Source organism: Streptomyces sp. bgisy027 (assembly GCF_057710365.1).
The window spans coordinates 1-56,394 of sequence record NZ_JBYIVZ010000059.1; the positions used below are offsets into that span (position 1 = coordinate 1).

A 56,394-nucleotide genomic window follows, 5' to 3' on the forward strand; every position below is an offset into this window, starting at 1 on the left:
GAGGACGGACACCCCCCGGCACGGCCCCGACCCACCCCCACACCGCAGGCGCTACGCGCGCCCCCACCACCCGGCACAGGCTGCCGCAGGCACACCCACCCCTGGCTCAACAACTCAACCGCGCCTCAGCCCAGTCCCCGTGGTCCGATGTGATCCCGTCGCCGCCGTCCGTGGCGACCAGCCGGACGACCTGGGCACCGGTCACATCGGCCGTGACCGGCTGGGCCGGCATCGCGTTGGTGAGGACTCCGGTCGAAGCGGCCTTCACACCGTCCGCCCACACCTCGAACGCGACGGTCCCGTCCGCACCCTCCTCGTCGTCCACACCGACCCGCGCGGTCACCGTCTCGCACGCGCCGCCCGCGTAGTACTCGACGGCGCTCTCGGCATGGACACCGAGTCCCGTGCCGTACACGACACCACCGATGGTGATCGGATTGCCGTCACCGGCCTCACTCTCACCGTTACTGGTGTTGCGCTCGACAGGCCCCCACCCGTTCGTGGCCGACAGCCACGTCAGGTCACCGAGCCCCGAGGTCCCCGAGGGCGGCGGCGCCACCACCGTCACGCCGAGCGGCAGCACGCTGTCCACCCGGACACCGGTCGGCGACCGGTAACTCGCCTTCAGAGTCAGGCCGTACGACCCCACAGGCGTCCCCGCCGGCGCTCTGACCGCCCACTCGGTACGCAGGGACCGACCGGTCGGCAGCGAGGGCGACGTCGTCGGCGAAGTCGCCTTGACGGACCAGCCCTCGGGCCCCGTCAGCGCGACGGACACACGCTTGGCGGCCGTACGTCCGAGATCGGTGACCGTCGAGGTCAGCCCGGTCGTCCGCCCCGCCTCGACCAACGTACCGCCCTCCAGGCCGAGTTCGGCGGCAGGCGGGTGCTGGGCCCACCGGCCGCCGTCCTGCACACGGACCAGAACCGTGCCGTGCGCGGGCACGGTCGCGGAGATCGTGCCCGCGGTGTTGTAGCTGCGGTGCTGCCACAGGTCACGCATCGTGTACGCGTCCGCGGCAGGCAGCCCGACCGCCGCGGCGCTCGTGGTGATGCGCTGAGCGCTGCCGGACTCGTTGAACAGTGCCACCGCGCGGCTGCCGTCCCGCATCTCCTTCGCGACGACCCACCGTCCGCCCGCCGAGGAGACCACGGCCCCCTGCTTGCCCAGCGGGTCCTGATCCACCGCGATGACCTCGCGGTTGCCGAGGATCTCGAAGGTCTCCTCGGAGGCCGACCGCAGATCGGAGCCGATGAGCAGCGGCGCCGCCATGACGGCCCACATCGAGAAGTGCGAGCGGTACTCGGTGTCCGTCATGCCGCCGTTGCCGACCTCCAGCATGTCGGGGTCGTTCCAGCGGCCGGGGCCGGCGTGCGGCGCGAGCGGCAGGTTCTGCTTGAGGATCGACAGCATCGAGCCCCAGTTGTCGCTGATGTCCCCGGTGGTGCGCCACAGCTGCCCGACGTCGGCGGCCCATTCCCAGGGCTTGTTCTCACCCCATTCGCAGATGCTGTAGACGATCGGCCGGCCGGTCGCCGCGAGCGCGTCGCGCATGGTCGTGTAGCGCTGCTTGGCGTCCACGCCCTGGTTGTTGCAGTTGTCGTACTTGAGGTAGTCCACACCCCAGTCCGCGAACTGCTGGGCGTCGCTGTACTCATGGCCGAGGGCGCCGGGGAAGCCGGCCGTGTTGCAGGTCTTGGTGCCCGCGCTCGTGTAGATGCCCAGCTTCAGGCCCTTGGCGTGCACATAGTCCGCGACCGCCTTGATCCCGGCGGGGAAGCGGACCGGGTCGGGCACGAGCTTGCCGTTCGCGTCCCGGCCGGGCAGGGCCCAGCAGTCGTCGAGGTTGACGTACTCGTAGCCCGCCTCCTTGAGCCCCCTCTCGACGAAGATGTCCGCGATCCCCTTGACCATGGCCTCGTTGAAGTCGGCCCGGCAGTGGGTGGAGTTCCAGTTGTTGAAGCCCATGGGCGGGGTGAGCGCGAGACCGGCGTCCATGGCGTTCACGGCGTTCACGGCGTTCACGGCGTTCACGGCGTCCATGGCGTCCATGGCGTCCATGGCGTTCACGGCGTCCACGGCGGGTGTGGTCACCGGTGCAGCGACGGCCGCGGGTGCGGCCAGTCCCGTGGCGCACAGCACCCCCGCCGCGAGCGCGCCGAGGAGCCTTCTCCGGGTTGTGCGGGTGTGAAGGTGACGCATCGTCACGTTCCTCCGTACCTGCGAAAGCGGGATGACGCGAGGGCATCGGAGTTCCGTCATGCACGCGTCATAGTTCGCTCACGGTAGAACCTGTCGGAGTGTGTTGGAAAGTGGTGCGTAGCGGAACCTGTGGTGCTGGCGCATTTTCGGCGGTGTGCTTTTTGAACATGTTCAACACTCTGCGATAAGCTCGCTCCCCTACCGAGGGGGAGCCGATGAAAATAGTGATTCCCGGAGGAACCGGGCAGGTGGGCGCGATCCTGAACCGTGCGCTGAGCGCGGCGGGTCATGAGGTCGTCGTCCTGACCAGGAGGCCCGCACGGGAGCGCGAGGTCGAGTGGGACGGGCGGGCGTGGGGCCCGTGGACCGAGGAGATCGACGGCAGCGACGTCGTGATCAACCTCGCCGGGCGCAGTGTCAGCTGCCGCTACACCCCGGCCAATCTGCGGGCCATGATGGATTCGCGGGTGCACTCCACGGAAATCGTCGGCGAGGCGATCGCCGCTGCCGCCCGGCCGCCCGGGGTCTGGCTCCAGATGAGCACGGCCACCGTCTACGCCCACCGCTTCGACGCCCCGAACGACGAGGCGACCGGTGTCATCGGCGGCAGCGAGCCCGATGTGCCGGACTACTGGTCCTACAGCGTCGAGATCGCCAGGGCCTGGGAGCGGGCGCAGGAGGTGGCCGACACGCCGCACACCCGCAAGGTCGCCCTGCGCTCCGCCATGGTCATGAGCCCTGACCGCGGTGGTGTCTTCGACGTCCTGCTGCGGCTCGCGCGGCTGGGGCTCGGCGGCCCGGTCGCGGGCGGAGGGCAGTACGTCTCCTGGATCCACGACCGGGACTTCGTGCGCGCGGTCGAGTTCCTGCTCGATCGCGACGACCTGCGCGGAGCGGTGAACCTCGCAGCCCCGCACCCCGTCCCGCAGCGCGCCTTCATGCGGGAGCTGCGCTCGGCCTGGGGCGTCCCCGTGGGCCTGCCCGCGACGCGGGCGATGGCCGAGCTCGGCGCCTTCGCCCTGCGCACGGACACCGAGCTCCTGCTGAAGAGCCGGCGGGTCGTCCCCGGCCGGCTGCTCGCCGAAGGGTTCGACTTCGCGTACGCCGACTGGCCGGAAGCGGCCGGTGATCTCGTACGGCGGCGGCGCGGCGACCGGGGCCGGGTCGGGGCCGAGGACGCGCTGGTGTCCGGTTCGTGCTGAGGCGGGGCGTGACTCCACGGCCGTTCGACAGTTGAACCGGCCATGAAGAAGCGCAGCATGCTCGCCATTGCCTCCCTGGCCACCGGATTCGTCGTCGCGGCGGTCACTCCGTCCCACTCGGTCGAGAACTCCGGTGTCTCCGGCACCGGGTCTCCTTCGGCCGGACTGCCCGGCACCACCGGTGGTCAGCTCAAGGCCGCCGGCCTGGACATGACCGGCAAGAAGCTCGGCGGCCTCGGCACCACCGGTACGACCAAGCTCGCCGGGGTCAACGTGGACCAGGCGCTGGACACCTTCGGCAAGGCGATCAACCGCGAGACGGACCGGGCCGTGAACAACGCTCCGCACGGCAAGCCCGGAAAGAAGGGCTGACGAGCCCGCCGACCCGACCGCACGGCGCCGCGGCCCCGCATCCGAGGGGGCTCCGGCGCCGTTGTCATGCGCCCTCTACGAGAGCTGGTTTCCGTGGCAGGGTGGAGCGGGCAAGCCACAGGGGGCCAACAGAAGAGGGGGAAACGTGATCGTTTGGATCAACGGCGCTTTCGGTGCGGGGAAGACCACCACCGCACGGGAACTGATCGAGCTGATCCCGAACAGCACGCTCTTCGACCCCGAGGTCATCGGCGGAGCACTCACCCACCTGCTCCCGCCCAAACACCTCACCGAGGTCGGTGACTTCCAGGATCTGCCGATCTGGCGCCGTCTCGTGATCGACACGGCTGCCGCACTGCACGCCGAGCTCGGCGGGACCCTCGTGGTGCCGATGACGCTGCTGCGCCAGGAGTACCGCGACGAGATCTTCGGCGGTCTCGCCGCCCGCCGGATCACCGTCCAGCATGTGCTCCTCACCCCGGCGGAAACGATCCTGCGGGAGCGAATAGCGGGGCGGGAGGTCCCGCCGGAGCCGCCCGACGACGAGATACGGATCCGGCAGTGGTCGTACGACCACATCGAGCCGTACCGCACCGCGCTCGCCTCCTGGCTCACCGCCGACGCCCACCCGGTCGACAACAGCGCTCTGACGCCGTACGAGACCGCTGTCCGGATCGCGGAGGCGGTCGGTGACGGGACGGTTCCGGTCTGCGACATCGTGCAGACGCCCGAGCCCACCGCCGAGACCCTCGCCGCGGGCGTCCTCCTCTTCGACGAGCAGGACCGGGTACTGCTGGTGGACCCCACGTACAAGGCCGGCTGGGAGTTCCCCGGCGGCGTCGTCGAGCGCGGCGAGGCACCGGCACGGGCGGGCATGCGTGAGGTCGCCGAGGAGACGGGGATACGGCTCGAGGACGTACCGCGCCTGCTGGTCGTCGACTGGGAGCGGCCCACGCCTCCGGGCTACGGCGGTCTGCGCCTGCTCTTCGACGGCGGCCGGCTCGACTCCGAGGAGGCCGGACGCCTGCTGCTGCCGGGACCCGAGCTGCGCGACTGGCGCTTCGTCACCGAGGAGGAGGCCGCCGAACTGCTGCCGCCGGTGCGCTACGAGCGGCTGCGCTGGGCGCTCAGAGCACGTGAACGCGGGGCCGCGCTCTACCTGGAGGCGGGCATTCCGGCGCCCTCCTGAGCGAGCCGCAGTTCCGCGTCGGGGAACGGGGTCAGCCTGCTCTCGTTCTGGAGCCGCCGGGCGAAGTCGCCCATGACGGCGGCGAGCGGCGCGTGGCGCCCGATGATGTCCGCGGCGGCCCGCGGGATCCCCCGGGCCGGCTCGCCGTCGGCACAGGCACGCACGAAGGCATCGCGGCCGTCCCGGTCGAGACCGTACAGGGCGGTCGCGAGCCAGTTCACGTAGTGGAAGGCGGTGTACACGCGGTCGTAGTCCCGGTGCCGCTCGAAGAAGTCCCGCTCCTGCGGGGTGAGCGGGAAGCGGGCGGAGAGAGCGAGTCCGTAGTCGGCGAGGTAGAGCCGCTGCCCGTCGGTGAGGAAGTTGTGGAAGTGGGCGTCGAAGTGCAGCAGGCGCTCCTCGCGCAGGAAGCCGGTGACGGCCCTGAGTTCCTTGTCCACGAAGGCGCACGCGGCGTCGGCGTCGTCCGTGCGCACCCGGGCGTCCAGCCAGTCGCTCAGGGTGTACGGCACGTACTCCAGGAACAGCACCAGGCTCGCCGACGCCGTCCGCAGCCCCTCCAGCCGCTCGCGCACCTGCGGGCCGCCGCCCCAGTGGGCGACGGCCCGTTCCAGGTCGGCGAGCAACTCGTGGGGCGGCTGCGGTGTGTCGGGCAGGACCCGCCAGTGGTGGGTCAGCGGGAAGCCCTGGAAGCGGTCGGCCAGCACCCAGTTGGTGGTCATCGTGTGCACGGCGAGTTCGCGCCAGGCACCGAACCCCGGGCTGCCGATCCCGTAGTGGAAGTAGGCCGGCAGGCCCAGCAGGTTCGCCGTGGAGCGGACGTTCTCCGGCCGCAGCTCGACGTCGGTGAGCGGCACCCGCTTCACGAACACCCGTCTGCCGTCCACCTCGACCAGCGCCGAACGCCCGCCGATCCCGGTGCCGAGCGGTGTGCCCGACTCCACGAGACCGACGAGTTCACGGTCGGAGAGCAGCGCGAGCGAAGTGGCGACGTCGGTGTGGGCGGCGAGGCGTTCGGTGCGGGTCACGCACCCATCCTTACCGCCGCGACCCTCAACTCGCCGCGTAATTCCGCAGGAACAGCGCCTCGGCGACCGACAGGCGCTCCAGCTCCTGCGGCGACACGCTCTCGTTCACGGCATGGATCTGCGCCTCCGGCTCGCTCAGGCCGATCAGGAGGATCTCCGCGTCCGGGTACAGCGCGGCGAGGGTGTTGCACAGAGGGATCGAGCCGCCCTGGCCGGCGTACTGCATCTCCTGACCGGGGTACGCCACCGCCATCGCGTCCGCCATCGCCTGGTACGCCGGGCTGCTGGTGTCGGCGCGGAACGGCTGGCCCTGGCCGGTCTGCTCGGTGCGCACCCGGGCACCCCACGGCGTGTGGTTCTCCAGGTGGGCCCGGAGCAGCTTGGTCGCGTCGGCCGCGTCCACGCCCGGCGGCACCCGCAGGCTCAGCAGGGCACGCGCGCTCGACTGCACCGACGGGGTGGCGCCGACGACCGGCGGGCAGTCGATGCCGAGGACCGTGACGGCCGGGCGGGCCCAGATACGGTCGGCGACCGTGCCGGAACCGAGCAGCTCGACGCCGTCGAGGACCTTGGCGTCGTCACGGAACTGCTGCTCGTCGTACTGGAGCCCCTGCCATGACGACTCGCCGGTCAGCCCGTCCACCGTCGTCGAACCGTCCTCGGCGCGCAGCGAGTCCAGTACGCGGATCAGCGCGCCGAGCGCGTCCGGCGCGGCTCCGCCGAACTGGCCGGAGTGCAGGTTGCCTTCGAGGGTGTCGATCTGCACGCGCACCGAGGTCATGCCCCGCAGGGTCGAGGTGACCGTGGGCAGTCCGACACGGAAGTTGCCCGCGTCGCCGATCACGATGGTGTCGGCGGCCAGCAGTTCGGGGTGCTGCTCGGCGTAGCGCTCCAGACCACCGGTGCCCATCTCCTCCGAGCCCTCGGCGATCACCTTGACGTGCACCGGCACGCCGCCGTTCGCCTTCAGCGCGCGGAGCGCGAGCAGGTGCATGATCAGGCCGCCCTTGCAGTCGGCGGCCCCCCGTCCGTACCAGCGGCCGTCGCGCTCGGTCAGCTCGAAGGGCGGGGTGCTCCAGGCGGCCTCGTCCAGCGGGGGCTGCACGTCGTAGTGGGCGTACAGCAGGACCGTCTTCGCGCCCTCGGGGCCGGGCAGGCAGCCGTACACCGACTGCGTGCCGTCGGGGGTGTCCAGCAGGGCGACGTCCTCGAAGCCCTCGGCGCGCAGCGCGTCGGCGACCCAGCGGGCGGCGCCTTCGCTCTCGCTCTTCGGGAACTGGTCGAAGTCCGCCACCGACTTGAAGGCCACCAGTTCGGTGAGCTCCGCCCGCGCCCTGGGCATCAGCGAGGCGACGGTCTCGGCGACCGGATTCGACGACATGGGCACGCTCCTTGTGGGTGCGACGTTATACGTGTGAGTGCTGTGATCCTCCCACAGCGGCCTGCGACGATGCCCACCGTAGGATGCGGAGGGACAGCAGCAGGCGGCGGCTTGATCGGGAGCAGTAGACCATCGTGAGCAGCGAGAACTCTTCGGCGGACGACGTGCAGCAGGTGTGGGACGTCGTCGTGGTGGGTGCGGGACCGGCGGGGGCCTCGGCCGCGTACGCGGCGGCGGTCGCCGGGCGGCGCGTACTGATGCTGGAGAAGGCGGAGCTGCCGCGCTACAAGACCTGCGGCGGCGGCATCATCGGCCCTTCCCGCGACTCGCTGCCGCCCGGCTTCGAGCTGCCTTTCCGGGACCGGGTGCACGCGGTGACGTTCTCGAACAACGGCCGCTTCAGCCGCACCCGCCGCTCCAAGCAGACGCTGTTCGGGCTGATCAACCGGCCCGAGTTCGACCAGCAACTCGTCGAGCACGCGCAGAAGGCGGGCGCCGAGGTGCGTACCGGCGTGACCGTCCAGCGCGTCGAACAGCACGGCTCGGCGGTGCCGGACCGGCGCTCCGTCGCCGTCGTCCTCCAGGGCGGCGAGACGCTGCTCGCGCGGGCCGTGGTCGGCGCGGACGGCAGCGCGAGCCGCATAGGGGCGCATGTCGGGGTGAAGCTCGACCAGGTCGATCTCGGCCTGGAGGCGGAGATCCCGGTGCCGGAGACGGTCGCCGAGGACTGGAAGGGCCGGGTCCTCATCGACTGGGGGCCGATCCCCGGCAGTTACGGCTGGGTGTTCCCCAAGGGCGACACGCTCACGGTCGGTGTCATCTCGGCGCGCGGCGAAGGCGCCGCGACCAAGCGGTACTTGGAGGAGTTCATCGGCCGGCTCGGCCTCGCCGGCTTCGAACCGAGCATCTCCTCCGGGCATCTGACCCGCTGCCGGGCGGACGACTCCCCGCTGTCGCGCGGGCGGGTGCTGGTGTGCGGTGACGCGGCGGGACTGCTGGAGCCGTGGACCCGTGAGGGCATCTCGTTCGCGCTGCGGTCGGGGCGGCTCGCGGGGGAGTGGGCGGTGCGGATCGCCGAGGCGCACGACGCCGTGGACACCCGGCGCCAGGCCCTGAACTACGCCTTCGCTATCAAGGCGGGACTCGGCGTCGAGATGAGCGTCGGCAAGCGGCTGCTGACGGTGTTCGAGCGCCGTCCCGGGCTCTTCCACGCGGCGCTGACCGGTCTGCGGCCGGCCTGGAGGGCGTTCACGGACATCACCCGCGGCTCGACGTCGCTGGGCGAGCTGGTCCGCAGTCACCCCATGGCCCAGCGCGCCCTGACCGCGATGGACCGTCGTCAGGCGCCGGTGGGCGACCCGGTGCCGGCGGGCGACGAGGCAACCTCCTGACGGGCCCCGACTCGGCGAGGGCCCCGGCTCGGCAAGGACGCCGGCTCATTTGCGGACGGTCATCCGGAAGACGGGGTGGTCGGGGGCGCAGGCGATGATCTCCTCGTCGGAGGACTTCGCGGTGACGCCCTGGAAGTACTGGTTGACCTCCCAGCCCCACTTCTCCAGATAGGTCCGCAGGAGCGGGAGCTTCTCCGAGTCGGGAAGCTCCACCGCGGTGAACTCGCGGACCTTGCGGCCGACCCGCAGCTCCCCGCCCCCGGCGGCCCGCATGTTGCGCACCCACTGCGAGTGGCCGCGGGCGGAGACGAGGTACTGCCCGCCGTCGTGGACGTGCGGGTTGACCGGGATGCGCTGCATCTTGCCGCTCTTGCGACCGCGCACCGACATCTCCGCCGTGCCCGCGATGCTGAGCCCGTGGCGGGCCAGCCAGCCGACGATGCTGTTGAAGCGGACGTTCAGCGGGCTGCCCTTGAGGTAGTACGGCGACGACATGGAGACTCCTGGAGGACTGGTTGAGAGAGCACCGCTCTTGCTTGAGAGCAGTGTGCACGAGAATGCCGATCCAAAGCAAGAGCAGTGCTCTTGATTGTGTGCACTGCTCCGTCTTTCGTGGGAGACTGCCTCACATGAGCAGCACCGCACAGGGCGCCCGCGCCCGCGCCAGGATGGAAATCACCGCGGCCATCAAGGACGAGGCCCGCAGACAGCTCGCCGCCGAGGGCGCCGCCAAGCTGTCGCTGCGCGCCGTGGCCCGCGAACTCGGCATGGTCTCCTCCGCGCTCTACCGCTATTTCCCCAGCCGGGACGACCTGCTGACCGCTCTCATCATCGACGCCTACGACTCCCTCGGCGAGAGCGCCGAGGCCGCGCACGCGGAGGTCGCGGGGGCCGGACCCGTTCAGCGCTGGACGGCCGTGGCGGACGCCGTCCGCGCCTGGGCGCTGCGCCGTCCGCACGAGTACGCGCTGATCTACGGCTCGCCCGTGCCGGGATACATCGCCCCCACCACTACCGTCCCGCCCGCCTCCCGCGTCGGGCTCCTCCTCATCGGCATCCTCCGCGACGCCCACCACGGCGACGTCCTGGCCGAACCGCAGGCGCTGCCCGCCGAACTGCGCACCGAGGCCGAGCGGATGACCGCCGACCTGGCCCCCGACCTCCCCCCGGCGACGGTCGTCGCGCTGGTCGCGGCCTGGGCGCAGCTCTTCGGGCTCGTCGGATTCGAGCTGTTCGGTCAGTTCAACCGGGTCGTCGAGGACAGCCCGCCGTTCTTCCGCCATGCGGCCGTCCGGCTCGCCCACGAGGTGGGCCTGGAATGAGCCGCGGGGGCCGGCCCGAGGGGCACCGCCTGCGGACGTCCGGGGCCGGGGACGTACTTCGCGGGGAGTACGCGTGATCACCACGCGCGGGTGACGCCGCCGGGCGCTCGACGCGTCTAGCGTGGCGGACATGGACGAGCAGCAGGCACGCCGCGGCGGCGGTCCGCCGATGTGGTGGCGGCACGGGCCGCCGTGGTGGAACCGCTGGGAGGACGGCGAGGAGCGCGTCCAGTGGTGGCCCTGGCGCTCCACCCTGCTGATCACGGTCTTCGTGATGGCCGGCTCGACCTACGCGGCTCGCGGCCAGCAGGACCGCGAGGGCCTCGACCCGCTCGCCCGCGTCCTGCTGCTCGTCGCCGGTGGACTGCTGTTGTGGCGCAAGCGCCATCCCGTGGCCGTCGCGTTCGGCACGACGGTGGCCGCCATCGTCTACCTGGGTGCCGGATACCCCTACGGTCCGGTCTTCCTGACCGTCGCCGTGGCCTGCTTCAACGCCATCGTCATGGGGCACCGCAAAGCCGCCTGGACGGCGGTCGGAGTGCTCTGGATCGCCCATGTGCTGGTGGCCCACTGGCTCTACGAGTGGCTGCCGCCCTCCGGCGACCCGGCCGCCCCCTGGGGCCAGGAGGCCGTGATCGCCGCCTGGGTCGCGGCGATCGTGGCCGTGTCGGAGCTGGCCAGGACCAGACGCGAGCAGTGGGTGAAGGAGCGGGCCGAGCGCGCGCAGGCGGCCCGGCGGCGGGCCGACGAGGAACGGCTGCGGATCGCGCGCGAACTGCACGACGTCCTCGCGCACAGCATCTCCGTGATCAACGTCCAGGCGGGCGTCGGCCTCGCCCTGCTCGACACCGATCCCGAGCAGGCCCGCACGGCGCTCACCACGATCAAGGCCCAGAGCAAGGAGGCCCTCGGCGAGGTTCGCCAGGTCCTCGACACGCTGCGCACCCCCGGCGACGCCCCGCGCGCTCCGGCCCCCGGCCTCGACCGGCTGCCCGAACTGGTGCAGCAGGCGGCGAGCGCCGGTCTCACCGTCGAGGTCGAGGGCGAACCGCCCAGCCTCGCGCCCGGCACCGACCTCGCTGCCTTCCGCATCGTGCAGGAGGCCCTCACCAACGTCGTACGCCATTCCGGGTCGCGGCACGCGCGTGTGCACCTCGATCACGGCGACGGCAGGACACTGCGGCTGCGCATCGACGACGACGGACCCGCGACCGGCGCCGACGCGGGCGGCAGCGGCAACGGGTTGGCCGGAATGCGGGAGCGGGCGGCCGCCCTCGGTGGCACGATCGAGGCGGGCGCGCGCGACGACGGCGGGTTCCGGGTGCTCGCCGTACTGCCGCTGAAGGCACCCGCCGAGACGGAGGAGGACCGGTGATCCGCGTACTGCTCGCCGACGACCAGTCACTGGTGCGGGCCGGCTTCCGGGCGCTGCTCGACGCTCAACCCGACATCGAGGTGGCCGGCGAGGCCGCCGACGGCGAGGACGCGCTGCGCAAGGTGCGCGAACTGCGGCCCGACGTCGTCCTGATGGACATCCGCATGCCGCTCCTCGACGGACTCGCCGCGACCCGCCGGATCACCGGCGACGACGCCCTGGCGGGGGTGAAGGTGGTCATGCTCACCACCTTCGAACTCGACGAGTACGTCTTCGAGGCGATTCGCTCCGGCGCCTCCGGCTTCCTGGTCAAGGACACCGAACCGGACGAACTCCTGCGTGCCGTAAGGGCCGTGGTCGAGGGCGACGCACTGCTCTCGCCCGGCGTGACCCGCCGCCTCATCGCCGAGTTCGCCGCCCGCTCCAAGGAACCCGCGGCCGCCGGCACCCTCACCGAACTCACCGAGCGCGAGCGGGAGGTGATGGCGCTGGTCGGCATCGGCCTGTCCAACGAGGAGATCGCCCGCCGCCTGGTCGTCAGCCCGCTCACCGCGAAGACCCACGTCAGCCGCACCATGGTGAAGCTCGGCGCCCGCGACCGCGCCCAACTCGTGGTGTTGGCCTACGAGTCGGGGTTGGTGCGGCCCGGCTGGTTGGGCTGAGACTCCCGGCGGAACCGCGTCAGGACGCTGACGACCCGGGCGAAGAACAGCACGACCGCGACCGTGGTGCCGACGCCGACGAGTGTGCCGCGGGTGCCCTTCGACAGGTCGAAGACGTACGCCGGCCCGACGATCACCGCGAACAGCAGCGCCGCCGCGAACGCGGCGCTGAACAGCGCGTACCCGATCTCGACGGTGATCGCGTCCCGCTCGGCCTGACCGCGTCGTCCCCCGAAGTTCTCCATCCTTCGAGTCAAACAGGGGTGTGCCCGGCGGAGCAAGCGGCTCCGCCGGGCACATAGGGAGGCGTTCCCCCTAGTCGCGGACCGCCACGCGCTCCGCTTCCGCCTCCTGGGCGGTGGACCTGGCGACCACGACGGTCCGCTGCTCGCGACGCGTGCGCAGTCCGGTGAGGGCGATCAGCAGCCCCGTGGCCGCGATCCCGGTGATCACGACCAGGGCGGGCAGATAGCTGTCCAGCACGGCCTGCGGGGACGCCGGCTCCTTCGGCGCGTTCGCGGTCAGGACCGCCGTCACCACGGCCAGGAACAGCGCGCCGCCCACCTGCACCGAGGTGTTGAGCAGACCCGAGACCATGCCCTGCTCGTGCTCGTCGACGCCGTTGGTTGCCTGGACGTTGAGCGAGGGGAAGGTCAGCGCGAAGGCGGAGCCGACCAGCAGCATCGTCGGCAGGATCACCGCCGCGTACAGCGGGTCGAGGTCGATGCGCAGGAAGAGCAGATAGCCCGCGACCATCAGCGCGAAGCCGACCGCGATCAGCCGCGCGGTGCCGAACCGGTCGATGACCGCACCGACCTTCGTCGCCGACAGCGCCACGAGCGCACCCGCCGGCAGGAAGGCCAGTGCCGTGTGCAGCGCCGACCAGCCGAGCAGCTGCTGCATGTACAGCGTGACCAGGAACTGGAAGCCGATGTAGCTGCCGACGAACGTCAACGCGCCGAGCTGTGCCCGGACCTGGGCGCCGGAGCGCAGCACGCCCAGCCTGATCAGCGGGCTCGGGCTGCGCCGCTCGACCAGGACGAAGGCGGTGAGCAGGACGGCGACCGCGACGAAGGACAGGATCGTGCGGGCCGAGCCCCAGCCGGCCTCCGGGGCCTGGACGACGGTGAACACGAGCAGCAGCATCGAGGCGGTGCCGAGGACGGCGCCGGGGATGTCGTAGCCGCCCTCCGTCTTCTCGCGCCCGCTGCGCGGCAGCAGCTTCAGGCCGGCGACCAGGGCGATCAGCGCGATGGGCGCGGGCAGGAGCATCGTCAGACGCCAACTGGCCTCGGTGAGCAGGCCGGAGAAGACGAGGCCCATCGAGTAGCCGGTGGCGCCGCAGGTCGTGTAGATCGACAGGGCGCGGTTGCGCACCGGGCCCTCGGCGAACGTCGTGGTGATGATGGACAGGCCCGCCGGTGCCGTGAACGCCGCCGCCAGGCCCTTGATGAAGCGGCTGGCGATCAGCAGCGGACCCGAGTCGACGAGACCGCCGAGCAGCGAGGCCAGCGCGAAGACGCCCAGGGCGACCAGGAACACCTGGCGCCGCCCCAGCAGATCGGCGGTGCGTCCGCCGAGGAGGAGCAGGCCGCCGTAGCCCAGGATGTAGCCGCTGACGATCCATTGCAGGGTCGAGGTCGAAAGGCCCAGGTCGGCGCCGATGGACGGCAGGGCGACGCCCACCATCGACACGTCCAGCGCGTCCAGGAACATCGCGGCGCACAGCACCAGCAGGGTGCCCCACAGCCGGGGCGTCCAGCGGGCCGCGGCGGTCGCGGCCGCCGGGGAGTTGAGCGGAGAGGTCATGCCGAGGACACTACATGCGCATGCATGAGATGTAAGTGCATTTAATGCGAATGCAATGATCGCCGAATTCTGCTACGGTGCGCCCATGGCGGCGAAGAAGGCCGAGCAGGCGCTCGTGGACCAGTGGCGGGACCTCCTGGCGCTGCATGCGCGCACCCAGTGCGAACTCGATCGCGCGCTTCATCGACACGGCCTGTGCGCCAGTGACTTCGAGGTCCTGGACGTCCTGGCCGGCGGTTCGGCGCGCAGCGGCTCGGCACTGCGGGTGCAGGAGATCTCCGAGCGCGTCCATCTCAGTCAGAGCGCGCTGTCCCGGCTGATCGCCCGGCTGGAGAAGGACGGCCTCGTGGAGCGCTGCATGTGCCCTCAGGACCGCCGCGGCGTGGTGGTGGCCCTCACGCCGAGGGGGCGCGCGCTGCACGGCGAGGTACTGCCGATGCAACGCGCGGTGCTGACCAGGATGCTGACGAACTGACCCGCGCACGGGCCGGGTTCGGCTTCAGATGACGGCGGAGCTCTCCCGCCACAGCACGCCGATCGAGGCGTCGCCGCTCACCTGCGGGAAGGGCACTCGGTTCCACAGCGACAGATACAGCAGGTCGGCCGGCCCGGAGATCTCGCAGTCGGCCGGCGCGGTGTCGCCGCGCTCGGTCACGGGCGGCTCCTGCGACAGCCGTACGGTCCACACGGCGTCGTCCGTGTCGGTCGCCCGCACCCGCAGCACCCGGGGTCCGGCGCTGCGGACCCGGCTCTTGGAACGGGCGTGGAAGCCGCGCAGCAACTCGTCGACGCCGTCCGCCGCGAAGCCGGTCTCGATCTCGTCCGGTGTGCCGCCGAGCGCCGACTGGGCGTCGAAGCGGTGGACGGTCGTCTCGTGCGCCTGCCTGCGCGCCCAGAACGCCAGCGGTGACGGGGCGGGCAGGAAGTGCCAGCACTCCACGTCCGCGGGGGCGCCCGCGAGCGTGTCGACCAGGTGGCGATGGCCCTTGCGGAACCAGGCGAGCAACTGCGCCCCGTCGAGGTCGGGCAGGCCGCCGTCCGGCCGGTAGGAGGTGTGTCCCTCGGCCACGAACGCCGCCGCCCAGCGGTGCACCGTGCCCGTGTGCCGCAGCAGGTCCCGCACCTGCCACTGCGGACAGGTCGGCACCTTCGCCTCCCCTCCCGCCTCCTCGGCGGCAGCGGCCAGCAGCAGGCCCTCACGGTCCAGGGTTCGCACGAAGTCGGCTGTCTCCATGGAGGTGAGTGTGCCGGATGGTGCGGGCTCGACGGGAGAAGGGCCTCTGTACGGTGACGTAAGACTTTCGTCATCACGCCGGATGTGCACGGCGGGCCTCGGGTTCCGTTGAATGGACGGCGACGGACGACTACCGGAAAGTGAGACGGGTATGGGGCGCGTGCGGAAGGCGCTGTGGGGGCCGCTGGGGCTCGGGGTGCTGGTGCTGGTTCTCGTCGCGGGCGGCCTCTGGCTGTACTGGTTCCAGCCGTGGAAGCTGTGGCAGGACACGACGGTGGAGGAGGCCCTGCCCGCCGCGGTGGGAACCTCGGCACCCGCCGAGGCGGGGACCTCGGCACCTGCCGAGGCGGCGCCCGGACCGAAGACGCTGGCCGGCGGAGAGCTGATCAGCCATGAGCACGCGACCTCGGGCTCGGTGAAACTCCTGCGGCTGGCCGACGGCTCCCATGTCCTGCGGCTGGAGAACCTCGACACCAGCAACGGGCCGGACCTGCGGGTGTGGCTGACGGACGCGCCGGTGAAGGAGGGCGTCGGCGGGTGGCGCGTGTTCGACGACGGCGAGTACGTCAGCCTGGGCCGGCTCAAGGGCAACAAGGGCAGCCAGAACTATGCCGTGCCGCAGGACGTCGACCTGTCCCGGTACAGCAGCGTCAGCATCTGGTGCGACCGGTTCGACGTGTCCTTCGGGGCCGCGGAACTCGCCAGGGTCTGAGGGCGCTCAGGACGAAGTCGGGAACAGGCAGAACTCGTTGTCCTCGGGGTCGGCGAGCACCCAGTGGTCCTCGTGGCGGGTGCGCAGGGTCGCGCCGAGCGCGGTGAGCCGGCCGATCTCGGTCTCCGGGTCGGCGCAGACCAGGTCCAGGTGCAGACGGTTCTTGCCCCGCTTGGGCTCCGGGACGAGCTGACACCACAGACGGGGGCCGCCGCCGACGGGTTCGACCAGCACGGTGGGGTCGTCCTCCGGGCCGGCGATCCCCCGGGCCCGCAGCCGGGCGAGCTCGGCTTCGTCGTACGGGGCGACGGCGTAACCGTCGAGGGCGGCGGCCCAGAAGCGAGCGGTGGCGGCCGGACGGGCACAGTCGATGACGATGTCGTGGAGTCGTGCCATCCGGTCATCATCCTCGGGGCGGGCGGGAGCGACCATGCGGCGGGTCCGCAACGCGCCATGGGACAGGGTCAGTTCGGCACCGCTCGCCGGGTCGCGACCCCGATGAGCGTGGCGATGGCCGCCAGTACGGCGACGCTGGTCAGGGCGACGGGCAGGGAGAGCCAGTCCGCCATGAAGCCGATGGCGGGCGGGCCGAGGAGCATGCCGCCGTAGCCGAAGGTGGAGGCCGTGGCGACGCCGCTCGGCCCGGCGAGGGTGCCGGCGCGTTCGACTGCCACGGGGAAGAGGTTGGCCAGGCCGAGCCCGGTCACCGCGAAGCCGAGCAGCGCGGCCCACAGGCTGGGCGCGAGCGAACCCAGCAGCATCCCGGCCGCGGCGGTGGCGCCGCCCGCGACGACGGTACGGCCGTGACCCAGCCGTTCGAGCAGCGCCGTACCGCTGAGCCGGCCGATGGTCATGGCCAGCGCGAAGCAGGAGTAGCCGAGGGCGGCGACGCCGGACGAGGCGTCGAGGTCCTGTTCGAGGTGCAGGGCGCCCCAGTCGGCCATCGCGCCCTCGCCGTAGGCCGTGCACCCGGCGATCAGGCCGAAGACGATCACCAGGCCGCGGGTTCTGGCCTGCGGGCGCCGGGAGGGCTCGGGCGCGGAGGGTGCGGAGGGGCCGGAGGGTGCGGGACTCGGGGCGGGCGGTGGCTCGTGGCGCAGCAGCGTCGGGGCGGCCACCGCCGTCACGAGCAGTCCGGCGACGGCGAGGCCCGCCAGGTGCAGGGTGGGGGAGAGGGCGCCCGCGACCAGTCCGCCGAGGCCCGCGCCGACCATGCCGCCCAGGCTGAAGGCCGCGTGGAAGCTGGGCATGATCGGCCGGCGCAGGGCGGTGACCAGGTCCACGGCCGCGCTGTTGAAGGCGACGTTGATGCTGCCGTAGGCCGCTCCGAAGATCAGCAGGACGGCGCCGAGGGCGAGCACCGAGTGGGTCAGCGGGGGCAGGGCCACGCTGAGGGAGAGCAGCACGGCGCACACGACCGTGACCTGGTGGCTGCCGTAGCGGCGGCAGAGCCAGCCGGTCGGCGTCATGGTGAGGACGGCGCCGGCGGAGACGCCGAGGAGGGCGAGGCCCAGGTCAGCGGCGGAGGCGCCGGTCTGGTGCTTGATGGCGGGGATCCGGACGACCCAGCCGGCGAAGAGGAAGCCGTCCAGGGCGAAGAAGGCGGTGATGGCTGTGCGCAGTCGGGTCAGGTCGCGGCTCGTGCCCGGCACGACATTGTGCTGACGGGCTTTGTTTATTTGCGGCACAAACTCAGGCTAGGTGGGTGCGCGACGGGCGGCAAGGGGATCTGACGTGGGCCGGGGCACTGCCGGCCCGCTCACGCGTGCGGACCGACGGCGTCCCCTGACTGTCCCGGTGCCGTCCGAAGTGCCACTCTGGGACGAGAGGTATCCGCCGAGGGGACTCGGGAGGGCGCGATGGGACGTGACGTTCCGGCCCTGGTGTTCACGCGGGAGGACCGCCGCCGGTACCGCGACAAGATGCACACGTGCCTCGACGTGCTGGCGCAGATGCTGCGCGAGTCGACCTTCGAGAGCGAGCGGCCGCAGGTCGGGCTGGAGATCGAGCTCAACCTGGTCGACGCCGACGGACGGCCGGCGATGCGCAACACCGACGTCCTGCGGGCCATCGCCGATCCCGCCTGGTCGAGCGAGCTGGGCCGCTTCAACCTGGAGATCAACATCCCGCCGCGCGAGCTGACCTCCGGCGGACCCGGGGCGTGGGAGCAGGCCATCCGCGACGCGCTCAACCACGCCGAGGAACGCGCCTCCGCCGTGGGCGCGCACCTGATCATGATCGGCATCCTGCCGACGCTGGGCGAGAGGGACGTGGACGAGACCGCCCTGTCCGGCGATCCGCGCTACCGGCTGCTCAACGAGCAGATCTTCGCCGCGCGGGGCGAAGATCTGCGGATCACCGTCGACGGCGTGGAGCGCCTGTCGACGTACGCCGACACCATCACCCCCGAGGCCGCCTGCACCAGTACGCAGTACCACCTCCAGGTCTCGCCGCGGGAGTTCGCCGACTACTGGAACGCCGCCCAGGCGGTCGCCGGCGTACAGATCGCCCTCGCGGCGAACTCGCCGTACCTCTTCGGCAAGGAGCTGTGGCGCGAGACGCGCATCCCGCTGTTCGAGCAGGCCACGGACACCCGTCCGGTGGAGATCAAGGCGCAGGGCGTACGGCCCCGGGTGTGGTTCGGGGAGCGCTGGATCACCAGCGTCTTCGACCTCTTCGAGGAGAACGTCCGGTACTTCCCGGCCCTCCTGCCGCTGCGCGACGACGAGGACCCGCAGGAGGCGCACGACCGCGGCAACGCACCGCAACTGGGCGAACTGACGCTGCACAACGGCACGATCTACCGCTGGAACCGCCCCGTCTATGCCGTCACCGACAGCGGCCCCCATCTGCGCATCGAGAACCGGGTCCTGCCCGCCGGACCCACCGTCGCCGACACCATCGCCAACGGCGCCTTCTACTACGGCCTCACCCGCGCCCTGGTCGACGACGACCGGCCGGTCTGGACCCGGATGTCCTTCTCGGTGGCCGAGGAGAACCTCCACACCGCCGCCCGCGAGGGCATCGACGCCCGTCTGTACTGGCCAGGCATGGGCGAAGTCCCGGTCACGGAACTGGTGTTGCGGCGCCTGCTGCCCCAGGCCCACCGCGGCCTGGAACTCGCCGGTATGGACGCGGCCTGGCGCGAACCCCTGCTCGGCATCATCGAGCAGCGCTGCGTCACCGCCCGCAACGGCGCCCTGTGGCAGGCCGAGACGGTCCATCACCTGGAGAAGGCCGGCCACGACCGGGACGAGGCGCTGCGACGGATGACCCGGACGTACATGGAGTACATGCATCTGAACGCGGCCGCGCACACCTGGCCGGTGGACTGACCGGAGCCGCGGTCACCGGGCGCCGGCACCCCGCCATTGCGCGGCGGCCGTCAGCGGCACGGACACGGGCGGCTGTACCGAGGTCGCGAGTTCGATGCGGCGGCCCTCCGACGCCGAGCGCAGGAGAGCGGTCATCGTCTCCAGCACGTGCAGGGCGAGTTCGCCACCGGCCCGGGGCGGTCGCTGCGGGCCGGCGGACACGAAGTCGAGCAGGCCGACGCCCCGGGCGCCGTCGACGTAGCCCGCCGAGACCGGCTGTGTGCGCCACCGGGTGTCGCCGAGTGCGAAGAGCCGGACCTCGCCGTCGAAGCGGTTCGGGTCGGGCACCGCGAGCGTGCCCGTCTCGCCGTGCACCTCGATGGGCGTGGCGGTCGTGGCCACGCCGTCGAAGCTGGTCGTGATCGTCGTCAGCGTTCCGCCGACGTGCTCCAGTACGCCGCTGACGTGCGTGTCGACCTCGACCGGGATCCGCTCGCCCGCGCGCGGACCGGAGCCGATGACGCGCACGTCGCGCAGCCGGCCCGCCGACCCCGTCACGGCACGCACCGGCCCCAGCAGATGGACCAGGGACGCAAGGTAGTACGGCCCCATGTCCAGCAGCGGGCCGCCGCCGGCGGTGTAGTAGAAGTCGGGATGCGGATGCCAGCGTTCGTGGCCCGGCGTGACCATCACCGCCGACGCGAACTGGGGACGCCCGATGGTCCCCGCCGCCACGGCCGCCCGCGCGGTCTGGACGCCGGTGCCCAGGACGGTGTCAGGCGCGCAGCCCACGGCGACACCGGCCTTCGCGGCGGCCTCCAGCACGGTGTGCGCGTCGGCGAGTTCGGCCGTCAGCGGCTTCTCCCCGTACACGTTCTTGCCGTGGCCGATCGCGCGGAGGGCGATCTCGGCGTGCGCCGCGGGGACGGTGAGGTTCAGCACCGTGTCCACGTCCGCGCTGCTCAGCAACTCCTCGACGCCCATGGCCCGGGCGCCGGGCACCTCCGCCGCGACGGCGGCCGAGCGGGAGGCGTCGAGGTCGGCGACCGCCGTGACACGCACCGCCGGGTGGCCGACGAGTGTGTCCAGGTAGGCGCGGGAGATGACGCCGAGCCCTACGATGCCGATGCGGTGCGCGTCGCCCACAGCATGCCCCTCTCGATGACGGTGCGGACGGCGGGGTGATCCAGTACGTCGAGGCTGTGCCCCGGAGTCGTCACGACGACGCGTCCGGCGCCCCACCGACGGGTCCACACCGCCGGCGAGGTCACCGGGCGGTGCCAGGGATGCCACGGCCGGACCGGATGGGTCGTGGTGGCCAGTACGTCGATCAGGTCGTCGTGCAGCACCCAGTACTGCTCGGTGTGCAGCTCGAAGTCCTCGACGCCGGCGGTGACCGGGTGTTCGCGGCCGAGCTCGGTGATGTTCACGGTGTGCGGCAGGTAGTTGTCCTCCTGGCCGCCCCGGCGCTCGCACGGCTCCTTGCCCGGATGGGTCGCGAACTGCCCGCCCACCAGATGGAGATAGTCGGACGAGGCCCGGAACGAGTCGGCGATCCCGCCGTGCCAGCCGGTGAAGCCGGTACCCGCCACGACCGCTCCGCTCAGCCCTGCCAGTTGCTCGGCGGTGATCCGGGACATCGTCACGCACTGCACGACCAGGTCGGTGCCTGCCATCGTGGCGGCGTCGGCGTAGACGTCGGTGGACTCCTCGATCCGGACGGTGTACCCGTTGGCGCGCAGGAAAGGCAGGAACAGTTCCGTCGCCCGGACCGGCTCATGCCCCTCCCATCCACCGCGGACCACCAGGGCGTTCTTGCGCGTCATCTCGTCCCTTCACGGGGCGTCCACGCCCCCGTCGCCAGACAGCCCCTCACTATGTGCCGACCGCGCACGCAGGGGAAAGACCAACGGGGCGACGCGAAAGTTTCGCCCCGGATGCGCCCCCAGCTTGGACACGGCCGCCGGGAGATGGTTCCGGACAGTGCCGGGAGTCAGATGGACCTCGGCCGCGATCTGCGCGATCGACCCGTGCGAGCCGCTCGCAGGACCTCCGGTGCCCGGTCGGTCAGCAGGCCATCGTCCTCGGCCGGCGCGGAGGCGGCGATGTCCGCATCCACGGCCTGGAAGGCACGCCCGGTCGCGGAGGTCGCGAAACCGCCGTCGGCTTCCACCTCGCTCCAGGGCGAGCAGGCCGCCGGATGCGCCACGAGGGGTACTGCGACCTGTGAGCGGGGCATGGGGCGTACATATTTCCTGAGACATCTGCGCAGGAGCATCACTCAGGCTGCACACAGCCTGTCGAAAGGCTCGTTAGCGTTCTGGCCGTTCGATCCCGAATGCGAACACGACCAGGCCGCGGCCGCCCAGGGCCGATGGCGCAGTCAAGCCAGGAAGACCGCAGATGGACTACTGCTCCTCGTGCCGGCGGCATCTCAACGGGGCCCTCGTGTGCCCCGGGTGCGGTGCCTACGCCCCGGACATCGCTCCCTCCGCGGCGGGGGGTCCCGCCGCGTCGGCAGGGCCGGGCCCGGCGGCGGGCGCCACGACGGCGTGGGGGAGCCCCCCGGTCGACACCTGGTACGACGGCTACTTCCGCGACGAGACGGCACCGGCCGAGCCGGACCCGACCGCGTCGTCCGACCCGGCCGGCGACATGGACGGCGCCGAGGCCGCATCCGTCGCCCCGCAGGGCCGGGCCGCCCGGCGTCGTCAGCGGGCCCGCTGGAAGAAGAACCAGCGCAGGGCCGTGGTCGCGACCGCGGTGGCCCTGATGGGCGGCGGACTGGCCGTCGCGTCGGTGGACCGCGGGTCCGGCGACAAGGCTCAGGCGGCCACCGCGCCGGAGCGTCCGGAGACAGAGCTTCCGGAACAGCAGCACACGGAACTCACCCGCCCGGCGTCCACCCCGCCGGACACCCGCGAGACCCCGCGCACCGATGCGCCCTCCTCGAAGCCGTCCCCGACGAGCGTCGCGCGGGAGTCCGTGGACACGCCGCGCACCACCCGGCAGTTCACCCGACCGGACGCCGCCACCCCGAGCGCGACGGCGACCACGGTCCCGCAGACGCAGACCGTCGCCCCGCCCTCCGGCGGAAACCCGGGCGACAGCGGCGGCTCGTCCGCCGGCCAGCAGACACCGGCTCCGACGCCTACGGACGGCGCGGACTCCGGAGCCTCCCAGGCGCCGAGCGACCCGGCACCGGAGGAGACCACGCCGGCGCAGCTCTGCGTGCTCAACCTCCTCTGCGTCGGCTGACACACACCGGGCACCGCCACGGCGTACCCCGCCTGAGATCACCGTCACCCTCCCGCATCGCCACACGACCCCGTGGATGCGGTCATGCTGGAAGAACCGGACACCGTCACACGACGGAGTCCGGCACCGGCAGAGCAGGACGTCGTACTCAGGAAGGAACTCCCCATGGTCGAGCAGGACGAGCGATTCGATGTCGTGGTCCTCGGCGCCGGTCCCGGCGGCTACGTGGCCGCCATCCGCGCCGCCCAGCTGGGCAAGCGGGTCGCGGTCGTGGAGGAGAAGTACTGGGGCGGCGTCTGTCTGAACGTGGGCTGCATCCCCAGCAAGGCACTGCTGCGCAACGCCGAACTGGCGCACATCTTCACCCGCGAGGCGAAGACCTTCGGCATCCAGGTGGACGGGCAGGTCTCCTTCGACTACGGCGAGGCCTTCCGCCGCAGCCGCAAGGTCGCCGACGGCCGGGTCAAGGGCGTCCACTACCTGATGAAGAAGAACAAGATCACCGAGATCGACGGCCGCGGCACCTTCCTCGACCCGCACACCATCGAGGTGGCGGGCTACGACGGCTCCACCCGCACCATCGGCTTCGAGCACTGCATCATCGCCGCGGGCGCCACGCCCAAGCTGCTGCCCGGCACCCGGCGCAGCGCCCGCGTGGTGACCTACGAGGAGCAGATCCTCGCCGAGGAACTGCCGCGATCGATCATCATCGCCGGCGCCGGCGCGATCGGCCTCGAGTTCGCCTACGTCCTGCACAACTACGGCGTGAAGGTCACGATCGTCGAGTTCCTGGACCGTATGGCGCCGCTGGAGGACGCCGAGGTCTCCGCCGAACTCGCCAAGCAGTACCGCCGGTTGGGCATCGAAGTGCTGACCTCCACCCGGGTCGACAGCGTCGACGAGTCCGGCGAGCTCGTGCGCGTCACGGTCACCGGCAAGGACGGCAGCCGGCAGGTCCTGGAAGCCGACAAGGTGCTCCAGGCGATCGGCTTCGCGCCGAACGTCTCCGGGTACGGCCTGGAGAGCACCGGTGTGACCGTCACCGAGCGCGGCGCGATCGACGTCGACGGCCGGTGCCGTACGTCCGTCCCGCACCTCTTCGCCATCGGCGACGTGACGGCGAAGCTGATGCTGGCACACGCGGCCGAGGCGATGGGTATCGTCGCCGCCGAGACCATCGCGGACGCCGAGACGATGGAGCTCGACTACGTGATGATCCCGCGGGCCACCTACTGCCAGCCGCAGATCGCCAGCTTCGGCTGGACCGAGGAGCAGGCCCGCGAGCGGGGCTTCGACGTGCAGGTGGCGAAGTTCCCGTTCACCGCGAACGGCAAATCGCACGGCCTCGGCGACGCGACCGGCTTCGTGAAGCTGATCAGCGACGCCAGGTACGGCGAACTCCTCGGCGGCCACCTCATCGGCCCGGACGTCACCGAGCTGTTGCCCGAACTGACCCTGGCCCAGCAGTGGGACCTCACCGTCCACGAGGTCGCCCGCAACGTCCACGCCCACCCCACCCTCGGTGAGGCGGTCAAGGAAGCGGTGCACGGACTGGCCGGACACATGGTCAACTTCTAGCGCCCGGTACCGGGTTCGGCGTTCAGCCGTCGAGCCAGTAGCGCGGCGCCGCCCAGGCCAGCGCGTAGCCGAGGCTGTTCACCGACCAGTGCAGGGCCATCGGTGCCGGCAGGCTGCCGGAGCGGCGGCGCAGCTCGCACAGCACCACCCCGGCGAGGGCCGTGGCGACGATCGCCACGGCCACCGTGGGCGCCACACCCGCCGGGCCGTCGCCGAAGACCGAGCCCACGGCGGCGTTGGAGCGGTTGATGCCCCGCGAGGGCATCAGATGCCACACCCCGAACAGCAGCGACGACAGACCGGTCGCCCACGCCGTTCCGTGCCGGCGCCGGATCATGGCCCACAGCACACCGCGAAAGGCGGTCTCCTCCAGCAGCACGGTCCCGAAGGGCACGCGCACCAGCGCCCCGAACAGCATCCGCTCCAGGGACAGATCCGCGGCCCGCGCGTCCCGGAACGCGTCCCGCCCGGCCGGCAGGGCGAGGAGGACCAGCAGGACCAGCACCACGATCGCCACCAGGACGGGCGCCCATCGCAGCCCCCGGCGCACCCCTTCCGGGTCGAGCCCCAGATCGGCCCGGGTCAGACCGTCCCAGCGGGCGATCAGCAGCAGCACGGCCGTGGCGGTCACGCAGATGAGCACGTACATGGCGGGGCTCCGCGCGAGCCAGTTGTTCAACAGGTTCGCGGCGGCGAGCACGGCGACAGCACAGGTGATCCGCATCCGGGTCCCAGCATCCCCCGGCGCGACGGGCCCGGCCCGCCGGTCCGGGCCCGTCCGTGGGCGTGTCGGCCCCCCTGCGCGCGTTCAGCCCAGCTTTCGGCAGTACAGCGCGTCGGGCGTACGCGACGACCCGACCCGGCCGGTGGCGGCGATCCCGGCCGCGTACTCGTCGTCCGCGCACTGGCCCTTGTAGCGGCCGTACGCGAAGTCGCCGCCCTTGGCGGCCGGCCCCCGGTTGTCACCCCGGTCGAACCAGACCGTACGGCCGCTGGTACCGAGCCTCCCGGCCGGGGCGGTGGCGCACAGGGCGGCGGAGACGGCCGCGCCACGGACGCTGTACCCGATGAGGAACTGCCCGTCGGCGCACTGGAGTTTGGTGTACCCGGACGCCCAGTCTCCGCCGGGACGGACGTGTCGTTCGTCGACGACCACCTCGTGCCCGCCCGCGGGGGCCCACAGGGCGCCGGCGGTCACGTCCGAGCACAGTCCGCGGTTGCCGGTGTGAGCGAGCCCGAGCAGCCGCTGCCCGTCGGGGCAGACGGACTTGCGGGCGCCGGAGTCCCAGTCGGGCAGCGCGCGCATCCGCCTCGACTGCACGAAGTCGCCGTGGTCGGGGCTGAGCATGGACCACTCGGTGACCGGCGCCAACGGGCCGGTGCGGCCGTCGGCCTCGATGAGCCGCGTCCAGGCGGCGGCCCGCCAGTCGTCACCGTCGTACAGGCCCATCCGGCGGCCCGCGGCGTCCCAGTGCAGCAGCGCCCAGCCGTTGCCCTGGCGGTTGTCGTGCCAGCCGACGAGCGGCCAGTAGGCGAAGTCGGCGTCGGTGCGGATGAGTTGGTCCACGAAGTTCTCGAACCAGGCGCGCGGCTTCTGACCGGTCTCGGCGCGGCCTCCGACGCCGAACTCGCTGATCCAGACGGGGGCGGTGAAGTGCTGGTCCTGCTCGGCGGAGACGAAGAACGCCTGGCGGTTGAGCACGGCGACGAGTTCGGAGGGGCTCAGGTCACGATAGCGGGGGTCGCTGGTCTCGCCCGTTCCCGTGGCGCCGCTGTGATGGGGGCCCGTGTAGTCGTAGAAGTGGGCCGAGTACACGAGCTTGCCGGAGTCGACGAGTGTGTGCGACAGACGGCGGGCGGGCTCCAGGGCGGGGCGCTCGTGCGCGAAGCCGTCGACGGGGATGCCCGTCCAGTTGATGCCCTCCACGACGATCAGCAGATTCGGGTTGGCCTCGGTCAGGATGCGGTCGCCGACGCGCTGCGAGGCGGCGAACCAGTCGTGGTCGTCGCCGAGCCCCCAGTTGGGGTCGTCCCAGATGTTGCGGCGCACCTCGTTGTACAGGTCGGCGCCCACGACACGCGGGTTGTCCCGGTACCGGCGGGCCATGAACAGCCAGTCGTCCTCCCAGGCGGCGGTGGACCGGCTCGCGTTCCAGCGTTCGTTGCCGTCGACTCCGCAGCACCAACGGGTGGTGTTCGTGTGGTTGTTGAGGATCACCGCGAGACCGGCCGCCGTGAGCTCGCGCACCACGACGTCGTACACCTGGATCGGGGTCTTGCCGCGCAGCGCGGGATTGGCGGCGACGGAGTCGTCCGTCACGGGTCGGATGTCGTGGATCATCTCGTTGGAGAAGGGCAGCCGGATGCTGTTGATCCCGATCTCCCGGAAGCCCGCGATGATCTCGGCCATCGGGGCCCGGTCCAGGCCGAGCGGCATCCGGCCGGAGTTCTCGCCGGCGTGGTGGGCGGCGTCGTCCTCGGGATCACCCGAACCGTTCCAAGTCCCGCTGGCGCCGTGCCAGTTGCCCGAGCGCAGCTTGAAGCGGTCACCGTCCGCGTCGACGATCCACCGGCCCCGGGTGCTCAGCGGCGGCGTCCAGTCCTCCGCTGCGACGGCCGGCGCGGTCGTGACGGACGGTTCGGACGGCTCGGCCGCCGCCTCGGGAAGGGACGTCAGGGGGATCAGGAGCAGTACGGCGGCGAGGGTGGCTCTCAGCAAGGATCCGCGCACGGTCACCATCCCGATAGTGTTGTCATGGCTGCGTCACGAACTCGTGCTACTCCACGGTAATGTACGAACGGCTCCCGCACACCGAGATGTTCGACAGGGTTGAAGACGTTGCCTCGACGGTGGCGCCGCCCGCCCGCGGCCCCGCCCGGCCCGCCCGCCCGCGGCCCCGCCCGGCCCGCCTGCCCGGCGCGCCGCCCGCCCACCGTGCAGCGGCCCCCGTTCCGTCCCCCCGCCCCTGTGGCGCCTCGGCACGCCCCTGCGCATCCTCGTAGGTACCGCGTCCCCAGGGAGGCACGAACCTCATGCCGGCCAAGAACCTCACCGTGAACCGCGCGGCCCTCGGCCATCGCCTGGCCTACGCCCTGCGCCATCCCGACCGGGTGCCCCGCCATCTGGCGCGCTCGGCCCGTGACATGTGGCTGCGCCGCCGTCACCCCGACCATGTCTCCTACTACCGCGCCGTGATGCGCTCCGACACCCGGGCCGACCCGGACGCGGCCGTCGGCAGCCACAACCGGGAGCGGTGGCTGGCGCTCGGTGAGATGCAGCTCGACTACCTCGTCGGCCACGGCCTGCGCCCCGCGCACCGGATGCTGGAGATCGGCTGCGGCAACCTGCGTGGCGGCTGGCGGTTCATCCGGCATCTGGAGCCCGGCCACTACCACGGCATCGACATCTCGCCCGACATCCTCTTCGCCGCACAGGACACCGTCGTCACGATGGGCCTCCAGCAACGGCTGCCCACGCTCACTCCGGTGCGCGACCTGACGCTGCGGTTCCTGCCGGAGGCCCACTTCGACGTCGTGCACGCGCACAGCGTCTTCTCGCACTCGCCGCTGCCGGTCATCGAGGAGTGCCTGGCCAACGTCGGGCGGGTGCTGGCGCCCGGCGGCTGGTTCGACTTCACCTTCGACCGCACCGAGGGCGAGGAGCACCACGTCCTGCGGGAGGACTTCTACTACCGCACCGAGACCCTCACGGCACTCGCCGAGCGGCACGGGCTGCGGGCCCGCTTCATGACGGACTGGGAGGAACTCCCGCACGGCCAGTCGAAGATCCGCGTCACGCACCCGAGGTGAACCGAATCCCCGTCAGGAGCACATTCATGACCGGTCGGTAGGTTATTTGTGACCGGCCAGTAGGTCATTTGTCCCGGACTCTTGACTCGTCATGCGCCAGTGGTCATCCTCGTCGCACCTATTGCGAGGTCATGACAATCCGACCCCGCCTTCCCGCCGACCGAGGGACGTGGGCTGTGACCACTGCCGGACGCCCGTATCGCAGACGCAAGAACGTCACCGTGGTGTCGCTCCTCCTGCTCGTGCTGTCCATCGCGCTCGGCCCCACCCCGAGTTCGGCGGCCGGCGCCGACTGGTGGGACCCGACCGCACGGCCCGCGCCGGACTCCCAGATCAACGTCACGGGGGAGCCCTTCACCGGCACCAACGCCGAGGGCGAGGTCCGCGGCTTCGTCGACGCCCACGACCACATCTTCTCCAACGAAGCCTTCGGCGGCCGTCTGATCTGCGGAAAGCCCTTCTCCGAGCAGGGCGTCGCCGACGCCCTCAAGGACTGCCCCGAGCACTACCCGGACGGCTCGCTCGCGATCTTCGACTTCATCACCAACGGCGGCGACGGCAAGCACGACCCGGTCGGCTGGCCCACGTTCAAGGACTGGCCCGCGCACGACTCGCTGACCCACCAGCAGAACTACTACGCCTGGATCGAGCGCGCCTGGCGCGGCGGCCAGCGCGTCCTGGTCAACGACCTCGTCACCAACGGCGTGATCTGCTCGGTGTACTTCTTCAAGGACCGCAGCTGCGACGAGATGACCTCGATCCGGCTCCAGGCCAAACTGACGTACGACCTGCAGGCCTTCATCGACAAGCAGTACGGCGGCACCGGGAAGGGCTGGTTCCGGGTCGTCACCGACAGCGCGCAGGCCCGCCAGGTCATCGAGCAGGGCAAGCTGGCGGTCATCCTCGGCGTGGAGACCTCCGAACCCTTCGGCTGCAAGCAGATCCTCGACATCGCGCAGTGCAGCAAGGACGACATCGACAAGGGCCTCGACGAGCTGTACTCGCTGGGCGTGCGCAGCATGTTCCTGTGCCACAAGTTCGACAACGCGCTGTGCGGCGTCCGCTTCGACTCGGGCGGGCTCGGCACGGCCATCAACGTCGGCCAATTCCTGTCGACCGGCACCTTCTGGAAGACCGAGACGTGCAAGGGCCCGCAGCACGACAACCCGATCGGCAACGCCACGGCGGCCGAGGCCGAGAAGGAACTCCCGGCGGGCGTGGACGTCCCCTCGTACAACGCGGACGCCCAGTGCAACGTCAGAGGGCTCACCGATCTCGGTGAGTACGCCGTACGGGGCATGATGAACCGCGGGATGATGCTGGAGCTCGACCACATGAGCGTCAAGGCCGCCGGCCGGGCGCTCGACATCTTCGAGTCCGCGTCCTACCCCGGCGTGCTGTCCTCCCACAGCTGGATGGACATGGACTGGACCGAGCGGGTCTACGGCCTCGGCGGTTTCATCGCCCAGTACATGCACGGCTCCGAGGGCTTCATCTCGGAGGCCGAGCGCACCGAGGCGCTGCGCGACAAGTACGGCGTGGGCTACGGCTACGGCACCGACATGAACGGCGTCGGCGGCTGGCCCGGACCCCGCGGAGCGGACGCCCCGAACAAGGTCACCTACCCCTTCAAGAGCGTCGACGGCGGCTCCGTCATCGACCGCCAGACCACCGGTCAGCGCACCTGGGACCTCAACACCGACGGCGCGGCCCACTACGGCCTCGTCCCGGACTGGATCGAGGACATCCGGCGTGTCGGCGGCCAGGACGTGGTCGACGACCTCTTCCGGGGCGCCGAGTCCTACCTCGACACCTGGGCGGCCTCCGAGGGCCACGAGGCGGGGGTGAACCTCGCGCGCGGTGCGAGCACGTCGGCCAGCTCCTCCGAGTGGAGCCTGTTCACCAGCTACCGGCCGGGCCGGGCCGTCGACGGCGACGGCAGCACCCGCTGGGCCAGCGACTGGAGCAACGACCAGTGGTTCCAGGTCGACCTCGGCTCCACCCGCCTGGTCAAACGGGTGACCCTCGACTGGGAGCGCGCGTACGGTAAGGCCTACCGCATCGAGCTCTCCACGGACGGCGTGAACTGGCGGACCGCCTGGTCCACGACGGCCGGCGACGGCGGCCTGGACACGGCCATGTTCACCGGCACTCCGGCCAGATACGTACGCGTCCACGGCGAGCAGCGCGGCACCGACTGGGGCTACTCCCTCTACGAGGTCGGCGTCCACAGCAGCTGACACCCACGAGAGGGACCCCATGGCACGGTTGCCGTCCGCCGAGCGGCGGCGACAGCTCACCGAAGCGGCGATCAGGGCGATGGCCCGGGACGGCGTCCCCAGGACGACCACCCGGTCCATCGCCGCCGAGGCGGGCGTCTCGCTGAGCGTCTTCCACTACTGCTTCGACTCCAAGCAGGAGCTGATCGAGTCCGTCATCACCACCATCACCGGGCACTACGTGACGCTGGTGAAGGAGGCGCTGCGGCCCCGGAGCACCCTGGAGGAGACCGTCCGGGCGGGGTTCCAGGCGTACTGGGACCACGTCCGGGCCCACCCGGACGAGCACATGCTCACCTACGAGCTCGCGCAGTACGCCCTGCGTCAGCCGGGCTTCGAACATCTGGCGCGACGGCAGTACGAGCTGTACGCCGAGACCTACGCCGACCTCATCGACCAGCTGAGCCGCACGATGGGCCTGCGCCTGCGCGTCCCCGCGCCCGTGCTGGCCCGCTACCTCGCCGCGATGACCGACGGGCTGACCCTGAACTATCTGGTGCTCGGCGACGAGGGGGCCTGGAACGACATCCTCGACACTGTGACCTCGCACATCACGGGGCTGGTGAGCGAGCCGTGACCACGCTCACGCCCGCGCCACCACAGCCGGCTTCTCGTCCGGCTCATCCGGATCCCTGCGGAACAGCCACCGCATCTCCGGCTCCGTCACACCGCGCAGGGCCCGCCGGACCGGCGCCGTGCACAACACCGTCACGACCGAGGCCGCCACGAGGGTGACGGCGACCGCGCCGAGCGGCCGGTGGATCCAGGCGGGGTCGTACCAGCCCCCGTACCTGGCGCCCTGCGCGACGAAGCCGTGCAGCAGATAGCCGTACAGCGTGCCCTTACCCAGCGCCGTGCACCACATCCGCCGTCCGGGCACCCAGGAGAGGAAGCAGGCGACCAGCGCCAGCGAGCAGACGAACAGGACCGGCGTCATCACCACCCCGTACCACTGCGGCGCCCCCAGCTCCTCCGCGCTGTCGCGGTGGTAGAACCAGCTGCCCGTCATCCGAGGCACCGCCCAGTACGCCACCGTGAAGGCGCCGGCGAACACGGGTACCGCCGCCATCCGCACCGCGCGGCGCCGGACCAGCCGGAAGTGCTCGGGCCTCAGGGACAGCCCCAGCACGAAGTACGGCAGGAACTGCAGGGCGCGCTGGAGGTCCAGGTCGTTGCCGATGTCCGGCGAGAGGGTGGCCAGCATCGCCACGACCAGCGCGAGCGGCAGCGGCAGGCGCACCCGCCGCCACAGCGGGGTCGTCATCCGCCACAGGAACAGCGCCACCAGGAACCACGTCAGATACAGCGGATCCAGCAGGCTGATCGGCCGGTCCGGCTCCTGATCCGTCCACCGGGTGAACAGGGTGTAGGCCGTCTCGAAGGCGACGTACGGCACGATCAGGCCGGTGACCAGGCGTTTCAGCTGATTCGGGCGGCCCTCGAAGCTTCGGGAGAAATAGCCCGAGATGATGATGAACGCCGGCATGTGGAAGGCGTACACCAGCATGTACGCGGCGGAGACGGTCCGGCTGCCGTCGCGCAGCGGTTCCCACGCGTGCCCCACGGCCACCAGGATGATCGCCGCGTACTTCGCGTTGTCGAAGAAGGCGTCCCGGCCCTTCGAAGGCGCAGGTGAAGGCGCAGGTGAAGGCGCTGCGGGGCGATCGCGGGCAGCGACTGCGGCGACGGGCTGGTGCATCCCAGGCGTCTCACCACTTCGGGGCGGGGCAAACCTCCGGCGGGTGAACAGGGCTCCCCGAGCGGCGCGGCGGGTGGACATGGGGCCGTCAGGGTGTGCTCGTAACCCGTGTGATCGCTTCGAATGGTGCGTCCGAAAGACATGACTGACGGTGGATCACGTCAAGGCCTGGCTCCAGTGGTGATGAAACGTCAGCCGCCCAGGCCATGACGGAAGGATTCACTATGCGCTCTGTTCGCATGCTGCTCGCCACCGCGACGGCCACGGCCGCGCTGGCGATCGCACCCACCGCCTACGCCGTCACCATGGGTGACTGGGACCCGGAGGAGAGCTCCCACAGCAAGGAGCACGGCAAGTCGGAGGAGCACGGCAAGTCCGAGGAGCACGGCAAGTCGGAGGAGCACGGCAAGTCCGAGGAGCACGGCAAGTCGGAGGACCACAGTAAGTGGGAGGACCACGAGGAGAAGGGCAAGCACGACGGACCGCGTGGCGGGATCCACACGGGTGGCGGAGCGCTGGCCGCCGTGACCAACGGCGACGACTGGGGCGGCGGCAAGGACCCGAAGCACGACCCGGACAGCTACCGCAGCAAGGAGGGCGGCCCCGAGAAGAGCTGGGGCGGCGGCGGGGAGGACCACGGGAAGGACTCCTGGAAGGGCGACAAGGAGGACTCCTGGGGCGGTGAGAACGACGAGGAGTCCTGGCGTTCCGGGCACGACAAGCCGCACGGCGGGATGCACACGGGCGGCGGCGGCCTCGCCTCGTCGGGTGTGACGGCCGGTGGGCTCGCCGCGCTCGCGGTCGCCGGTACCGGTATGTACGTCGTGCGCCGTAAGAAGGCGTCCGGAACCGCGGCCTGACCATGCCCGATGACATAGCCGTTGTGGCCGCCGCGCGTGCGCCGCGCGTCGCGGCGGCCCCTCCGGTTGACCCCTTCCGTGTGTTCACTGCCGTGCCCGAGTGAGGTGGTGCCCGATGCCCGCCGGCCGTCCCTCTTCCCCCGCCCCCGACCCGGCCCCGCCCGACCCCGCCGGTTCCGCCACCTCGCGGCGGATAAGACGGGTGGCCATGGCGACGTTCTGGAGCGCGATCGCCGTGACGGTCCTCGCGGTCACGCTGAGCGGTGGCGAGGACGCGGCGTCCGAGGGGCACGGCGTCCCGCGCGCGTCCTCGACCGAACGGCCCGCCCGCGACAAGGAGGCGGACGCCCCCTCGCGGGACAGGGCGACCTCCCCCGACTCCCGGCCCGTCGGCAGGCATCTGCCCCGCGCCCGGCCGCTCAGACTGCTCATCCCCAAGATCTCGGTCAACGCGCCCTTCACCGACCTCGCCATCGGCCGGGCCGGCCGGCTCGAACCTCCGCCGGCCGACAACACCAACCTCGTCGGCTGGTACGCGGGCGGGGCGTCCCCGGGTGAGCCGGGCACGTCGATCATCGCCGGGCACGTGGACACGGCCACGTCGGCCGCGGTCTTCGCCGACCTCAGCGGGCTGGCGAAGGGCGACCGCTTCCAGGTGGTGCGCTCCGACGGGCGCAGCGCGTCCTTCGAGGTCGACAGCGTGGAGACCTTCGACAAGGACACCTTCCCCAGCAAACGCGTCTACGCCGACACCCCGCGCGCCCAGGTGCGCCTCATCACCTGTGCCGGCGACTACGACCGCCAGGTCAAGGACTACACCGCGAACCTGGTGGTCTTCGCCCACCTGGTCTGACCCACGGGCCACGGCTCAGCACTGCGGGAGCCGCGACTTCCAGGTGTTCGGGCCTCCGGTGTCCTGGGCGGGCGCGGCGGTGAACGGTCCGTCCCCGGCGAGCAGGACGGCGGCCGGCCGTCCCGTTCGCTGCCAGGTGGCGCGGGACTCGGCGGGGGAGGGCTCTGTCCGGATCGCGGCACTCCGCGCTGACCTCGTGTCTTACAGTGACTGCGACCAGTTCCGGAGTCGAACCTGTGAGGTAGTCACCAACCATGCCGACCGAGACGTTTGAGTTTCAGGTAGAGGCCCGTCAGCTGCTCCAGCTGATGATCCACTCGGTCTACTCGAACAAGGATGTCTTCCTGCGCGAACTCGTCTCCAACGCCTCCGACGCGCTGGACAAGCTGCGTCTGGAGAAGCTGCGGGACGAGGCGCTCGACGCCGATGTGTCCGACCTGCACATCGAGATCGACATCGACAAGGACGAACGGACCCTCACGGTCCGGGACAACGGCATCGGGATGTCGTACGAGGAAGTGGGGCGGCTCATCGGCACGATCGCCAACTCGGGCACGGCCACCTTCCTGAAGGAGCTTCAGGAGGCCAAGGACGAGGGCGGGGCCGAGGGGCTCATCGGACAGTTCGGGGTCGGCTTCTACTCCGGCTTCATGGCGGCGGACGAGATGACGCTGGTGACCCGGCGCGCCGGCGAGTTGCAGGGCACGCGATGGACGTCGCGCGGCGAGGCCACGTACACGCTTCAGACCGTCGAGGACGTGCCGCAGGGCACCTCCGTGACCCTCCACCTCAAGCCCGCCGACCCCGAGAACCAGCTCCACGACTACACCTCGCCCTGGAAGATCAGGGAGATCGTCAAGAAGTACTCGGACTTCATCACCTGGCCGATCCGGATGGAGCAGGAGCCGGCCGGGACGGACGGCGACGATGCCGAGGCGCCCGAGCCGGAGACGCTGAACTCCATGAAGGCCCTGTGGGCCCGCTCGCGCGAGGAGGTGTCCGACGACGAGTACCACGAGCTGTACAAGCACATCAGCCACGACTGGCGTGAGCCGCTGGAGACGATCCGCCTCCAGGCGGAGGGCACCTTCGAGTACCAGGCCCTGCTCTTCGTCCCCTCGCACGCCCCGCACGACCTGTTCACGCGGGAGTACAAGCGCGGCGTCCAGCTCTATGTGAAGCGCGTCTTCATCATGGACGACTGCGAGGCACTGCTGCCGCCGTACCTGCGCTTCGTCAAGGGCGTCGTCGACGCGGCCGACCTCTCGCTCAACGTCTCCCGCGAGATCCTCCAGCAGGACCGGCACATCCGGATGATGCAGCGCCGGCTGACCAAGAAGGTGCTGTCCACGGTCAAGGAGATGATGACCAAGGAGGCGGAGCGCTACGGCACGTTCTGGCGGGAGTTCGGCACGGTCCTCAAGGAGGGCCTGGTCACCGACTCCGAGAACAGCGACGCCATCCTCGCCGTCGCCTCCTTCGCGACCACGCACGCCGACGACGAGCCGACCACGCTCACCCGGTACGTGGAGCGGATGAAGGACGGCCAGGACGACATCTTCTACATCACCGGCGAGTCCCGGCAGAGCATCGAGAACTCCCCGCACATGGAGGCGTTCCGGGACAGGGGCATCGAGGTCCTGCTCCTGACCGACCCCGTCGACGAGGTGTGGGTCGACACCGTGGGCGAGTACCAGGGCAAGCGGCTGCGGTCCGTCGCCAAGGGCGAGATCGACCTCGACACCGAGGGCGACGACAGGACCGAGGGCGAGCGCGCGAAGCAGGCCGAGGAGTACGCCGGACTGCTCGGCTGGATGGGGGAGCAGCTCGGCGAGGACATCAAGGAGGTGCGTCTGTCGACGCGGCTCACGGTCTCCCCGGCCTGCGTCGTCTCCGACGCGCACGACCTGACGCCGGCCCTGGAGAACATGTACCGGGCGATGGGCCAGGAAGTGCCGGCGACCAAGCGGATCCTGGAGCTCAACCCCGAGCACCTGCTGGTGAAGGGCCTGAACCAGGCGTACAAGGAGCGCGAGGACCGCACGGGGCTCGTCGAGTCCGCCGAGCTGCTGCACACGCTGGCGGTGCTCGCCGAGGGCGGCCAGCCGAAGGATCCGGCGCGCTTCGTGAAGCTGGTCGCGGACCGTCTGGAGCGCACCCTCTAGTCGGCCCGTGCCCCATGTGGCCGTGTGCGCGGGCCGTTGTCAGTGGCCCGCGCTACGTTCCTTGCAGTCGGCTTCCGGCCCTACGCATGGAGGATCCATGGCCTCGCGTCTCAACCCCTACATCACCTTCGCCGGCGACGCCCGCCAGGCGCTGGAGTTCTACAAGGAGGTCTTCGGCGGCACGCTGAACCTCAACACGTACGCCGAGTTCGGCCAGAAGGACGGCCCGCTGGCCGACAAGATCATGCACGGCATGCTGGAGGCCCCCAACGGCTTCACCCTGATGTGCGCCGACACCCCGACGGACGACCACAAGCCGGGCAACAACATCTCGGTGAGCCTGAGCGGTGACGACGACGCCGAGCTGCGCGGCTACTGGGAGAAGCTGTCGGACGGCGCCCATGTGACCGTGCCGCTCGACAAGCAGATGTGGGGCGATGTCTTCGGCATGTGTACGGACCGCTTCGGCATCACCTGGATGGTCAACATCGCCGGGCAGGGCGGCTGAGCGGGCCAAGAGCCGCTCACTTCGGCAGCCAGGCGCTCAGGGTGTGGACCAGGCGGTCGAGCGCGGGCTGCTCGGCGGACAGGTCCGTCCTGACGGTGCGTCCGCCGAAGCGCAGCGTGTACTGGAACAGGTCCGCGGCCTGCGTGTTCTGCGTGAAGTCGGAGGCGTCGCCCAACGCCGGGTCGCCGAGCAGTGTGCGCAGCTCGGTGAACTGCGCCTCGCTGGTCCGGCGCACCGCGCGCTCACCTTTGTCGGTCGTGTGCACGGTGCCGTCGCCCCGCAGGGCCACTTCCTTCTGCACGCCCGCGAAGCCGCCGGTGACCTCCATGGTCACCAGCAGCTGATCCGGTCCGGTGACGGGCACCGGCGACGGACGGGGGGATCCGGAGGGAGGTGTCGCGGGAGCCGGCGACGCGGGCGTCGAGGGCGAGGTGGCGGTCGGAGTGCCGGCCGCCACGTCCGTCTGCTCGGCCCCGGCCGCACCCCGCTCGGAAGCGCAGCCGGCCAGTCCCAGCAGCCCGGCCACCATCACAACCGCCATCCGCCTACCGAACACGACAACCCCATCCGTGGATCGTGTCGACCGAAGTGCCCCTATCAAGGTCTCTATCACGGAACAGGTCGCTGCGGGCCGAGCCGACACCCGCGCGCCGGGCACCGGTGATTTTCGGCCCACCTGTTGACGTACCGCCCAGCAGTGCAGGTACGGGGCGTAAACCACCGGATGCCGGGAAAGGAGCTATACGGCAAACCGCGGGGAGTGGTCGTCAGCGCCCGGAGTGTCGGGCCCGAAGCGCTGGGGAGGGCCGGGCATGGGCGGGCAGCCCTTGTATCTGGAACCGCGGCTGGAAGCGCGGCTGCGCTCCCTGGTGCACTCCCCGGAACTGCTGCACACCCTCACGGACGCCCTCGGGTCGCCGCTGAACGTGCTCGTGCCCGACCAACTCGCGGACAACCTGGCGCGGTTCCGCTCGGTGTACGGCACCCACCACCTCTCCGGCCAGGTGTTCCTCGCCCACAAGGCCAACCGCTCCAGCGCCCTGCTGCGCACGCTCGCCGCCACGGACGCCGGCGTGGACGTCGCCTCCCTGGGGGAGTTGCAGCACGCCCTCGGCGCCGGACTCACGCCCGACCGCATCACGGCGACCGGCCCGAAGAACCCGGAGTTCCTCTGGCTGGCAGCCCGCACCTCGGTCACCGTCAGCCTCGACACGCGAGACGAACTGGAACAACTCGCCACGCTGGTCCGGGTGCACACCCTGCCCCGCACCCGTGTCCTGCTGCGGCTGTCGGGCTTCGAGGCATCCGGCGTACGCGTGCTGACCCGGCGCAGCCGATTCGGCACCGCCGTACGCGAGACGGCCCCGCTGCTGGCCGCCGTCGAACGGCACGCCGACGTGCTCGACCTGGTCGGGGTGGCGTACCACCTGGACACGACGAGCCTGAGCGAGAAGGCCCTGGCGCTGGAGGGCTGCCTGCGGGTGCTGGAGGAGTGCCGCAGCCGTGGGCTCAGGCCCCGGGCGGTCGACATCGGCGGCGGCTTCGGCGTGAACTACCTTGCCGACGGCGGCCAGTGGGAGCGGTACACGACCGCGCTCACCGAGGCCGTCATGGGCATCCGCCCGTCCCTGACGTACGGCGGCCACGGCTACGGACTGCGCAACGAGGCGGGCACCCTGCGCGGTGCCCTCGGCCTGTACCCCGCCCACCGTCCGGTGGCGGCGGCCGGCTACCTCGACGAACTTCTCTCCCGGCCGGCCGCCTCCCTCGGCGGCCGCCCCCTGGCCGCACTGCTCCTGGAGCACCTCTACGACCTGCACACGGAACCGGGCCGCGCCCTTCTCGACCAGTGCGGACTGACCCTGACGAAGGTGCTGGAGGTACGCGACGACGAGGCCGGCGGCCCCCTGCACATACGGCTCGCGGCGAAGGCCGACGACGTGGCGCTGGAGGACCACGGGGTGCTGATGGACCCCGTCGTCGTCCCATGCGACCCGGCGGACGGCGCCGACACGGCAACCGGCACCACGACCGGATCGGGAACAGGAACCGAGCCGGTTGCCGCGTATCTCTTCGGCAACCTGTGTCTGGAGGCCGACCTGATCACCCGCCGCACCGTCTTCCTGCCCCACCGCCCTGTCCCCGGCGACCTGTTGGCCTTCGCCAACACGGCCGGCTACTGCATGGACTTCCACACCACCCGTGCCCAGCACCAGCCCGCCGCGCGCAAGGTCGCCGCCTGGCAGGAGGGCGGCAGATGGCGCTGGTGCCTGGACGACCAGTACTGGCCGACCACACCCGTGGGGGGAGCTCAGTGAGGTACGACAGCATCACCGACGCCATCGGCAACACACCGCTGGTGCGCATCGACCCGGCCGTGCACGGCCTGAGCCACATCGACCTGTACGCCAAGCTGGAACTGCTCAACCCCTTCGGTTCGGTGAAGGACCGGGCCGCCTGGAACATGGCCCGACCGCACCTGTCCGGCGCCGTGCCCGAGCGGGGCGGCCAGGTCGTGGAGCTGTCGAGCGGCAACACCGCCAAAGCCCTGGCCGTCCTCGCGGGCATGCACGGCCGGACCTTCAGAAGCGTCACCAACCGGATGCGCATCCCGGAGATCAAGGACCTGCTCCTGCTGCTGGGCGCCGAGATCGAGGAACTGCCCGGCCAGAGCGAATGCCTCGACCCGACCGCCACCGACGACCCGCTCACCCGGTTCCACCGCGCGCTCTCCGAGCCCGGCAGCACTTTCGTCCACACCGACCAGTACTTCAACCCGCGCAACACCGAGGCCCACTTCACCGGCACCGGACCGGAGATCGTCAAGGACCTCGACGGCCGGGCGCCGGACTGGTTCATCGCCTGCGTGGGCACCGCAGGGTCGTCCACCGGAGTCGCACGCGCCCTGCGCGAACACGACCCCGCCGTACGGGTCGTCGGCCTGGTCGCCGCCAAGTCCGACTTCGTCCCCGGCATCCGTACCATCGACGAGGCGCACGAGGTGGGCCTGTTCGACCCCGGCACCTACGACACGATCGAGTCGGTCAGCGCCGACGAGGCGATCGAGGGAATGCTGACCCTCAACCGCCGCTGCGGCATCCTCGCCGGCCCCACCGGAGGCGCCGCCTACTTCGGCGCGACACGGCAACTCAAAGCCGTGGAAGCGGAGCTGACGGAACGGCAGTCCGCCGTGTTCATCGTCTGCGACCGCGTCGAGAGCTATCTCAGCTACGTCCGCCGGCGGCGCCCCGACCTCTTCGGCCGCCCGCGCCGCGGCAACTCCCCGGCCGACCTGACCGACGCCGAGGTCCGTACGGCACCGGCCATCGGCGTCACCGACGCCCGGGCGTGGATCGCCACCGGGGAACCCCTCGTCGTGGACCTGCGAGGCCCGCACGCCTACGCGGCCCTGCACATCGACGGCTCCGTCAACATCGTCGACGAGCTCTTCGAGGAACTCCTGCACGGCGGACTGCCGTTCAGCCACCGCCGCCCGGTCCTGCTGGCCTGTCCGGTCGGCGAGAAGTCAGCCCGCTACGCCGCCCTGCTGACCCGGATGGGGCACCCCGACGTGCGCAGCCTGACCGGCGGCATCATCGCCTGGCGCGACGCGGGCGCACCCCTCGTACGGGACTGAGCCGATGACCCCCTCCAGGACGGACCGCCAAGTCGCCGCCGTGATCGAGGAGTTGGCCGAGTGGCAGCGGGCTCTGCGGGCCCAGTTCCCGATCATCACCGCGCACCCGGAGCTGGCCTACCTCGACAGCGCCGCCACCGCCCAGAAACCGCAGGCCGTGCTGGACGCCGTGCACACCTACCTCACCACGACCAACGCCAACGCCGGACGCGGCACCTACCCCTGGGCCAACCGGACCACCGCCCTGGTCGAGGAGGCCCGCGACCGGGTCAGACTCTTCCTCGCCGACCCGGCGCCGGAGCGTTCGACCGTGCACTTCACCAGCGGGACCACCGAGGGCCTGCGCGGCATCGCACGGGACTGGCTGCCCCGGCTGCTCACCGACGGGGACGAGATCGTCGTCCCCGTCGCCGACCACGAGGCGAACATCGCCCCCTGGCTGGAGGCGCAGCGGGAACTGGCCGGGCAGGGCGTGCACATCCACGTGCGGCCGATGCCGTACCAGCCGGCGTCCGGCGACTACGACCACACCGCGCTCGCCGAACTGGCCGGCCCGCGCATCCGCTTCGTCGCCGTCAGCCACGTCCACCACGTGTACGGCGCCGACATGAACGTGCACCGCGTCCGCCGAGCGGTCGGCCCGGACGCGGTCATCTGCCTGGACGCCGCCCAGAGCGTCGGCCATCTGCCGGTGTCCGTGGCCGACCTCGACGTCGACTTCGTCCTGTTCTCCGGCCACAAGGCCATGGCTCTGCCCGGCACCGGCGTCGTCTGGGCCCGCCGGGCCCGCGGACCCAAGTTCGCGCCGGGCGGCTGGGCCGGCACCCCCAACACCGTCGGGATCGCGTCCCTGACCGCGGCTCTGGACTGGCTGGACGCCGCGGGCACCGACCGGATCGAGCGCTGGACCGTCGCCCTCGCGGCGCGCCTCACCGGGGGCCTGCGCCGTCTCGACGCCTACGAGATCCTCGGCTGCCAGGCCAGCCTGGCCGCCGACTCGCCCGTGCAGCGGCGCCAGGGCATCGTCACCCTGCGCCATCACGCCATCGACTCCTCGGACCTGGGCTTCATCCTCTTCAGCCACGGCTTCATGGTCCGCTCCGACCAGCACTGCCAGGGCGGCGCGGGGGAGAAGACGGGCTCCGTACGGGTGAGCCTGCACGTCCACAACACCGTCGAGGAGGTGGACCGGCTGCTGACCGTCCTTGCCTCCCTCGGGTGATGTGACGCCGTCCGGCGTAATGGGAACCGTTTCCACCTGTAGTGTCGCGCCGACAGGGTGAGTCGGGTGCGAGACGGCGAGGTGGCACGACCGGATGGGGCTGAGCCTGGCGACGGCGGAGCGATGGGTGCACCGCTGGGAACTCCAGCAACAGCGGTACGCCGTGGACCGCGAGGAGCGCTTCACGGTGATCGCCGATGTCGTCGAGCAGTCCGTGGCGGACCGAGCCGCCCCGCCGCTCGTCGTCGACCTCGGCTGCGGCCCCGGCTCGCTCGCGGCCAGGCTGGCGCGGCGACTGCCGTACGCGGACATCGTGGGCGTGGACATGGACCCGCTGCTCCTCGAACTCGCCCGCACCCACCACGCGGACGCCGCCCGCTATGTCGACGCGGTGATCGGCGAGGAGGGCTGGACGAACACCCTGGACCGGCCGCTGGACGCCGCCGTGTCGACGACGGCGCTGCACTACCTCGGCCCGGACGCCCTGTACCGCCTCTACCGGCAGCTCGCGGCACTGCTGCGGCCCGGTGGCGTCCTCGTCAACGGCGACCACTTCCCGCACGACGACACCGCGCTCGCCGCCCTCGCCGGATCTGTCGGCCGCCGGCACGCCGAACGCCGGCACGCCCTGGCCCACGAGGACTGGGACTCCTGGTGGACGGCCGTCGCCAAGGACCCCGAGCTGACCGACCTGCTCGCCGAGCGCCGGCGCAGGCAGCCGGCCGGCGGCGCCGGATGTGCGGCACACCTGTCGGTCTCCGCACATGAACGGCTGCTGCGGCGGGCGGGTTTCGGACACGTCGGCGCGGTCTGGCAGTACGGCGACAGTCAGGTCCTGGTCGCGGTCCGCTGACCGATCGGCGCTCCCCGGTCACCAAGCACTGCTAAAGGATTCATCGGGCACCTTGACAGCGTGCGTACTGTTTCGCGACGTTTGAGCCTCGTCACAAAGCTCGACATGGGGGACACGGTGGCGACGCGCTGAAAAGCGTGACTTGGGGGGTATTTGGGGGGGAGTGGTCGCCATGCGATCCACGAGCGCCATCACGATTCACAGACCCGAGGAGCTGAGCGAGCAGCTGCGCCGGGCGTGGCACCGGGCGATGGAGGAATCGCCCGACTACGCCAACCCTTTCCTGGCACCGGAGTTCGCGCTCGGGGTCGGCAGGTACCGCAAAGGGGCGCACGTGGCGGTCCTGCACCAGGGCGGGGAGGCCGTCGGTTTCCTCCCGTACGAGCGCAACGCCTACGGCGTCGGCCGCGCCATCGGCCTGGGGCTGTCCGACTGCCAGGCGCTGGTGCACCGGCCCGGGGTCACCTGGGACACCCGCGAACTGCTGAAGGTGTGCGGGCTGTCGGTGTTCGAGTTCGATCATCTCGTCGAGGAGCAGCAGCCGTTCGGCCCGTACGTCACGGGCACGTTCGCCTCGCCCGTCCTCGACCTGAAACCCGGCGAGGGCGGCTACCCGGAGTGGCTGCGCGCCACGTACCCGGGGCTGGCCAAGACGACGCTGAAGAAGGAGCGGCGCCTGGGGCGCGACGCGGGCGAGGTGCGGTTCGTCTACGACGAGCGCGACCCGCGCCTGCTGCGCACCCTCATGCGGTGGAAGTCCGCCCAGTACCGCAGAACCGGGCGGATGGACCGCTTCTCCAGACCCTGGATCGTCGACCTCGTCGACCACCTCTTCCAGGTCCGCGAGGAACACTTCACCGGCATCCTGTCCGTCGTGTACGCCGGTGACCGGCCGGTCGCCGCGCACTTCGGGCCGCGGTCGCGCTCGGTGTTCGCGGCCTGGTTCACGGCGTACGACCCCGAGTTCGGCTACTACTCGCCCGGACTGATGATGCATCTGCGGCTCGCTCAGGCCGCGGGCCGGGACGGCGTGACACTCATGGACTTCGGGCGCGGGGAGAAGGAGTACAAGGACTGGCTGAAGACCCGTGAGCTGCGGGTGGCGGAGGGGTTCGCGGCACGTCCGCACCCGGTGGCGACGGCCCACCGGATGTGGCGCAGACCGGTGCGCGGACTGCGCAACACGGTCCTGGCCCATCCCCGGCTGCGCGAGCCCGCCGACCGGCTGCTCAAGACCGTCGGCACGCTGCGCACCTCCGGCCCGACCCGGCCGCCGGGCGCGGGAGCCCGCTGAACCGGACGGCAACCCGCTTTCGTCACGCGCACACGCCGGCGCCGTGACCCTGGCCCCGCACGGCCTCGCGTCCCTCGCACGGCGGCATCGAACGGCGTTCGAGAGTGCGCGCCGCCCGCTCCGGGCGACCCTTCGTCGGATCCTTCCACGGAAGAGGTGACCATGCCGTACGGATCGCGGCTCGCCGCGATGATGACACGGCGCATCGGACGCGAATGCGTCTACACGCCCTCGGCCCGGCTGGCCCTGTATCTGGCGCTGCGGCGCTGGTGCCGGCCCGGCGGACGGGTGCTGATGTCCCCGGTGAACGACGACGTGATCCTCTTCGTCGTCCTCGCCGCCGGACTGCGCCCGGTACAGGCCCCCGTGTCCCGGTGGGACGGCAACATCGACCCGGCCGCCGTACCGGACTCCACCTGGCGTGACATCGACCTGGTCCTGACCACCAACCTGTACGGCCTGCCCGACCGGGTCGTCGAACTGCGCCGCCGCTGCGAGCAGTTGGGGATCCCGCTGATCGAGGACGTGGCGCACGCGATCGGCACGCACGTGGACGGGCAGCCGGTCGGCACCTTCGGGACGGCCGCGGCGTTCAGCCTGTCCAAGCACGTCGCCGCGATGGCCGGCGGCTTCCTGGCCGTCGACGGCACCCGCGCCCGGCGCGAACTGGAGCTGCTGCGCGACGACCTGCTCACCCCGCGCCGGCTGCGCGACGACCTGGCCACCACACTGCGCCCGCTGGCCCGGTCCGCCGTGCGGACCTTCCGGCTGGTGCGTCCCGCGTGGCGCACCATGCAGCGCCTCGGCCTGCTGGAACGCGACGACTTCCGCATGGCCCTGCACGCGCCCCGCCTCGCCGGCAGCGCCCGCCACGCACCCAGCCTGGCCGCCTACGAGCCCTGGGTACGCGTCGACCTGCACGGCTTCCGCTCCCGCCACGGCGCCCTGGTGCGCGGACAGCTGGAGCTGCGGATGGCACTGCTGGACGGCGACCTGGCCCGCCGCAGGGCCGGTGTCCCACTGCTGTCCGACACCACCTGGGCCACCCCGGCACTGCGCGACCGGACCTCGCAGGAGGGCCCGCCCGCCCTGTTCCGGGTCCCGCTCCTGGTCCACGACCGCGACGCCCTCGTGGAACGCCTGGTCGACCACGGCGTCGTCGCGGGCTACATCTACGACCCGCCGCTCGACGACTACGCCGGAGCCGAGTTCGTCGAACCGTCCCCGTCCCCCGTGGCCGCCCGCTGGTTCGCCTCCCACACCCTGCCGGCCGACCCTCTGGTGGCCCGCAGGATCATCGGGGCGCTGACGAAGGAGAAGGCGACCCCGGCGCACCCGCCGATGACGGCCCGGCTGCCCGAACCCGACCCCGACCCGACGACCACTCCGCCCACGCCCCTGGGCCAGTAGCGCACCGACACGGTCGGCCCGGCCGGGCTCGTCCGGCCGGCCCTCCCGTGCCTACCCTGGAGAGGTGGCACGGTCCAACGACGAGGTGGCCGCCCTGCTCCAGGAGTACGCGGACCTGATCTCGATCACCGGCGGAGACGCGTTCAGGACGCGTACCTACGAGAAGGCGGCCCGAGCGATCGGCGGCTATCACGCGGACGTGTCCACACTCGACGTGAAAGGCCTCAAAGAGATCCCGAACGTCGGCAAGTCGATCGCCGAGAAGGTCGTCGAGTACTTCGCGAGCGGCAAGGTGTCCGCCGTCGAGGAACTGCGCGCGAAGATCCCCGCCGGCGTCCGGCAGCTCACCGCGATCCCCACCCTCGGCCCGAAGAAGGCCCTGGTCCTCTACGAGGAACTCGGCATCTCCACCACCGAGGAACTCGCGGACGCCATCCACGAGGAGCGGCTGCGCGACCTGAAGGGCTTCGGGCCGAAGACCGAGGAGAACATCCTGCACGGCATCGACCTGCTCCGGTCCTCCGGCGACCGGGTCCTGATCGACGTCGCGATGAGCCTCGCCGAGGACATCGTCGCCGGGATGTCGCAGGTCGACGGCGTCGAGCGGTGCGCCTACGCCGGATCGCTGCGCCGCGCCCGCGAGACCGTCGGCGACATCGACATCCTCGTCGCGGCGAAGAAGGCGGCGCCCGTGATGCGGGCCTTCACCGAACTGCCGTACGTCTCCGAGGTCATCGCGCACGGACAGAAGAAGACCTCGGTCCGCACCGCCAAGGGGCTCCAGGTCGACCTGCGTGTCGTGCCGCCGGACTCCTGGGGCGCGGCCATGCAGTACTTCACCGGGTCCAAGGCGCACAACATCCGCACCCGGGAGATGGCGGTCCACCAGAAGCTCAAGCTGTCCGAGTACGGACTCTTCGACACCGAGACCGGAGAGAAGATCGTCTCCAGGACCGAGGAGGACGTCTACGCCCGCCTCGGCCTGCCGTGGATCCCGCCCACCCTGCGCGAGGACCGGGGCGAGGTCGACGCCGGGCTGCGCGGCGAGTTGCCCGAGCTGATCCAGGAGAGGGACATCCGCGGCGATCTGCACACCCACACCGACCTCACCGACGGGCTCGCCCCGCTGGAGGAGATGGTCGCCGCGGCCGCCGAGCGCGGCTACGCCTACTACGCGGTCACCGACCACGGCCCCGACATGGCCATGCAGCGGATGACCGACGACCGGATCCTCGCCCAGCGCGAACGCGTCCGCGAACTCGACGAGGAGTACGGCAGGCGGGGCAGGCGCGGCGGCATGCGGGTGCTGCACGGCGCGGAGCTGAACATCGGCCCCGAAGGCGAGGTGGACTGGCCGGCCGGCTTCCTCGCCGGCTTCGACCTGTGCGTGGCCTCGGTGCACTCGCACTTCCACCAGGACCGTGAGGCGCTGACCCGGCGCATCGTCAGGGCCTGCGAGAACCCGCACGTCCACATCATCGGCCACCCCACCACCCGCCTCATCGGCAAGCGCCCCGCCATCGACGTCGACCTCGACGCGGTGTTCGCCGCCTGCGCCCGCACCGGCACCGCCCTGGAGATCAACTCCCACCCGGACCGGCTCGACCTGCGCGACGAGGACATCCTGCGGGCCCGGCGGCACGGCGTGAAGTTCGCCGTCGACAGCGACGCCCACGCCGTCGTCCACCTGGCCAACCTGCGCTACGGCGTGGGCACGGCGCAGCGCGGCTGGCTCACCAAGGACGACGTGATCAACGCCTGGCCGCTGACCCGGCTGCGGCGCTTCCTCGCCAAGGGGTGACGCCGGTCAGGTGCTGCCTCGCCAAGAGGCGACCGGGGGAGCTATACGAAGGGCGTGCCCGGGTCGAGCCCCGACAGGACCCGGCCGTGGATCTCCAGGTTGGTGGCGGGATTGACGAACGAGTGCAGGCTCAGGGCATGCGCGTCCCGCACGGTCCGCTGGATCGGCACGTCCCGGTGCAGGGACGACGCCCCCGAGGCCGAGGCGAGCAGATCGACGGCCTCCTTGCACAGCCGGGCCACATAGCCGCTCTGCGCCCGGATCCTCGTCCGCTCCTCGGGCGTGTACGGATCGCCGGACGCGGCCCGGGACTCGATGACGGAGACGAACTCGGCGGTCAGCAGCTCGGCGCAGGAGATCTTCATGGCCGCCTCGGCCGCCTGGAGATGGGTGACCGCCGCCTCGTTCTGCCGCCGGTGGAAGGTGTAGGTGATGCCCCGCCGACGGCTGCGCTCGCTGAATTCCGCCAGGGCGGAGCGGGCCAGACCAAGTGCGTTGGGCGCGGTCCAGGTGCAGAACATCAGCAGGACGGGCATCCGGTAGAACGGGTCGTCGGCGTTGGATTTCGACGGGAACTCGCCTGCCAGCAACGGCCCGACCGGCAGCACCCGGTGCGCCGGGACGAGCACGTCGCGCGCGACGACGCTGTTGCTGCCGCTGCCCGCAAGCCCCGACACGTACCAGTCGTCGAGGATCTCCAGCTCGGCCATCGGCACCGCGGTCCACAGCGTCTCGGGCGGCCCCTCGCCGGACTCCGGCTCCACCCGGACCGTCAGCAGATGCCAGTCGGCGTCGTGGCAGCCGGTGGCGAAGCCCGAGGTGCCGTTGACGAGGTAGCCGCCGTCCGTCCGGACCGCCGTCGCGTCCGGGACCAGCGTGCCGCCGACCTTCACGTCGGGGTCGGTGAAGATCTCGTCCTGCGCCTCGTCGGGGAAGAGCGCCGCGATGTAGGAGCAGCCGGCCTGGATCACGGTCTTGAACGCGGTCGAGCCGCACGACTCGGCGATCGCGGCGACCGTGTCGACCTGGGTGCGCGGCCGGCTCTGGTAACCGCCGTACCGCCGCGGGACGTTCATCCGGTGGACCCCGGCGTCCGTCAGCGCCGCGGCGACCTCGGGCACCACCCGCCGCTCCTGCTCGGTGCGCGGGGCGTGCTCGCGCACGAGCGGCCCCAGTGCCCGCACACGTGCGACTAAATCGGTGTCGGTACCAGCTGCTGCCATGGGTGACCTCCCGGGCACGACGAGTCATCACGGTGACGCGGATGCCCGCGCACTGTCAACGCCGCGTCGCCGAAGCCGAGTTGACGTTTCGCACGGCTCCCGGGACTGCGATGAACTTCACCCGTTCGAGTGGTGGCGGGACAGGGGGGCGTGCGAAGCGCGGGCCGGGCCGAACGGGTCCGGCTTCACTCCCTTCGCCGCAGAGGGGTTGTCCTTACATTCCGTCCCTGCCTAGGGTCGCCCTCGAAGTGCAAGCGCTTTCTGAAGCGGGCTGTCCGCCGGCCGTCCGAGGAGATACCGCATGTCCCCAAGCCCCGCCCGCCGCCGCGTCGCCGTGATCGGCACCGGCGCCATCGTCAGCGGCAGTCACCTCCCCGCGCTGAGAGCCCACGCCGACCGTGCGGAGCTGGTCGCCGCCGTCGACGTGGACCCGGCGAGGCTGGCGGCGTTCCGTGAACTCGCGGGTGACGGCGTCGCCGGGTACACCTCGACCGACGAGATGCTGGGCGCCGTACGCCCCGACCTCGTCCTCATCGGCACCCCGCCCTCCCCGCACCGGGAGCAGACGGTCGCCGCGCTCAAGGCGGGCGCCTGGGTGCTGTGCGAGAAGCCGCTGTGCCTGTCCCTCGCCGAGTACGACGCCATCGCGGCGGCCGAGGAGGCGTCGGGTGCGTATGCGTCGGTGGTCTTCCAGCACCGGTACGGTTCCGGCGCCGTGCACGCCCGTGAGCTGATCGCGAGCGGTCGGCTGGGCGCCCCGCTGGTCGCGCACTGCCAGACGACCTGGCACCGGGACGCCGCGTACTACGCGGTCCCGTGGCGCGGACGGTGGGCCACCGAGGGCGGCGGGCCGACGATGGGGCACGGCATCCACCAGTTCGACCTGCTGCTGCATCTGCTCGGCCCCTGGGCGGAGATACGTGCCATGGCCACGCGGCTGGTCCACGACACCGAGAGCGAGGACGTCTCCACGGCCCTGGTGCGGTTCGAGAACGGCGCGCTCGCCACCGTCGTCAACAGCGTCCTGTCCCCGCACGAGGTCAGCCGCATCCGCGTCGACTGCGCGGACGCGACGGTCGAGCTCACCCACCTCTACGGCCACCGCAACGACGACTGGGTCTACACCCCTGCCCCGCACGTGCCCGCCGAGCGGGCCACCGCCTGGCGCACCCCGGCGGCGGACGTGCCCAGCTCCCACACGGCACAGCTGGGTGCCCTCCTCGACGCGTACGACAACGGTGTCCGCCCGCCCGGCAGCGGTCCGGACGCCCGGGCCACCCTCGACTTCGCCGCGTCCCTGTACAAGGCCGCGTTCACGGGTCTGGCGGTGCACGCGGGCGAGATCGCGCCCGGTGACCCGTTCTACCCGGCCATGCACGGAGACCACCCCCACTGGGCCCCCAAGGAGCGCGCATGAGCATCCGCGTCACCCACGCGCACGGCGAACACATCGCGGTGACGGCGGCGAACGGCACCGAGATCCTCCGTTATGTCTACCGCCCCGACCCGGAGGCCTTCGAGTCCCGCAAGCCCTACGCACACCCCGTGCGCACCCTCGCCGGGTACACCGTGACCGGGTACCGGCCCAGCGACCACCGCTGGCACAAGGGTCTCCAGATGACGGCGAGCCATCTGTCCGGGCAGAACTTCTGGGGCGGCAACTGCTATGTGCGCGGCCAGGGTTACCTGCCGCTGCCCGAGCGGGTCGGCTCCATGCGGCACGACGGCTTCCCGGTCTTCGCCGTCGAGGACGACCGGCTGACCGTCGCCGAGGAACTCACCTGGATCGAGCACGGCGGCGAGGAATGGGCGCGCGAGGTGCGCGGGCTGACCGTGCACTCGGTGGACGAGGAGGCCGGTGCCTGGGCCCTTGACTGGTCGATCCGGCTCACCAACACCCGTGCCGAGCCCCTGCGGTTCGGTTCCCCGACCACCGAGGGCCGGGAGATGGCCGGTTACACCGGACTCCAGTGGCGCGGCCCGCGCGATTTCACCGGTGGGACCGCCTTCGCGCCGGGGTCCGACGCGGACGCCGACAAGCTGATGGGCAGTCAGGGTCCGTGGCTGGCCTTCACCACAGAGCACGACGACATCGACGGACACTCCACGCTGGTGTTCGCGCACGCTCCGGAGAACCTCCGGGCCCTGCACGAGTCGCACTGGTTCGTGCGCTCCGAACCGATCCCCACGGTCGCGTTCTCCTGGGCGTTCTTCGAGGAGTTCGAATTGCCGCCGGGCGAGTCCTTCGCCTACCGGTACCGCGTCGTCTTCGCCGACGGGGTCTGGGACCGGGAACGGGTCGCCGCCCACCTGGAGGCAATGCCGTGGTGAAGCCGCACCTGCCGCATCCGCTGCCGGGCGCCGTCGGCCTGTCCCACCTCAGCGCCTACGACTGGGAGGCCGCCGACGGCGTGTGCGGCGGCAGCCCGCATCTGCATCTGGTGTGCACCGAGGCGTACGTCGTCACCGGCGGTCGGGGCGCCGTCCAGACGCTCAGCCCCGACGGCTACCGGGACATCCCCCTGGAGCCGGGTTCCGTCGCCTGGTTCACACCCGGCACCGTGCACCGCATGGTGCAGGGCGGCGACCTGCGGATCACCGTGCTGATGCAGAACAGCGGCCTGCCCGAGGCCGGGGACGCCGTCTTCACCTTCCCGCCGGACGTGCTCGCCGATCCCGGCAAGTACACGGCAGCCGCCGCACTCCCGCCCGGTACGGGCCCGGAGACCGCCGCTGCCGCCCGGCGCCGCAGGGACCTCGCCGTCGAGGGCTACCTGGCCCTGCGCGAGGCGTTCGTCGCCGGGGACAACGGGCCGTACCTGGAGTTCCAGCGCTCCGCGGCCCGCCTCGTGCGGGCCAAGGTGCCCGACTGGCGGGAGCTGTGGCGGGCCGGTGCGCGGGCGGCGGCCGAGCGTACGGGCGCCCAGCTCGACGCGCTGGCGGCGGGCGAGCCGGGGTATCTCGGCGACGCGACCGCGTACGAGGCCGCGCCCACCGGGCTCGGTGGGTTCGGGATGTGTGGCCGCCGGGACGAGTACAACCTGCCGGGGACGACGCTGCCGTACGGCGGCGAATAGCACCGCTTGATCGAGGGGGCGCAGGGAGGCCGTCAAGAAGAGCCCGAGGAGACGCCAGGCCGCGGGCGGCGACGCCCCCGACGTGACGCGGCTCGACCACCGCCAGGTCGACCTGTACGCCTCCGGTGGCGTCCTGCTCGACCTCGGCGAGCAGGAGGCCGTGGCGGGCCTGTGTGCCTGCGCCCGCCCCGAGTTGCTCACCGACTGGCGGACCGCTCTGCGCCGGGCCGCCCGGGACTGGGTGCGGGATATGGGCGGCTGCGGCCTGGTGCTGCTCGTGGTGGTCACCGCCGCCCTGTGCGCCTGGAACCGGTGCCGCTCGCGTTCCTCGCTCCGGGGCCGCCGGCCCTGGCGCTGACCGCCGTGGACGTACGGAGGGACGTCGAATTCATCCCCTGATCTCCTCGCATGTCCAAGAGTTAATGGGCAATTGAGGCGCATGCGGTGTGAAGGAGCCGTTCAGGCGTCAATCATCTTGTCATGAACCTGCGGCCCGACGGGCGGGTCGCAGCCTCATGGAGGTGTGGAATGCACCGCAGACTCGCCACCGGTCTTGCCGCCTCAGCCCTCTCCCTCGTGACCGTCGTCGCCACCGCGGCGGCCGCCGAAGCCGCCCCCGCCGACAAGCCCCAGGTCCTGTCCAGTTGGACCCAGACCAGCGCGTCCAGCTACAGCGCCTGGGTCGCCGCCCGCAACAACCAGTCCGCCTGGTCCGCCTACGGGTTCGACTGGTCCACCGACTACTGCTCCTCCTCGCCCGACAACCCCTTCGGCTTCCCCTTCTCCACGTCCTGTGCCCGCCACGACTTCGGCTACCGCAACTACAAGGCGATCGGTGCGTTCGACGCCAACAAGTCGCGTCTGGACAGCGCCTTCTACGAGGATCTCAAGCGTGTGTGCGCGAACTACAGCGGTGCGTCGAAGACCGCGTGCAACAGCACGGCCTGGACGTACTACCAGGCCGTGAAGGCCTTCGGCTGACGAATGCAGCAAAGAGGGCGCCGCTCGTGCGGCGCCCTCTTCCTTTCGTGAGGAGTCGTCAGTTCGCGGCCCGGAACGAGCGCAGCCGCAGGGAGTTGCCGACCACGAACACCGAGGAGAAGGCCATGGCCGCCCCGGCGATCATCGGGTTGAGCAGGCCGGCCGCGGCGAGCGGCAGGGCGGCGACGTTGTAGGCGAAGGCCCAGAACAGGTTGGACCGGATGGTGCCGAGCGTCCTGCGGGAGAGCCGGATCGCGTCGGCGGCCACACGCAGGTCGCCGCGCACCAGGGTGAGGTCGCCGGCCTCGATCGCCGCGTCCGTCCCCGTGCCCATCGCCAGCCCCAGGTCCGCCTGGGCCAGGGCGGCCGCGTCGTTGACGCCGTCGCCGACCATCGCGACCGAACGGCCCTCGCCCTGAAGGCGCTTGACGACATCGGCCTTGTCCTGCGGCAGCACCTCGGCGATGACGTCCTCGGGCGCGATGCCGACCTCGCGGGCGACGGACCGGGCGACGGCCTCGTTGTCGCCGGTCAGCAGGATCGGGGTGAGGCCGAGGGCGCGCAGCCGCCGGATCGCCTCCGGGCTGGTCTCCTTCACCGCGTCGGCGACCTCCAGCACGGCCCGCGCCTCGCCGTCCCAGGCCACCGCGATGGCGGTACGACCGGCCGCCTCGGCGTCGGACCTGGCCTGCCGCAGGGCCTCGGGCAGTTCCATCGCCCACTCCTCCAGCAGCCGCTCCCGCCCGACGAGCACCGCGTGTCCGTCGACGATGCCCTGCACTCCGAGGCCGGGCACATTGGCGAAGTCCTCGGGCGTGGACAGCGAACCCAGCTTCTCCAGCGCCCCGCCGGCCACGGCACGGGCGATCGGGTGCTCGGAGGCGTGCTCCAACGCGCCCGCGAGACGCAGGACTTCGGCCTCGTCCGTGTGGTCGGCGGTGTGCACGGCGAGCAGGGTCATCCGCCCGGTGGTCACGGTGCCCGTCTTGTCCAGGACGATGGTGTCGACCTTGCGCGTGGACTCCAGCACCTCCGGGCCCTTGATCAGGATCCCGAGCTGCGCGCCCCGGCCGGTGCCCACCATCAACGCGGTCGGCGTGGCCAGGCCCAGGGCGCACGGGCAGGCGATGATGAGGACGGCGACACCGGCGGTGAACGCCGCCGCCGGACCGGCGCCGTTGCCGAGCCAGAAGCCGAGGGTGGCCAGCGCGAGGGCGATCACGATCGGCACGAACACCGCGGAGATCCGGTCGGCGAGGCGCTGCGCCGCGGCCTTGCCGTTCTGCGCGTCCTCCACGAGCTTGGCCATGCGGGCGAGCTGGGTGTCGGCGCCGATCCGGGTGGCCTCGACGACGAGCCGTCCGCCCGCGTTGATCGTCGCCCCGGTGACCGGGTCGCCCTGCGCGACCTCCACGGGCACGGACTCGCCGGTGAGCATGGAGGCGTCCACCGCCGAGGTGCCCTCGACGACCGTGCCGTCGGTGGCGATCTTCTCGCCGGGACGTACGAGGAAACGGGCGCCGACCTTCAACTCCGAGACGGGGACGGTCCGTTCGCGGCCGTCGTCGCCGAGTACGGTGACGTCCTTGGCGCCCAGCTCCAGCAGAGCCTTGAGCGCCGCTCCCGCCTTGCGCTTGGAGCGGGCCTCGAAGTAGCGCCCGGCGAGGATGAACGCGACGACTCCGGCGGCCGCCTCCAGGTAGATGTTCCCGGAGCCGTCACCGCGGGCGATGGTCAGCTCGAAGGGGTGCGTCATGCCCGGCTCGCCCGCGGTGCCGAGGAACAGCGCCCACAGGGACCACAGGAACGCGGCGGTCGTGCCGACCGAGATCAGCGTGTCCATGGTCGCCGCGCCGTGCCGCAGATTGGTGAACGCGGCCTTGTGGAAGGGCCACCCGGCGTACACCACGACGGGTGCCGCCAGCGTCAACGACAGCCACTGCCAGTACTCGAACTGGAGCGCGGGGACCATGGCCATCGCGACGACGGGCACGGCCAGCGTCACAGCCGTGATCAACCGCTGCCGCAGCGGCCGCAGTCCGTCGTCCCCGCCGGCCTCCTCGGGCGCGTCCTGGACGGGTGGCGCCGGTTCCCGCGCGGTGTACCCGGTCGCCTCGACGGTGGCGATCAGGTCCGGCACGGAGACGTCACCGCCGTAGCTCACCTTCGCCTTCTCGGTGGCGTAGTTGACCGTGGCGGTGACGCCGTCCATGCGGTTGAGCTTCTTCTCGATGCGGGCCGCGCACGAGGCGCAGGTCATGCCGCCGATGGCGAGTTCTACCTCGGTCGTGGGGTCGGACGCGGTGGTGGTCATCGCTGCTCCTCGTGCGGGGTGGGGCGGAGCCCGGGGCTGCCGGGCTCCGCGGTCGGGGTGCGGGTCAGGCCGCGCGGCCGGTCAGCTCGTAACCGGCGTCGTCGACCACCTTGCCCATGAGGGCGTCGTCGGGCTCGGTGGTGCTGGAGACGGTGACCTGTCCGGTCGCCAGATCGACATCGACGCCGGTGACGCCGTCCAGCTCGCCGATGACCTTGGTGAGCGTGGCCTTGCAGTGGGCGCAGCTCATGCCGGAGACGGCGTAGGTGGTGGTGGACACGGGTTCCTCCTGTGATGGGTGGTCGTGGTCGACCTTGATACGGGGTGGGGGTATCCTTGCCGGAGTCCATGTATACCCCTAGGGGGTAGCGGACGCAAGCTTGGATCGGGGTTGGCTTGGTACCCCCCAGGGGTATCGTGAGGTGCATCGAAGGACCGTATCGAAGGATCAGACCCGTAGGAGACCGCCATGCATGCCGGACTGAGGATCACCGCGTTCGCCGCCGCTCTGGCCGCGACCTTCGGCACCGCCTACGGCGTGGGCAAGGGTGTCGACCCCGTCGTGGAGGACCCCGCGCCCGCCCGTCACGAGAGCCACGGCGAGGCGGAGCCGGACGCGCAGGACGCGGGCGGTCACGGCGGGCACGAGACGGCGCCGGCCGGCGGACTCCAGATCGCCGAGGGCGGCTACACCCTCGACCTGCGGACCCCGACCGTCACCGCCGGGAAGCGCACCGAGCTGAGCTTCGCCATCCGCGACAGTGCCGGCCGCGCGGTCACCGCCTACCAGCGCGAACACGAGAAGGAACTGCACCTCATCGTCGCCTCACGCGACCTGGTCACCTACCGCCATCTGCACCCCGCCCGCGCGGCGGACGGCACCTGGAGCATCCCCGTCGAACTGCCCCGCGCGGGCGGCTACCGCGTCTTCGCCGACTTCACCCCGGCGGAGAAGGGTGCGGAGAACCTCACTCTCGGCGCGGACCTGGCCGCCGCCGGCTCCTTCGAGCCGCAGCGGATGCCCGCACCGAACGGCACCGCGAAGATCCACGGCTACGAGGTCCGCCTCGACGGCGGCCTGCGCCCGGGCAAGGCGGGCGAACTCAAGCTGGACGTCTCCCGCGACGGCCGCCCGGTGAAGGACCTCCAGCCCTACCTCGGCGCCTACGGCCACCTGGTGGCCCTGCGCTCCGGCGACCTCGCCTACCTCCACGTCCACCCCAACGGCGAACCCGGCGACGGCAGCACCCAGCCCGGCCCGCAGATCTCGTTCACGGCCACGGCCCCGAGCGGCGGCACCTGCCGCCTGTTCCTCGACTTCAAGCACGAGGGCAAGGTCCACACCGCGGAGTTCACGGTCCGCGCCGGCGCGGCCACGACCGCCACGCAGACCCCCGCGCACGACGAGGGGGCCGGCGAGCACGGCCACTGAGGGCTCGGATGCGCCCCGCCTGCCGAACGGTCCCCGGCGGTTCGGGTCGGACCACGAGCGCCGCACGTTCCGGATCCAGGGTCCACCCCGTGGTGTCGTCGGGCAGCATCGCGGGGGTCGGCATCACGTACGGAAAGATCGAGTCAGGCGTCATCTCGGGTTGCCCTCCGGGCGAGTCGGGGAACCCTGCTTAGGTTAGCCTCACCTAAGTTCGATGTCTGCTCGATAACCGGCGCGGACCTGCCTCATCCGAGGGCGCGGTCCAGGTTGAAGGCTGCACTGATCAGGGACAGATGCGTGAACGCCTGCGGGAAGTTGCCCTGTTGCTCGCCCGTGTGGCTGATCTCCTCGGCGTACAGGCCCAGATGGTTGGCGTACGTCAGCATCTTCTCGAAGGCGAGGCGCGCCTCGTCGAGCCGTCCGGCCCGGACCATCGCCTCGACGTACCAGAACGAGCAGATCGAGAACGTGCCCTCGTCGCCGCGCAGTCCGTCGGGGCTGGCCTCCGGGTCGTAGCGGTAGACCAGCGAGTCGGACACCAGGTCCTCGGTGAGGGCGTCGAGGGTGGACAGCCACTTCGGGTCGGTCGGCGCGATGAACTTCGCCATCGGCATCATCAGCACCGCCGCGTCCAGCACGTCGCTGTCCTCGCACTGGACGAAGGCCCGGCGCGTCTCGGACCAGCCCCGGCTCATGATCCGCCGGTAGATCCGGTCCCGGCACTCCTGCCAGCGCGGCAGTTCGGCGGGCAGACCGCGACGGTTGGCCATACGGATGCCCCGCTCGATCGCCACCCAGCACATCAGCCGCGAGTACAGGAAGTTCTTGCGGCCGCCGCGGGTCTCCCAGATGCCCTCGTCGGGCTGGTCCCAGTTCTCGCAGACCCAGTCGACCAGCGCGCACACGTTGTCCCACTGGTCGCTGGAGATGGGCTGCGCCCACTTGTCGT

The 56,394-nt window shown here is 71.3% G+C and carries 51 protein-coding genes (1 of these 51 only partly in view); 32 read left to right on the forward strand and 19 right to left on the reverse strand.

Annotated elements, in window-relative coordinates; translation table 11 throughout:
* Positions 1-106: 106 nt before the first annotated feature.
* On the reverse strand, positions 107-2,203 hold the full coding sequence (locus tag AC3ETA_RS39815; protein ID WP_432197781.1) for an NPCBM/NEW2 domain-containing protein: 2,097 nt from the start codon (positions 2,201-2,203) through the stop codon (positions 107-109).
* Between the two features lie 215 nt (positions 2,204-2,418).
* Here AC3ETA_RS39815 and AC3ETA_RS39820 point away from each other — a divergent pair, with 215 nt between their 5' ends.
* From AC3ETA_RS39820 to AC3ETA_RS39830, 3 genes are all read left to right on the forward strand, one after another.
* Complete coding sequence (locus AC3ETA_RS39820) at positions 2,419-3,405, forward strand: TIGR01777 family oxidoreductase (RefSeq protein WP_432197782.1); 987 nt, start codon at positions 2,419-2,421, stop codon at positions 3,403-3,405.
* A gap of 42 nt (positions 3,406-3,447) precedes the next feature.
* Complete coding sequence (locus AC3ETA_RS39825) at positions 3,448-3,777, forward strand: hypothetical protein (protein ID WP_432197834.1); 330 nt, start codon at positions 3,448-3,450, stop codon at positions 3,775-3,777.
* Between the two features lie 145 nt (positions 3,778-3,922).
* On the forward strand, positions 3,923-4,966 hold the full coding sequence (locus AC3ETA_RS39830) for an NUDIX hydrolase (protein ID WP_432197783.1): 1,044 nt from the start codon (positions 3,923-3,925) through the stop codon (positions 4,964-4,966).
* Here AC3ETA_RS39830 and AC3ETA_RS39835 read toward each other — a convergent pair.
* Both AC3ETA_RS39835 and AC3ETA_RS39840 read right to left on the reverse strand, forming a co-directional pair.
* Entirely contained in the window at positions 4,933-5,991 is a 1,059-nt protein-coding gene (locus tag AC3ETA_RS39835) for a protein kinase family protein (protein ID WP_432197784.1), read from the reverse strand. The genes AC3ETA_RS39830 and AC3ETA_RS39835 overlap by 34 nt on opposite strands.
* Positions 5,992-6,016: 25 nt before the next feature.
* Positions 6,017-7,372 (reverse strand): dipeptidase, encoded by a 1,356-nt coding sequence (locus tag AC3ETA_RS39840; RefSeq protein ID WP_432197785.1) that lies wholly within the window; start codon positions 7,370-7,372, stop codon positions 6,017-6,019.
* Positions 7,373-7,506: 134 nt separating this feature from the next.
* Between AC3ETA_RS39840 and AC3ETA_RS39845 the strand changes: the two genes are divergently transcribed.
* Positions 7,507-8,763, forward strand: coding sequence for a geranylgeranyl reductase family protein (locus AC3ETA_RS39845; protein WP_432197786.1), 1,257 nt, complete (start codon positions 7,507-7,509; stop codon positions 8,761-8,763).
* Between the two features lie 45 nt (positions 8,764-8,808).
* On the opposite strand, the gene AC3ETA_RS39850 is transcribed toward AC3ETA_RS39845, so the two are convergent.
* A complete protein-coding gene (locus AC3ETA_RS39850) occupies positions 8,809-9,258 on the reverse strand; it encodes a nitroreductase family deazaflavin-dependent oxidoreductase (protein WP_432197787.1) in 450 nt (149 codons plus the stop codon).
* 134 nt (positions 9,259-9,392) lie between these two features.
* Here AC3ETA_RS39850 and AC3ETA_RS39855 point away from each other — a divergent pair, with 134 nt between their 5' ends.
* The 3 genes from AC3ETA_RS39855 to AC3ETA_RS39865 all read left to right on the forward strand — a co-directional run bounded on the left by AC3ETA_RS39855 (position 9,393) and on the right by AC3ETA_RS39865 (position 12,122).
* Positions 9,393-10,085 (forward strand): TetR/AcrR family transcriptional regulator, encoded by a 693-nt coding sequence (locus AC3ETA_RS39855; protein WP_432197788.1) that lies wholly within the window; start codon positions 9,393-9,395, stop codon positions 10,083-10,085.
* Positions 10,086-10,215: 130 nt separating this feature from the next.
* Positions 10,216-11,460 carry a sensor histidine kinase gene (locus tag AC3ETA_RS39860; protein WP_432197789.1) on the forward strand — a complete coding sequence of 415 codons (1,245 nt, stop codon included), beginning with the start codon at positions 10,216-10,218 and terminating at the stop codon, positions 11,458-11,460.
* Entirely contained in the window at positions 11,457-12,122 is a 666-nt protein-coding gene (locus AC3ETA_RS39865) for a response regulator transcription factor (RefSeq protein WP_432197790.1), read from the forward strand. Before AC3ETA_RS39860 ends, AC3ETA_RS39865 begins: the two co-directional genes overlap by 4 nt.
* On the opposite strand, the gene AC3ETA_RS39870 is transcribed toward AC3ETA_RS39865, so the two are convergent.
* Complete coding sequence (locus AC3ETA_RS39870) at positions 12,083-12,367, reverse strand: DUF6332 family protein (protein ID WP_432197791.1); 285 nt, start codon at positions 12,365-12,367, stop codon at positions 12,083-12,085. The genes AC3ETA_RS39865 and AC3ETA_RS39870 overlap by 40 nt on opposite strands.
* A gap of 70 nt (positions 12,368-12,437) precedes the next feature.
* Entirely contained in the window at positions 12,438-13,931 is a 1,494-nt protein-coding gene (locus tag AC3ETA_RS39875) for an MFS transporter (protein WP_432197792.1), read from the reverse strand.
* An 85-nt stretch (positions 13,932-14,016) separates the two neighbouring features.
* Between AC3ETA_RS39875 and AC3ETA_RS39880 the strand changes: the two genes are divergently transcribed.
* A complete protein-coding gene (locus AC3ETA_RS39880) occupies positions 14,017-14,406 on the forward strand; it encodes a MarR family winged helix-turn-helix transcriptional regulator (RefSeq protein WP_432197793.1) in 390 nt (129 codons plus the stop codon).
* 24 nt (positions 14,407-14,430) lie between these two features.
* Here the strand turns inward: AC3ETA_RS39880 and AC3ETA_RS39885 are convergent, their stop codons facing one another.
* Positions 14,431-15,165 carry a maleylpyruvate isomerase family mycothiol-dependent enzyme gene (locus tag AC3ETA_RS39885; RefSeq protein WP_432197794.1) on the reverse strand — a complete coding sequence of 245 codons (735 nt, stop codon included), beginning with the start codon at positions 15,163-15,165 and terminating at the stop codon, positions 14,431-14,433.
* Positions 15,166-15,316: 151 nt separating this feature from the next.
* Between AC3ETA_RS39885 and AC3ETA_RS39890 the strand changes: the two genes are divergently transcribed.
* Positions 15,317-15,877, forward strand: coding sequence for a DM13 domain-containing protein (locus AC3ETA_RS39890; protein ID WP_432197795.1), 561 nt, complete (start codon positions 15,317-15,319; stop codon positions 15,875-15,877).
* 6 nt (positions 15,878-15,883) lie between these two features.
* Here AC3ETA_RS39890 and AC3ETA_RS39895 read toward each other — a convergent pair whose 3' ends face one another.
* Together AC3ETA_RS39895 and AC3ETA_RS39900 are read right to left on the reverse strand one after the other, a co-directional pair.
* Entirely contained in the window at positions 15,884-16,273 is a 390-nt protein-coding gene (locus AC3ETA_RS39895; RefSeq protein WP_432197796.1) for a VOC family protein, read from the reverse strand.
* A 68-nt stretch (positions 16,274-16,341) separates the two neighbouring features.
* Complete coding sequence (locus AC3ETA_RS39900; RefSeq protein WP_432197797.1) at positions 16,342-17,529, reverse strand: MFS transporter; 1,188 nt, start codon at positions 17,527-17,529, stop codon at positions 16,342-16,344.
* A gap of 207 nt (positions 17,530-17,736) precedes the next feature.
* Here AC3ETA_RS39900 and AC3ETA_RS39905 point away from each other — a divergent pair, with 207 nt between their 5' ends.
* Positions 17,737-19,212: a glutamate-cysteine ligase family protein gene (locus tag AC3ETA_RS39905; RefSeq protein ID WP_432197798.1), complete on the forward strand. Its 1,476-nt coding sequence runs from the start codon at positions 17,737-17,739 to the stop codon at positions 19,210-19,212.
* A 12-nt stretch (positions 19,213-19,224) separates the two neighbouring features.
* Here the strand turns inward: AC3ETA_RS39905 and AC3ETA_RS39910 are convergent, their stop codons facing one another.
* A complete protein-coding gene (locus AC3ETA_RS39910) occupies positions 19,225-20,337 on the reverse strand; it encodes a Gfo/Idh/MocA family protein (RefSeq protein ID WP_432197799.1) in 1,113 nt (370 codons plus the stop codon).
* A complete protein-coding gene (locus AC3ETA_RS39915; RefSeq protein ID WP_432197800.1) occupies positions 20,307-21,017 on the reverse strand; it encodes a ThuA domain-containing protein in 711 nt (236 codons plus the stop codon). Before AC3ETA_RS39915 ends, AC3ETA_RS39910 begins: the two co-directional genes overlap by 31 nt.
* Positions 21,018-21,594: 577 nt before the next feature.
* Between AC3ETA_RS39915 and AC3ETA_RS39920 the strand changes: the two genes are divergently transcribed.
* Positions 21,595-22,449: an SCO2400 family protein gene (locus AC3ETA_RS39920; RefSeq protein ID WP_432197801.1), complete on the forward strand. Its 855-nt coding sequence runs from the start codon at positions 21,595-21,597 to the stop codon at positions 22,447-22,449.
* A gap of 165 nt (positions 22,450-22,614) precedes the next feature.
* Positions 22,615-24,027 carry a dihydrolipoyl dehydrogenase gene (lpdA, locus tag AC3ETA_RS39925; RefSeq protein WP_432197833.1) on the forward strand — a complete coding sequence of 471 codons (1,413 nt, stop codon included), beginning with the start codon at positions 22,615-22,617 and terminating at the stop codon, positions 24,025-24,027.
* A gap of 22 nt (positions 24,028-24,049) precedes the next feature.
* Here the strand turns inward: lpdA and AC3ETA_RS39930 are convergent, their stop codons facing one another.
* A complete protein-coding gene (locus tag AC3ETA_RS39930) occupies positions 24,050-24,751 on the reverse strand; it encodes a CPBP family intramembrane glutamic endopeptidase (protein ID WP_432197802.1) in 702 nt (233 codons plus the stop codon).
* A gap of 84 nt (positions 24,752-24,835) precedes the next feature.
* On the reverse strand, positions 24,836-26,767 hold the full coding sequence (locus tag AC3ETA_RS39935) for a glycoside hydrolase family 5 protein (RefSeq protein WP_432197803.1): 1,932 nt from the start codon (positions 26,765-26,767) through the stop codon (positions 24,836-24,838).
* A 293-nt stretch (positions 26,768-27,060) separates the two neighbouring features.
* Between AC3ETA_RS39935 and AC3ETA_RS39940 the strand changes: the two genes are divergently transcribed.
* From AC3ETA_RS39940 to AC3ETA_RS39950, 3 genes are all read left to right on the forward strand, one after another.
* Positions 27,061-27,837 (forward strand): class I SAM-dependent methyltransferase, encoded by a 777-nt coding sequence (locus AC3ETA_RS39940; protein ID WP_432197804.1) that lies wholly within the window; start codon positions 27,061-27,063, stop codon positions 27,835-27,837.
* A 176-nt stretch (positions 27,838-28,013) separates the two neighbouring features.
* Positions 28,014-30,077: a discoidin domain-containing protein gene (locus AC3ETA_RS39945; RefSeq protein ID WP_432197805.1), complete on the forward strand. Its 2,064-nt coding sequence runs from the start codon at positions 28,014-28,016 to the stop codon at positions 30,075-30,077.
* A gap of 19 nt (positions 30,078-30,096) precedes the next feature.
* On the forward strand, positions 30,097-30,693 hold the full coding sequence (locus AC3ETA_RS39950; RefSeq protein ID WP_432197806.1) for a TetR/AcrR family transcriptional regulator: 597 nt from the start codon (positions 30,097-30,099) through the stop codon (positions 30,691-30,693).
* 6 nt (positions 30,694-30,699) lie between these two features.
* Here the strand turns inward: AC3ETA_RS39950 and AC3ETA_RS39955 are convergent, their stop codons facing one another.
* On the reverse strand, positions 30,700-31,815 hold the full coding sequence (locus AC3ETA_RS39955; protein ID WP_432197807.1) for an acyltransferase family protein: 1,116 nt from the start codon (positions 31,813-31,815) through the stop codon (positions 30,700-30,702).
* A 224-nt stretch (positions 31,816-32,039) separates the two neighbouring features.
* On the opposite strand from AC3ETA_RS39955, the gene AC3ETA_RS39960 reads away from it, so the two are divergent.
* The 4 genes from AC3ETA_RS39960 (at position 32,040) to AC3ETA_RS39975 (ending at position 36,201) form a co-directional block, all read left to right on the forward strand.
* Positions 32,040-32,675: a hypothetical protein gene (locus tag AC3ETA_RS39960; RefSeq protein ID WP_432197808.1), complete on the forward strand. Its 636-nt coding sequence runs from the start codon at positions 32,040-32,042 to the stop codon at positions 32,673-32,675.
* A gap of 115 nt (positions 32,676-32,790) precedes the next feature.
* The gene (locus AC3ETA_RS39965) at positions 32,791-33,528 is read left to right on the forward strand and encodes a class F sortase (RefSeq protein WP_432197809.1); all 738 of its coding nucleotides are present in this window, start codon (positions 32,791-32,793) and stop codon (positions 33,526-33,528) included.
* A gap of 254 nt (positions 33,529-33,782) precedes the next feature.
* A complete protein-coding gene (gene htpG, locus AC3ETA_RS39970; RefSeq protein WP_432197810.1) occupies positions 33,783-35,693 on the forward strand; it encodes a molecular chaperone HtpG in 1,911 nt (636 codons plus the stop codon).
* Positions 35,694-35,790: 97 nt separating this feature from the next.
* Complete coding sequence (locus tag AC3ETA_RS39975; protein WP_432197811.1) at positions 35,791-36,201, forward strand: VOC family protein; 411 nt, start codon at positions 35,791-35,793, stop codon at positions 36,199-36,201.
* A 16-nt stretch (positions 36,202-36,217) separates the two neighbouring features.
* Here AC3ETA_RS39975 and AC3ETA_RS39980 read toward each other — a convergent pair whose 3' ends face one another.
* On the reverse strand, positions 36,218-36,742 hold the full coding sequence (locus tag AC3ETA_RS39980) for a hypothetical protein (protein ID WP_432197812.1): 525 nt from the start codon (positions 36,740-36,742) through the stop codon (positions 36,218-36,220).
* A gap of 271 nt (positions 36,743-37,013) precedes the next feature.
* Between AC3ETA_RS39980 and AC3ETA_RS39985 the strand changes: the two genes are divergently transcribed.
* The 7 genes from AC3ETA_RS39985 (at position 37,014) to polX (ending at position 46,418) form a co-directional block, all read left to right on the forward strand.
* Positions 37,014-38,519 carry a type III PLP-dependent enzyme domain-containing protein gene (locus AC3ETA_RS39985; protein WP_432197813.1) on the forward strand — a complete coding sequence of 502 codons (1,506 nt, stop codon included), beginning with the start codon at positions 37,014-37,016 and terminating at the stop codon, positions 38,517-38,519.
* Positions 38,516-39,838, forward strand: coding sequence for a pyridoxal-phosphate dependent enzyme (locus tag AC3ETA_RS39990; protein WP_432197814.1), 1,323 nt, complete (start codon positions 38,516-38,518; stop codon positions 39,836-39,838). The genes AC3ETA_RS39985 and AC3ETA_RS39990 overlap by 4 nt, the downstream gene beginning before the upstream one ends.
* Positions 39,839-39,842: 4 nt before the next feature.
* Positions 39,843-41,060: an aminotransferase class V-fold PLP-dependent enzyme gene (locus AC3ETA_RS39995; protein ID WP_432197815.1), complete on the forward strand. Its 1,218-nt coding sequence runs from the start codon at positions 39,843-39,845 to the stop codon at positions 41,058-41,060.
* Between the two features lie 94 nt (positions 41,061-41,154).
* On the forward strand, positions 41,155-41,913 hold the full coding sequence (locus tag AC3ETA_RS40000; protein WP_432197816.1) for a class I SAM-dependent methyltransferase: 759 nt from the start codon (positions 41,155-41,157) through the stop codon (positions 41,911-41,913).
* Between the two features lie 172 nt (positions 41,914-42,085).
* Positions 42,086-43,207, forward strand: a complete 1,122-nt coding sequence (locus tag AC3ETA_RS40005; RefSeq protein ID WP_432197817.1) for a GNAT family N-acetyltransferase — start codon at positions 42,086-42,088, stop codon at positions 43,205-43,207.
* Between the two features lie 162 nt (positions 43,208-43,369).
* Positions 43,370-44,617, forward strand: coding sequence for a DegT/DnrJ/EryC1/StrS family aminotransferase (locus tag AC3ETA_RS40010; RefSeq protein ID WP_432197818.1), 1,248 nt, complete (start codon positions 43,370-43,372; stop codon positions 44,615-44,617).
* Between the two features lie 64 nt (positions 44,618-44,681).
* Positions 44,682-46,418 (forward strand): DNA polymerase/3'-5' exonuclease PolX, encoded by a 1,737-nt coding sequence (gene polX, locus AC3ETA_RS40015; protein WP_432197819.1) that lies wholly within the window; start codon positions 44,682-44,684, stop codon positions 46,416-46,418.
* Between the two features lie 41 nt (positions 46,419-46,459).
* Here polX and AC3ETA_RS40020 read toward each other — a convergent pair whose 3' ends face one another.
* Positions 46,460-47,641, reverse strand: a complete 1,182-nt coding sequence (locus AC3ETA_RS40020; protein WP_432197820.1) for a flavin-dependent monooxygenase — start codon at positions 47,639-47,641, stop codon at positions 46,460-46,462.
* 301 nt (positions 47,642-47,942) lie between these two features.
* Here AC3ETA_RS40020 and AC3ETA_RS40025 point away from each other — a divergent pair, with 301 nt between their 5' ends.
* The 5 genes from AC3ETA_RS40025 (at position 47,943) to AC3ETA_RS40045 (ending at position 51,699) form a co-directional block, all read left to right on the forward strand.
* Positions 47,943-49,058, forward strand: a complete 1,116-nt coding sequence (locus AC3ETA_RS40025) for a Gfo/Idh/MocA family protein (RefSeq protein WP_432197821.1) — start codon at positions 47,943-47,945, stop codon at positions 49,056-49,058.
* Entirely contained in the window at positions 49,055-49,972 is a 918-nt protein-coding gene (locus AC3ETA_RS40030; protein ID WP_432197822.1) for a DUF6807 domain-containing protein, read from the forward strand. The genes AC3ETA_RS40025 and AC3ETA_RS40030 overlap by 4 nt, the downstream gene beginning before the upstream one ends.
* On the forward strand, positions 49,966-50,718 hold the full coding sequence (locus tag AC3ETA_RS40035) for a cupin domain-containing protein (protein WP_432197823.1): 753 nt from the start codon (positions 49,966-49,968) through the stop codon (positions 50,716-50,718). Before AC3ETA_RS40030 ends, AC3ETA_RS40035 begins: the two co-directional genes overlap by 7 nt.
* Before the next feature lie 82 nt (positions 50,719-50,800).
* Positions 50,801-51,076 (forward strand): hypothetical protein, encoded by a 276-nt coding sequence (locus AC3ETA_RS40040; protein ID WP_432197824.1) that lies wholly within the window; start codon positions 50,801-50,803, stop codon positions 51,074-51,076.
* Positions 51,077-51,246: 170 nt separating this feature from the next.
* Complete coding sequence (locus tag AC3ETA_RS40045) at positions 51,247-51,699, forward strand: phospholipase (RefSeq protein WP_432197825.1); 453 nt, start codon at positions 51,247-51,249, stop codon at positions 51,697-51,699.
* A 58-nt stretch (positions 51,700-51,757) separates the two neighbouring features.
* Here the strand turns inward: AC3ETA_RS40045 and AC3ETA_RS40050 are convergent, their stop codons facing one another.
* Together AC3ETA_RS40050 and AC3ETA_RS40055 are read right to left on the reverse strand one after the other, a co-directional pair.
* Positions 51,758-54,013 carry a heavy metal translocating P-type ATPase gene (locus AC3ETA_RS40050; protein ID WP_432197826.1) on the reverse strand — a complete coding sequence of 752 codons (2,256 nt, stop codon included), beginning with the start codon at positions 54,011-54,013 and terminating at the stop codon, positions 51,758-51,760.
* Between the two features lie 64 nt (positions 54,014-54,077).
* Positions 54,078-54,293, reverse strand: coding sequence for a heavy-metal-associated domain-containing protein (locus AC3ETA_RS40055; RefSeq protein WP_432197827.1), 216 nt, complete (start codon positions 54,291-54,293; stop codon positions 54,078-54,080).
* A 189-nt stretch (positions 54,294-54,482) separates the two neighbouring features.
* Between AC3ETA_RS40055 and AC3ETA_RS40060 the strand changes: the two genes are divergently transcribed.
* Entirely contained in the window at positions 54,483-55,445 is a 963-nt protein-coding gene (locus tag AC3ETA_RS40060) for a hypothetical protein (protein WP_432197828.1), read from the forward strand.
* A gap of 245 nt (positions 55,446-55,690) precedes the next feature.
* On the opposite strand, the gene AC3ETA_RS40065 is transcribed toward AC3ETA_RS40060, so the two are convergent.
* On the reverse strand, positions 55,691-56,394 hold the final stretch of the coding sequence (locus tag AC3ETA_RS40065) for a glycoside hydrolase family 15 protein (RefSeq protein ID WP_432197829.1). 1,132 nt of this gene lie beyond the right edge of the window; the window shows 704 of its 1,836 coding nt (coding positions 1,133-1,836); its start codon lies beyond the right edge, outside the window; it ends in the stop codon at positions 55,691-55,693.

Bases quoted from the DNA above. Each gene is read 5' to 3' on its own strand.
- AC3ETA_RS39815 (WP_432197781.1), bottom strand. From the start codon at position 2,203: ATGCGTCACCTTCACACCCGCACAACCCGGAGAAGGCTCCTCGGCGCG.
- AC3ETA_RS39820 (WP_432197782.1), top strand. From the start codon at position 2,419: ATGAAAATAGTGATTCCCGGAGGAACCGGGCAGGTGGGCGCGATCCTG.
- AC3ETA_RS39825 (WP_432197834.1), top strand. From the start codon at position 3,448: ATGAAGAAGCGCAGCATGCTCGCCATTGCCTCCCTGGCCACCGGATTC.
- AC3ETA_RS39840 (WP_432197785.1), bottom strand. From the start codon at position 7,372: ATGTCGTCGAATCCGGTCGCCGAGACCGTCGCCTCGCTGATGCCCAGG.
- AC3ETA_RS39850 (WP_432197787.1), bottom strand. From the start codon at position 9,258: ATGTCGTCGCCGTACTACCTCAAGGGCAGCCCGCTGAACGTCCGCTTC.
- AC3ETA_RS39855 (WP_432197788.1), top strand. From the start codon at position 9,393: ATGAGCAGCACCGCACAGGGCGCCCGCGCCCGCGCCAGGATGGAAATC.
- AC3ETA_RS39860 (WP_432197789.1), top strand. From the start codon at position 10,216: ATGGACGAGCAGCAGGCACGCCGCGGCGGCGGTCCGCCGATGTGGTGG.
- AC3ETA_RS39870 (WP_432197791.1), bottom strand. From the start codon at position 12,367: ATGGAGAACTTCGGGGGACGACGCGGTCAGGCCGAGCGGGACGCGATC.
- AC3ETA_RS39875 (WP_432197792.1), bottom strand. From the start codon at position 13,931: ATGACCTCTCCGCTCAACTCCCCGGCGGCCGCGACCGCCGCGGCCCGC.
- AC3ETA_RS39880 (WP_432197793.1), top strand. From the start codon at position 14,017: ATGGCGGCGAAGAAGGCCGAGCAGGCGCTCGTGGACCAGTGGCGGGAC.
- AC3ETA_RS39885 (WP_432197794.1), bottom strand. From the start codon at position 15,165: ATGGAGACAGCCGACTTCGTGCGAACCCTGGACCGTGAGGGCCTGCTG.
- AC3ETA_RS39890 (WP_432197795.1), top strand. From the start codon at position 15,317: ATGGGGCGCGTGCGGAAGGCGCTGTGGGGGCCGCTGGGGCTCGGGGTG.
- AC3ETA_RS39895 (WP_432197796.1), bottom strand. From the start codon at position 16,273: ATGGCACGACTCCACGACATCGTCATCGACTGTGCCCGTCCGGCCGCC.
- AC3ETA_RS39905 (WP_432197798.1), top strand. From the start codon at position 17,737: ATGGGACGTGACGTTCCGGCCCTGGTGTTCACGCGGGAGGACCGCCGC.
- AC3ETA_RS39915 (WP_432197800.1), bottom strand. From the start codon at position 21,017: ATGACGCGCAAGAACGCCCTGGTGGTCCGCGGTGGATGGGAGGGGCAT.
- AC3ETA_RS39920 (WP_432197801.1), top strand. From the start codon at position 21,595: ATGGACTACTGCTCCTCGTGCCGGCGGCATCTCAACGGGGCCCTCGTG.
- lpdA (WP_432197833.1), top strand. From the start codon at position 22,615: ATGGTCGAGCAGGACGAGCGATTCGATGTCGTGGTCCTCGGCGCCGGT.
- AC3ETA_RS39930 (WP_432197802.1), bottom strand. From the start codon at position 24,751: ATGCGGATCACCTGTGCTGTCGCCGTGCTCGCCGCCGCGAACCTGTTG.
- AC3ETA_RS39935 (WP_432197803.1), bottom strand. From the start codon at position 26,767: ATGGTGACCGTGCGCGGATCCTTGCTGAGAGCCACCCTCGCCGCCGTA.
- AC3ETA_RS39940 (WP_432197804.1), top strand. From the start codon at position 27,061: ATGCCGGCCAAGAACCTCACCGTGAACCGCGCGGCCCTCGGCCATCGC.
- AC3ETA_RS39950 (WP_432197806.1), top strand. From the start codon at position 30,097: ATGGCACGGTTGCCGTCCGCCGAGCGGCGGCGACAGCTCACCGAAGCG.
- AC3ETA_RS39955 (WP_432197807.1), bottom strand. From the start codon at position 31,815: ATGCACCAGCCCGTCGCCGCAGTCGCTGCCCGCGATCGCCCCGCAGCG.
- AC3ETA_RS39960 (WP_432197808.1), top strand. From the start codon at position 32,040: ATGCGCTCTGTTCGCATGCTGCTCGCCACCGCGACGGCCACGGCCGCG.
- AC3ETA_RS39965 (WP_432197809.1), top strand. From the start codon at position 32,791: ATGCCCGCCGGCCGTCCCTCTTCCCCCGCCCCCGACCCGGCCCCGCCC.
- htpG (WP_432197810.1), top strand. From the start codon at position 33,783: ATGCCGACCGAGACGTTTGAGTTTCAGGTAGAGGCCCGTCAGCTGCTC.
- AC3ETA_RS39975 (WP_432197811.1), top strand. From the start codon at position 35,791: ATGGCCTCGCGTCTCAACCCCTACATCACCTTCGCCGGCGACGCCCGC.
- AC3ETA_RS39980 (WP_432197812.1), bottom strand. From the start codon at position 36,742: ATGGCGGTTGTGATGGTGGCCGGGCTGCTGGGACTGGCCGGCTGCGCT.
- AC3ETA_RS39985 (WP_432197813.1), top strand. From the start codon at position 37,014: ATGGGCGGGCAGCCCTTGTATCTGGAACCGCGGCTGGAAGCGCGGCTG.
- AC3ETA_RS39995 (WP_432197815.1), top strand. From the start codon at position 39,843: ATGACCCCCTCCAGGACGGACCGCCAAGTCGCCGCCGTGATCGAGGAG.
- AC3ETA_RS40000 (WP_432197816.1), top strand. From the start codon at position 41,155: ATGGGGCTGAGCCTGGCGACGGCGGAGCGATGGGTGCACCGCTGGGAA.
- AC3ETA_RS40005 (WP_432197817.1), top strand. From the start codon at position 42,086: ATGCGATCCACGAGCGCCATCACGATTCACAGACCCGAGGAGCTGAGC.
- AC3ETA_RS40010 (WP_432197818.1), top strand. From the start codon at position 43,370: ATGCCGTACGGATCGCGGCTCGCCGCGATGATGACACGGCGCATCGGA.
- AC3ETA_RS40020 (WP_432197820.1), bottom strand. From the start codon at position 47,641: ATGGCAGCAGCTGGTACCGACACCGATTTAGTCGCACGTGTGCGGGCA.
- AC3ETA_RS40025 (WP_432197821.1), top strand. From the start codon at position 47,943: ATGTCCCCAAGCCCCGCCCGCCGCCGCGTCGCCGTGATCGGCACCGGC.
- AC3ETA_RS40030 (WP_432197822.1), top strand. From the start codon at position 49,055: ATGAGCATCCGCGTCACCCACGCGCACGGCGAACACATCGCGGTGACG.
- AC3ETA_RS40045 (WP_432197825.1), top strand. From the start codon at position 51,247: ATGCACCGCAGACTCGCCACCGGTCTTGCCGCCTCAGCCCTCTCCCTC.
- AC3ETA_RS40050 (WP_432197826.1), bottom strand. From the start codon at position 54,013: ATGACCACCACCGCGTCCGACCCCACGACCGAGGTAGAACTCGCCATC.
- AC3ETA_RS40060 (WP_432197828.1), top strand. From the start codon at position 54,483: ATGCATGCCGGACTGAGGATCACCGCGTTCGCCGCCGCTCTGGCCGCG.